The sequence below is a fragment of the Streptomyces sp. NPDC001406 genome, assembly GCF_042895285.1.
In the GTDB taxonomy this organism is placed as follows: Bacteria; Actinomycetota; Actinomycetes; order Streptomycetales; family Streptomycetaceae; genus Streptomyces.
Map to the genome: position 1 here is coordinate 865,159 of NZ_JBIAWG010000001.1, position 57,671 is coordinate 922,829.

At 70.4% G+C, this 57,671-nt stretch carries 40 protein-coding genes, 1 other RNA gene and 1 pseudogene (2 of these 42 only partly in view); 18 read left to right on the forward strand and 24 right to left on the reverse strand.

Annotated features, from left to right (window positions below):
- Together ACFY1J_RS03795 and ACFY1J_RS03800 are read left to right on the forward strand one after the other, a co-directional pair.
- A protein-coding gene (locus ACFY1J_RS03795) for a Zn-dependent alcohol dehydrogenase (protein WP_390730516.1) crosses the window boundary here: on the forward strand, nucleotides 1-820 show its 3' portion. The gene continues 257 nt to the left of window position 1, outside the view; 820 of the gene's 1,077 nt are visible here — the last part of the coding sequence; its start codon lies beyond the left edge, outside the window; it ends in the stop codon at nucleotides 818-820.
- A gap of 11 nt (nucleotides 821-831) precedes the next feature.
- Nucleotides 832-1,770 carry a 3-oxoacyl-ACP reductase gene (locus ACFY1J_RS03800; RefSeq protein ID WP_390730517.1) on the forward strand — a complete coding sequence of 313 codons (939 nt, stop codon included), beginning with the start codon at nucleotides 832-834 and terminating at the stop codon, nucleotides 1,768-1,770.
- A 51-nt stretch (nucleotides 1,771-1,821) separates the two neighbouring features.
- Here ACFY1J_RS03800 and ACFY1J_RS03805 read toward each other — a convergent pair whose 3' ends face one another.
- Entirely contained in the window at nucleotides 1,822-1,974 is a 153-nt protein-coding gene (locus tag ACFY1J_RS03805) for a hypothetical protein (RefSeq protein ID WP_390706295.1), read from the reverse strand.
- Nucleotides 1,975-2,070: 96 nt separating this feature from the next.
- The gene (locus ACFY1J_RS03810) at nucleotides 2,071-3,327 is read right to left on the reverse strand and encodes a hypothetical protein (RefSeq protein ID WP_390730518.1); all 1,257 of its coding nucleotides are present in this window, start codon (nucleotides 3,325-3,327) and stop codon (nucleotides 2,071-2,073) included.
- Between the two features lie 187 nt (nucleotides 3,328-3,514).
- Here ACFY1J_RS03810 and ACFY1J_RS03815 point away from each other — a divergent pair, with 187 nt between their 5' ends.
- The 3 genes from ACFY1J_RS03815 to ACFY1J_RS03825 are packed head-to-tail and all read left to right on the forward strand — an operon-like array spanning nucleotide 3,515 to nucleotide 6,402.
- Nucleotides 3,515-4,381, forward strand: coding sequence for a Nif3-like dinuclear metal center hexameric protein (locus ACFY1J_RS03815; protein ID WP_390730519.1), 867 nt, complete (start codon nucleotides 3,515-3,517; stop codon nucleotides 4,379-4,381).
- On the forward strand, nucleotides 4,378-5,121 hold the full coding sequence (locus ACFY1J_RS03820; protein WP_390730564.1) for a zinc ribbon domain-containing protein: 744 nt from the start codon (nucleotides 4,378-4,380) through the stop codon (nucleotides 5,119-5,121). Before ACFY1J_RS03815 ends, ACFY1J_RS03820 begins: the two co-directional genes overlap by 4 nt.
- Nucleotides 5,122-5,133: 12 nt before the next feature.
- The gene (locus ACFY1J_RS03825) at nucleotides 5,134-6,402 is read left to right on the forward strand and encodes a bifunctional RNase H/acid phosphatase (RefSeq protein WP_390706292.1); all 1,269 of its coding nucleotides are present in this window, start codon (nucleotides 5,134-5,136) and stop codon (nucleotides 6,400-6,402) included.
- Here ACFY1J_RS03825 and ACFY1J_RS03830 read toward each other — a convergent pair.
- The 3 genes from ACFY1J_RS03830 to yaaA all read right to left on the reverse strand — a co-directional run bounded on the left by ACFY1J_RS03830 (nucleotide 6,390) and on the right by yaaA (nucleotide 8,751).
- Nucleotides 6,390-7,208 carry a helix-turn-helix domain-containing protein gene (locus ACFY1J_RS03830; RefSeq protein WP_390706291.1) on the reverse strand — a complete coding sequence of 273 codons (819 nt, stop codon included), beginning with the start codon at nucleotides 7,206-7,208 and terminating at the stop codon, nucleotides 6,390-6,392. The genes ACFY1J_RS03825 and ACFY1J_RS03830 overlap by 13 nt on opposite strands.
- Nucleotides 7,209-7,251: 43 nt before the next feature.
- Nucleotides 7,252-7,902, reverse strand: a complete 651-nt coding sequence (gene eda, locus ACFY1J_RS03835; RefSeq protein WP_390706290.1) for a bifunctional 4-hydroxy-2-oxoglutarate aldolase/2-dehydro-3-deoxy-phosphogluconate aldolase — start codon at nucleotides 7,900-7,902, stop codon at nucleotides 7,252-7,254.
- Between the two features lie 66 nt (nucleotides 7,903-7,968).
- Nucleotides 7,969-8,751: a peroxide stress protein YaaA gene (gene yaaA, locus ACFY1J_RS03840; RefSeq protein ID WP_363298896.1), complete on the reverse strand. Its 783-nt coding sequence runs from the start codon at nucleotides 8,749-8,751 to the stop codon at nucleotides 7,969-7,971.
- Nucleotides 8,752-8,827: 76 nt separating this feature from the next.
- On the opposite strand from yaaA, the gene ACFY1J_RS03845 reads away from it, so the two are divergent.
- From ACFY1J_RS03845 to ACFY1J_RS03875, 7 genes and pseudogenes are all read left to right on the forward strand, one after another.
- On the forward strand, nucleotides 8,828-10,261 hold the full coding sequence (locus ACFY1J_RS03845) for an RNB domain-containing ribonuclease (protein ID WP_390706288.1): 1,434 nt from the start codon (nucleotides 8,828-8,830) through the stop codon (nucleotides 10,259-10,261).
- Between the two features lie 293 nt (nucleotides 10,262-10,554).
- A complete protein-coding gene (locus ACFY1J_RS03850; RefSeq protein ID WP_390706287.1) occupies nucleotides 10,555-11,379 on the forward strand; it encodes an AraC family transcriptional regulator in 825 nt (274 codons plus the stop codon).
- An 82-nt stretch (nucleotides 11,380-11,461) separates the two neighbouring features.
- Nucleotides 11,462-12,178: pseudogene (locus ACFY1J_RS03855) on the forward strand (DMT family transporter); the annotation flags it as partial.
- Nucleotides 12,179-12,293: 115 nt separating this feature from the next.
- Nucleotides 12,294-12,701: RNase P RNA component class A (gene rnpB / locus ACFY1J_RS03860), an RNA gene on the forward strand.
- A gap of 249 nt (nucleotides 12,702-12,950) precedes the next feature.
- On the forward strand, nucleotides 12,951-13,214 hold the full coding sequence (locus ACFY1J_RS03865) for a transposase (RefSeq protein ID WP_390730520.1): 264 nt from the start codon (nucleotides 12,951-12,953) through the stop codon (nucleotides 13,212-13,214).
- Nucleotides 13,215-13,380: 166 nt separating this feature from the next.
- Nucleotides 13,381-13,668, forward strand: a complete 288-nt coding sequence (locus ACFY1J_RS03870; RefSeq protein WP_390730521.1) for a hypothetical protein — start codon at nucleotides 13,381-13,383, stop codon at nucleotides 13,666-13,668.
- Between the two features lie 338 nt (nucleotides 13,669-14,006).
- A complete protein-coding gene (locus ACFY1J_RS03875; protein WP_390730522.1) occupies nucleotides 14,007-16,283 on the forward strand; it encodes a DUF262 domain-containing protein in 2,277 nt (758 codons plus the stop codon).
- A gap of 843 nt (nucleotides 16,284-17,126) precedes the next feature.
- Here the strand turns inward: ACFY1J_RS03875 and ACFY1J_RS03880 are convergent.
- The 5 genes from ACFY1J_RS03880 to ACFY1J_RS03900 all read right to left on the reverse strand — a co-directional run bounded on the left by ACFY1J_RS03880 (nucleotide 17,127) and on the right by ACFY1J_RS03900 (nucleotide 29,125).
- On the reverse strand, nucleotides 17,127-17,300 hold the full coding sequence (locus tag ACFY1J_RS03880; protein ID WP_390730523.1) for a hypothetical protein: 174 nt from the start codon (nucleotides 17,298-17,300) through the stop codon (nucleotides 17,127-17,129).
- 631 nt (nucleotides 17,301-17,931) lie between these two features.
- On the reverse strand, nucleotides 17,932-20,199 hold the full coding sequence (locus ACFY1J_RS03885) for a UvrD-helicase domain-containing protein (RefSeq protein WP_390730524.1): 2,268 nt from the start codon (nucleotides 20,197-20,199) through the stop codon (nucleotides 17,932-17,934).
- Nucleotides 20,196-27,155 carry a DEAD/DEAH box helicase gene (locus ACFY1J_RS03890; RefSeq protein WP_390730525.1) on the reverse strand — a complete coding sequence of 2,320 codons (6,960 nt, stop codon included), beginning with the start codon at nucleotides 27,153-27,155 and terminating at the stop codon, nucleotides 20,196-20,198. Before ACFY1J_RS03890 ends, ACFY1J_RS03885 begins: the two co-directional genes overlap by 4 nt.
- A gap of 105 nt (nucleotides 27,156-27,260) precedes the next feature.
- A complete protein-coding gene (locus ACFY1J_RS03895; RefSeq protein ID WP_390730526.1) occupies nucleotides 27,261-27,866 on the reverse strand; it encodes a hypothetical protein in 606 nt (201 codons plus the stop codon).
- 29 nt (nucleotides 27,867-27,895) lie between these two features.
- Entirely contained in the window at nucleotides 27,896-29,125 is a 1,230-nt protein-coding gene (locus ACFY1J_RS03900) for an AAA family ATPase (protein WP_390730527.1), read from the reverse strand.
- A 293-nt stretch (nucleotides 29,126-29,418) separates the two neighbouring features.
- Between ACFY1J_RS03900 and ACFY1J_RS03905 the strand changes: the two genes are divergently transcribed.
- The gene (locus ACFY1J_RS03905) at nucleotides 29,419-30,474 is read left to right on the forward strand and encodes a beta family protein (RefSeq protein ID WP_390730528.1); all 1,056 of its coding nucleotides are present in this window, start codon (nucleotides 29,419-29,421) and stop codon (nucleotides 30,472-30,474) included.
- Between the two features lie 48 nt (nucleotides 30,475-30,522).
- Here the strand turns inward: ACFY1J_RS03905 and ACFY1J_RS03910 are convergent, their stop codons facing one another.
- The 3 genes from ACFY1J_RS03910 to ACFY1J_RS03920 are packed head-to-tail and all read right to left on the reverse strand — an operon-like array spanning nucleotide 30,523 to nucleotide 35,362.
- Nucleotides 30,523-34,428, reverse strand: a complete 3,906-nt coding sequence (locus tag ACFY1J_RS03910; protein ID WP_390730529.1) for an AAA domain-containing protein — start codon at nucleotides 34,426-34,428, stop codon at nucleotides 30,523-30,525.
- 6 nt (nucleotides 34,429-34,434) lie between these two features.
- Nucleotides 34,435-34,827: a hypothetical protein gene (locus ACFY1J_RS03915; RefSeq protein ID WP_390730530.1), complete on the reverse strand. Its 393-nt coding sequence runs from the start codon at nucleotides 34,825-34,827 to the stop codon at nucleotides 34,435-34,437.
- A 52-nt stretch (nucleotides 34,828-34,879) separates the two neighbouring features.
- Complete coding sequence (locus tag ACFY1J_RS03920) at nucleotides 34,880-35,362, reverse strand: ATP-binding protein (protein WP_390730565.1); 483 nt, start codon at nucleotides 35,360-35,362, stop codon at nucleotides 34,880-34,882.
- Nucleotides 35,363-35,649: 287 nt separating this feature from the next.
- On the opposite strand from ACFY1J_RS03920, the gene ACFY1J_RS03925 reads away from it, so the two are divergent.
- Nucleotides 35,650-36,528, forward strand: a complete 879-nt coding sequence (locus tag ACFY1J_RS03925) for a helix-turn-helix domain-containing protein (RefSeq protein WP_390730531.1) — start codon at nucleotides 35,650-35,652, stop codon at nucleotides 36,526-36,528.
- A 23-nt stretch (nucleotides 36,529-36,551) separates the two neighbouring features.
- Nucleotides 36,552-36,728: a DUF397 domain-containing protein gene (locus tag ACFY1J_RS03930; protein ID WP_390730566.1), complete on the forward strand. Its 177-nt coding sequence runs from the start codon at nucleotides 36,552-36,554 to the stop codon at nucleotides 36,726-36,728.
- 60 nt (nucleotides 36,729-36,788) lie between these two features.
- Here the strand turns inward: ACFY1J_RS03930 and ACFY1J_RS03935 are convergent, their stop codons facing one another.
- The 4 genes from ACFY1J_RS03935 to ACFY1J_RS03950 form a co-directional block, all read right to left on the reverse strand.
- On the reverse strand, nucleotides 36,789-41,951 hold the full coding sequence (locus ACFY1J_RS03935; RefSeq protein WP_390730532.1) for a class I SAM-dependent DNA methyltransferase: 5,163 nt from the start codon (nucleotides 41,949-41,951) through the stop codon (nucleotides 36,789-36,791).
- Nucleotides 41,952-41,985: 34 nt separating this feature from the next.
- Nucleotides 41,986-45,030, reverse strand: a complete 3,045-nt coding sequence (locus ACFY1J_RS03940; protein ID WP_390730533.1) for an SNF2-related protein — start codon at nucleotides 45,028-45,030, stop codon at nucleotides 41,986-41,988.
- A gap of 96 nt (nucleotides 45,031-45,126) precedes the next feature.
- Nucleotides 45,127-46,605 (reverse strand): protein kinase, encoded by a 1,479-nt coding sequence (locus ACFY1J_RS03945; protein ID WP_390730534.1) that lies wholly within the window; start codon nucleotides 46,603-46,605, stop codon nucleotides 45,127-45,129.
- A gap of 199 nt (nucleotides 46,606-46,804) precedes the next feature.
- Nucleotides 46,805-47,566, reverse strand: coding sequence for a DUF6338 family protein (locus ACFY1J_RS03950; RefSeq protein WP_390730535.1), 762 nt, complete (start codon nucleotides 47,564-47,566; stop codon nucleotides 46,805-46,807).
- A gap of 161 nt (nucleotides 47,567-47,727) precedes the next feature.
- Between ACFY1J_RS03950 and ACFY1J_RS03955 the strand changes: the two genes are divergently transcribed.
- Complete coding sequence (locus tag ACFY1J_RS03955) at nucleotides 47,728-50,568, forward strand: CHAT domain-containing protein (RefSeq protein ID WP_390730536.1); 2,841 nt, start codon at nucleotides 47,728-47,730, stop codon at nucleotides 50,566-50,568.
- On the opposite strand, the gene ACFY1J_RS03960 is transcribed toward ACFY1J_RS03955, so the two are convergent.
- Nucleotides 50,552-51,205, reverse strand: coding sequence for a tyrosine-type recombinase/integrase (locus tag ACFY1J_RS03960; protein ID WP_390730537.1), 654 nt, complete (start codon nucleotides 51,203-51,205; stop codon nucleotides 50,552-50,554). The genes ACFY1J_RS03955 and ACFY1J_RS03960 overlap by 17 nt on opposite strands.
- A 202-nt stretch (nucleotides 51,206-51,407) precedes the next feature.
- Between ACFY1J_RS03960 and ACFY1J_RS03965 the strand changes: the two genes are divergently transcribed.
- Entirely contained in the window at nucleotides 51,408-51,830 is a 423-nt protein-coding gene (locus ACFY1J_RS03965; RefSeq protein WP_390730567.1) for a transposase, read from the forward strand.
- Nucleotides 51,831-52,042: 212 nt separating this feature from the next.
- Here the strand turns inward: ACFY1J_RS03965 and ACFY1J_RS03970 are convergent, their stop codons facing one another.
- Nucleotides 52,043-52,606, reverse strand: a complete 564-nt coding sequence (locus tag ACFY1J_RS03970) for a dihydrofolate reductase family protein (RefSeq protein WP_390712905.1) — start codon at nucleotides 52,604-52,606, stop codon at nucleotides 52,043-52,045.
- A gap of 317 nt (nucleotides 52,607-52,923) precedes the next feature.
- Between ACFY1J_RS03970 and ACFY1J_RS03975 the strand changes: the two genes are divergently transcribed.
- The gene (locus tag ACFY1J_RS03975) at nucleotides 52,924-53,454 is read left to right on the forward strand and encodes a hypothetical protein (protein WP_390712904.1); all 531 of its coding nucleotides are present in this window, start codon (nucleotides 52,924-52,926) and stop codon (nucleotides 53,452-53,454) included.
- Here ACFY1J_RS03975 and ACFY1J_RS03980 read toward each other — a convergent pair.
- The 5 genes in view from ACFY1J_RS03980 to ACFY1J_RS04000 are tightly spaced (at most 32 nt apart) and all read right to left on the reverse strand, a layout consistent with a single transcriptional unit that may run on beyond the window.
- Nucleotides 53,442-54,371, reverse strand: coding sequence for an oxidoreductase (locus ACFY1J_RS03980; protein WP_390712903.1), 930 nt, complete (start codon nucleotides 54,369-54,371; stop codon nucleotides 53,442-53,444). The genes ACFY1J_RS03975 and ACFY1J_RS03980 overlap by 13 nt on opposite strands.
- Nucleotides 54,368-55,048: a 2-hydroxychromene-2-carboxylate isomerase gene (locus ACFY1J_RS03985; protein WP_390712902.1), complete on the reverse strand. Its 681-nt coding sequence runs from the start codon at nucleotides 55,046-55,048 to the stop codon at nucleotides 54,368-54,370. The genes ACFY1J_RS03980 and ACFY1J_RS03985 overlap by 4 nt, the downstream gene beginning before the upstream one ends.
- Before the next feature lie 32 nt (nucleotides 55,049-55,080).
- Nucleotides 55,081-56,178 carry a beta-ketoacyl synthase N-terminal-like domain-containing protein gene (locus ACFY1J_RS03990; protein ID WP_390712901.1) on the reverse strand — a complete coding sequence of 366 codons (1,098 nt, stop codon included), beginning with the start codon at nucleotides 56,176-56,178 and terminating at the stop codon, nucleotides 55,081-55,083.
- A 5-nt stretch (nucleotides 56,179-56,183) separates the two neighbouring features.
- A complete protein-coding gene (locus ACFY1J_RS03995; protein WP_390712900.1) occupies nucleotides 56,184-57,053 on the reverse strand; it encodes an alpha/beta fold hydrolase in 870 nt (289 codons plus the stop codon).
- On the reverse strand, nucleotides 57,050-57,671 hold the 3' portion of the coding sequence (locus tag ACFY1J_RS04000) for a beta-ketoacyl synthase N-terminal-like domain-containing protein (protein WP_390712899.1). Its footprint extends 413 nt past the window's final position; the window shows 622 of its 1,035 coding nt (coding positions 414-1,035); its start codon lies beyond the right edge, outside the window — the gene reads right to left on this strand; its stop codon occupies nucleotides 57,050-57,052. Before ACFY1J_RS04000 ends, ACFY1J_RS03995 begins: the two co-directional genes overlap by 4 nt.

The following is a 57,671-nucleotide window of genomic DNA, read 5'->3' on the forward strand; positions in this document are numbered from 1 at the left end:
CTGGCTGCCCGCCTGCGGCGCCTGTCCCGCCTGCAAGCGCGGCCAGAGCGAGCTGTGCCTGGCCGGGTTCATGAACGCGGGCACCCCCAACTTCAAGCGCCCCGGCGGGGACGTCTTCGGCTTCGCGGGCACCGGCACCTTCGCCGAGGAGGTCGTCGTCGACGCCGGCTGCGCCGTGCCGATCCCGGACGACGTGCCCTTCGACATCGCCGCCCTCATCGGCTGTGGGGTGACGACGGGACTCGGCGCGGCCCTCAACACCGCCGACGTGGAGGCCGGTTCGTCGGTCGCCGTCATCGGCTGCGGGGGTGTGGGCATCTCGGCGATCCAGGGCGCCCGGCTCAAGGGCGCCGCCGAGATCGTCGCCGTCGACCCGGTCGCCTCCCGCCGCGAGTCAGCGCTCAGGTTCGGCGCCACGAAGGCCGTGTCACCGGACGAGTTGGCCGACGCCAAGCAGCAGGTCACCGGCGGCGAGGGCTTCGACTACGTCTTCGAGGTCGTCGGCAGGTCCGCCACCGCGCGCACGGCGTACGAGAACACCCGGCGCGGCGGCACCCTGGTCGTCGTCGGCGCGGGCGCCATGGACGACTTCCTCCGGCTCAACATGTTCGAGCTGTTCTTCGACGAGAAGCGGATCCTGCCCTCGATGTACGGCGGCGGCGACGTCCTGCGCTCCTACGAGCGCACCATCGCCCTGTGGCGGGCCGGCCGCGTCGACCTGGAGGGACTGATCACCCACCGGGTGCCGCTGGCCGAGATCAACGAGGCGCTGGACCAGATGCGTACCGGGACGGCCCTGCGTACGTGCATAGAGATCTGAGGACGCCACAGATGTCACTGCCACTTGAGGGGCTGTCCGCCGTCGTCACGGGCGCCGGGCGCGGCCTCGGCCGGGCCGAGGCCCTCGAACTCGCCCGGCTCGGCGCGGCCGTCGTCGTCAACGACTACGGGCAGCCCGGCCGGGACGGCTCCGGCGAGGCATCGGCCGCACCCGCCGAGGAGGTCGCCGCCGAGATCCGCGCCGCCGGCGGGCGGGCCCTTCCGCACACCGGGGACGTCGCCGACTTCGGCCAGGCCCGGGAACTGGTCCGGCTGGCGATCGGCGAGTTCGGGAGACTGGACATCCTGGTCAACAATGCCGGCATCCTGCGCGACCGGATGGTCTTCTCCATGTCCGAGGACGAGTGGGACTCGGTGATCCGGGTCCACCTCAAGGGACACTTCAACACGACGCACTTCGCGGCCGCGCACTGGCGTGAGCGGTCCAAGGCGGCCGGGGGACCGGTCTACGGGCGGATCGTGAACACCTCGTCGGAGGCGTTCCTCGCGGGTTCGGCGGGTCAGCCCAACTACGCGGCCGCGAAGGGCGGGATCGTCGGGCTGACCACGTCCACCGCGCTCGCCCTCGCCAAGTACGGCGTGACGGCCAACGCGATCTGCCCGCGGGCCCGGACCCGGATGACCGAGGACGTCTTCGCCGGGTTCAGGGCGCCCGGCGAGGGCCTCGACCCGCTCGCCCCCGAGCATGTCGCACCGCTCGTCGGCTACTTGGCCTCCCCCGCCGCCGAACGGCTCAACGGACAGCTGCTCGTCGTGCACGGCGGCATGGTCGCCGTCGTCGAACGACCACGCGTCCAGGCGCAGTTCGACAGCAAGCAGGACACCTTCACCTACGACGAACTCGACGCGCTGCTCACCCCGCACTACGCGGACCGGCCGGCGGGGGAGACGTTCGCGGCGGCGGAGGTGCTGGGGCTCAAACGCCGGTGACACACGAAAGGGGGCCCATCAGCCAGGCTGATGAGCCCCCGGTGCGAACCGTCAGGCCGCCCTGTCGGCCGGCTCCGGCTTGCGGTGCCGGCCGTGCGGTGCCGTTTCACCGTCCTGTGCCGAGACCTGGCCGCGGTGCTTACCGTGACCGGTGGTCTCCTGGAAGTCGGCGGACAGCTGGTCGGTCGTACTCGCTTCACTCATCGGAAGAATTCACCCCGTCAACATCATCTTTCGTACAGCCGGGCGAGTGTAACCGGCACACCACGGGGCGAATCCAGGCGGCCACGCCGACTGCCACTACTTCGTTACAAGACGTCCCAGCGGCGCCTGTTGGAGCGGCACCGGGCGGGGCACGACAGGTTCCGGAGGATCCGGTTCCGGCGACTGCCGGGGTGCGTCCAGCCCCATGACAGCCGCGCCGTTCCGCACCGGACCCTCCGGACCCGCGTCCCCCGGTGCCCCCGCGTCCCCCGGTCCCCCGGTGTTTCCCGGTCCCCCCGTGTTGCCCCTGTCCTCCGTACCCCCGGTTCTCGCGGGCGCCGCCGACTCCGCCACGCCGCACGGGGTCTCCTGCGTGGCGTACGGCAGTCGCAGCTTCCCGCCCTCGGTCCACAGTCCGGCCCCGGGCAGCCATCCCGCGGGCGCCGGGAGGTGGTGCACCCGCCGCTCCGCGGGCCGCCACACCCCGACCCAGCCGCCGAGCGGCCCCTCGATGTGCAGCGCCACCGCGCACTGCTCCGGCGTCAGCGCCTGCCCCGGCTGGATCGCGAACGGTGTGACCACGCACTCGGCCATCCGCAGGCACTCCGGGAAGCGCACCGGCAGCGTGCTGCCCAGGACGCCCCAGCCCAACCGTTCCTGCCCGGGGGAGGGCGCGTCCGAGCCCACCAGGATCAGCCCGCTGTCCGGATCGGCGAGCAGCAGCCGGTCGTCGCTGCCCGCCGCGATCTGCAGCAGCGGTGACACCTCGCCGCCCCGCTCCAGATCCACCACGACCGCCTTGGTGATCCCGCCCAGCTCCCGGTCCAGTGCGAGTATCCGCCCCGTGCGGTCCAGCCAGATTCCGCCCGAGCAGCGCCCCGGGACCTCGGCGACGTGCTCGGGCCCGAAGGCGCCGCCCGCCACCAGCCACACGGCCGAGGAGCGGGGGCCGACCTCCAGGGCGTACGCCCGCATGCCGTCCGGCGCCGGCGGCAGCAGCCGCAGTCCCGTGCCGGGGTCCGGGCACTCCACCGCGCCCAGCGGCAGCTCACCGGTGTCGGGGCCGGTCGGGTACAGCAGTGAGAAGGCGTGCCGCCGCTCCACCAGCCGGTGGATGAGGACCCGTCCGTCGCCCATCGGCTGCACCTCGGTGCCGGGCTCCTCGGGCTGGTTGCCGGGCAGCGGCACGGCGTACGGCTCGGGGCCGTCCAGCGTCCAGCGCTCCGGGAACCAGGAGTCGCCGTCCAGCGCGAGGCGGGCGGCGTAGGCACCGTCCGCCGTGATGCTGCAGCCCGCCGCCGGCACGTCGTCGCCCTCGCCGGCGGCCGTGGTTTCGATCGCACAGGCCGTCATCGTTCGGTCACCTCCGGCGACGAAGCTAGTTTTCGTACGCACAGGCGTGGAACCGGCAGGCAAGCGCTTCACACATACGGGTGGCCGGGCCGCGGTTCGCCTGAGGAAACGGGGGCGGATGTGCTGCCGGGCCCCTTCGGACACCGACCGGTACATCCCCGCAGAACAGGCAGGTAGCCTTTTCCCCGTGCCCCGTCTGTCTGAAGTCATCGCCGCGCTGGAGAACCTGTGGCCCACCGAGCGGGCCGAGTCCTGGGACGCGGTCGGCACCGTCGTGGGCGACCCCGACCAGGAGGTCTCCCGGGTCCTGTTCGCCGTGGACCCCGTGCAGGACATCGTCGACGAAGCGGTGAAGCTGGGTGCCGACCTGCTGGTCACCCACCACCCGCTCTTTCTGCGCGGTACGACGACGGTCGCGGCCTCCACCTTCAAGGGCCGGGTCGTGCACACGCTGATCAAGAACGACATCGCGCTGCACGTCGCCCACACCAACGCCGACACCGCCGACCCCGGCGTCAGCGACGCGCTGGCCGGCGCCCTGGACCTCAGGGTCGTACGGCCGCTCGTGCCGGACCCCACCGACCCGGAGGGCCGCCGCGGCCTCGGCCGGGTCTGCGAACTGGACCACCCCCTCACGGTCCGCGAGTTCGCCGCCCGCGCCGCCGAGCGGCTGCCCGCCACCGCGCAGGGCATCCGGGTGGCCGGCGACCCCGAGACGGTTCTCCGCACGATCGCGGTGAGCGGCGGCTCCGGCGACAGCCTCTTCGACCCTGTCCGGGCGGCCGGCGTCGACGCCTTCCTCACCGCCGACCTGCGCCACCACCCCGCCTCCGAGTTCACGGCAGCCGTCTCCCACAGTCCGCTCGCGCTGCTCGACGCGGCGCACTGGGCCACCGAATGGCCCTGGTGCGAGCTGGCCGCAGCCCAGCTCGACGAGATTTCCGACCGCCACGGCTGGGACCTGCGGGTCCACGTCTCCAAAACGGTCACCGACCCCTGGACCGCCCACGCGGCGTCCAACGCCACCACTAGCTCAACGGGAGCCCCCAACTGAACGCCGCGCCCGCCGACCAGATCCGACTCCTCGACGTCCAGGCCCTCGACGTCCGCCTGCAGCAGCTGGCGCACAAGCGGAAGTCGCTGCCCGAGCACGCCGAGATCGAGTCGCTGACCAAGGACCTCACCCAGCTGCGCGACCTGCTCGTCGCCGCGCAGACCGAGGAGAGCGACACCGCCCGCGAACAGACCAAGGCCGAGCAGGACGTGGACCAGGTGCGCCAGCGCGCCGCCCGCGACCAGCAGCGCCTCGACTCCGGCGCGATCACCTCCCCCAAGGACCTGGAGAACCTCCAGCGGGAGATCGTCTCCCTCGCCAAGCGGCAGGGCGACCTGGAGGACGTCGTCCTGGAGGTCATGGAGCGCCGCGAGGCCGCGCAGGAGCGCGTCGGTGAACTGACCGAGCGGGTGGCCTCCGTCCAGGCGAAGATCGACGACGCGACCGGCCGCCGTAACGCCGCCTTCGAGGAGATCGACGGCGAGGCCGCCTCGGTGACCAAGGAGCGCGAGGTCGTCGCCGGCGCCGTCCCCGCGGACCTGCTCAAGCTCTACGACAAGCTGCGCGAGCAGCAGGGCGGCATCGGCGCGGCCAAGTTGTACCAGCGCACCTGCCAGGGCTGCCGCCAGGAGCTCGCGATCACCGAGCTCGCCGAGGTCCGCAAGGCCGCGCCCGACACGGTCGTCCGCTGCGAGAACTGCCGCCGCATCCTGGTGCGCACGGCCGAGTCGGGACTGTAAGGGGCGGACGGCGTGCGGGAGTTCATCGTCGAGGCCGACGGCGGTTCGCGGGGCAACCCGGGGCCGGCCGGGTACGGGGCCGTGGTGATCGACGCGGCCACGGGCGAGCCTCTCGCCGAGGCGGCCGAGCACATCGGGGTCGCCACCAACAACGTCGCCGAGTACCGGGGGCTGTTGGCCGGTCTGCGCGCGGCGCGGGAACTGGACCCGTCGGCCCGGGTCCACGTCCGTATGGACTCCAAGCTCGTCGTCGAGCAGATGTCGGGGCGCTGGAAGATCAAGCACCCGGATCTGAAGCCCCTCGCGATGGAGGCGAGCCGTGTGCTTCCGCCGGACCGGGTGACGTACGAGTGGATCCCGCGCGAGCGGAACAAGCACGCGGACCGACTGGCCAACGAGGCGATGGACGCCGGGAGCCGGGGCGGGCGGTGGGACGCGTCGGCCTCGACGGCAGCCCTGAAGAGGCCGGCCACCATCCCGGAGCCGCCGCAGGAGGGCGCGAAGGCCGACGCCGACATGCGCGCCGCCCACGCGGTGGCCTCCGGCACGGCCACGCCGTCCGGCTCCCCGGCCGCGACCACTGCCACTTCCACCCCCGCCACCTCCACCTCCACCCCCGCCACCTCCACCCCCGGCTGGAGCTCCGCCCCCGATCTCGGCGCGCCCGCCACCTTCGTGCTGCTGCGGCACGGTGAGACCCCGCTGACTCCGCAGAAGCGGTTCTCGGGCAGTGGCGGTACCGATCCGTCCCTCTCCGACGTCGGCCGGGAGCAGGCGGAGCGGGCCGGGGCGGCGCTGGCGAGGCGGGGCACGATCCAGGCGATCGTCGCGTCTCCGCTGGCCCGGACCCGTGAGACCGCCGGCATCGTCGCCGCCCACCTCGGGCTCGACGTCGTGGTCGACGACGGGCTGCGGGAGACGGACTTCGGCGCCTGGGAGGGACTCACCTTCGGCGAGGTGCGCGAGCGCCACCCCGACGACCTCAATGCCTGGCTGGCCGATCCGGAGGCCCGGCCCACCGGCGGCGGCGAGAGCTTCGCGGCGACCGCCACCCGGATCGCCGCCACCCGCGACAAGCTGGTCGCGGCGTACGCGGGCCGCACGGTCCTGCTCGTCACGCACGTCACCCCGATCAAGACCTTCGTCCGCCTCGCCCTGGGCGCCCCGCCCGAGTCCCTGTTCCGCATGGAACTCTCGGCGGCCTCGCTGTCGGCGGTGGCGTACTACGCGGACGGCAACGCGAGCGTACGGCTGTTCAACGACACCTCTCACCTCCGCTGAGCCACGCGGGCGGTACGGGCGGCACGGGCGGCGCGCTCGCGCAGGATCTCCGCCGTCCGCGCGTCCGCCGGCAGGAACGCCTCCAGATGCAGCTCGGCCAGGGTGACATCGACGGCCGTGGCAAATGAGGTCAGCGTGGTGAGCAGCCGCAACTCGCCCTCCGCGCAGCGCAGTCGGAGCGGGACGGCGAAGCCGAGGTAGTCGTCGTCGGGGGTGTACGGCGGTACGTACCCCTCAAGCTCCGCAGTCAGCTCGTCGAGCCGTGGATCGGGGCTGCGCAGCGCCCGCGCCCGCAGGTTCTCCAGGATGTGCCGCCCCCACGCCCCGAGGTTCACCACCCGTGCGGCCGTCCCGCGCGGATGCAGCGCCAGCCGCAGCAGATTGACGGGCGGCTTCAGCAGCGCGGGCTCGGCGCCCTGAGTCAGCACCTCGAACGCCGCGTTCGCCGCGACGAGTTCACCCCGGGGCCCCGCGACCACCGCCGGATACGGCAGATGCCCGTCCAGGATTGCGTCCAAGGCCTCCCGAACGGGCCCCAGTCCGGCCGCGTCCAGCGCCGACTCGGCGTACGCGGGCGCGTAACCCGCCGACAGCAGCAGCGCGTTGCGCTCCCGCAGCGTCAGCTCCAGCGACTCGGCCAGCCGCAGCACGACAGCACGCCCCGGCACCGAACGCCCCCGCTCGATGAAGCTGACGTATCTCTGTGTCGTCCCGGCCCGCGAGGCGAGTTCGAGCTGACTGACCCGGCGCACGGTGCGCCAGCGCAGCAGTTCCCGGGCGAAGGGCGGTGGCTCGACGGAGGTCATACGGCCAGTTGTACGACACGGGTACGACAACCGCCCGAGGCCGTCATCCGGATCGCCCGAGCCCCGCCGCCTGCCGTGCCAGCGCCTCGACGCGCCCCCAGTCCCCGGCGCCGACGGCGTCCGCCGGGATCATCCAGGTCCCGCCCACACAGCCGACGTTGGGCAGGGACAGATACTCCGGGGCGTTGAGCGGGCCGATGCCCCCGGTGGGGCAGAAGCGGGCCTGGGGCAGCGGGCCGGCCAGCGACTTCAGGTAGGCCGTGCCGCCGGCCGCCTGTGCCGGGAAGAACTTCATCTCCCGCACCCCGCGCTCCAGCAGCGCCACCACCTCCGTCGTGGTCGACACCCCCGGCAGGAACGGCACCCCGGAGGCCCGCATGGCGTCCAGCAGTACGTCCGTCCAGCCCGGGCTCACCAGGAACCGCGCCCCCGCCGCCCTGCACTCGGTCACCTGGGCCGGTGCGATGACCGTGCCCGCGCCCACCACCGCGTCCGGCACCTCGGCGGCGATCGCCCTGATGGCGTCGAGCGCGGCCGGGGTCCGCAGCGTCACCTCGATCGCGGGCAGCCCGCCCGAGACCAGCGCCCGCGCGAGCGGCACGGCGTCGGCGGCGTCCTCGACGACCACGACCGGGACGACGGGCGCGAGGTCCAGCAGAGACGGTGGCGGCGGCATGACGCTCATCCTGCCCATGGCATGCAGCATGCGCAAAAGTCGTTGCACATGCCGCAATGCCTCGCCGGGGAGGACGGCTCGGGGTCAGTGAATCTCCGTCACCAGCACGTCCAGCGACCAGGCCTGCCCGGCCTTCGCGGGTGCCTCCGCCTCCACCACGTACCCGAGATCGCGCAACGCCTCGACCAGCCGGGCCGGGTTCTCGGGCGCGGACCCCGACGACAGCAGGCTCCGCACGATCCGCCCCTTCGTCGCCTTGTTGAAGTGGCTGACGACCTTCCGGGTCGGGGCGTGCAGCACCCGCACCGTCGCGGTCCGGCCCGCGACCTCGCCCTGCGGCTTCCAGGCGGCCGCGTACGCGGAGGAGCGCAGGTCGAGGACGAGGCCCTTGCCCGCCACCTCGGGGAGCACCGGTGCCATGGCCGTGCGCCAGTGCGTGCCCAGGGCCCCGAGTCCCGGCAGCTTCACGCCCATCGAGCAGCGGTAGGAGGGGATCCGGTCGGTCACCCGTACGGCGCCCCACAGCCCGGAGAAGACCAGCAGCGAGCGCGCGGCGCGCCGCTTGGCCGCCGTGTCGAGGGAGGCCAGGCCGAGGGAGTCGTACAGGACACCCGTGTAGATCTCCCCGGCCGGGCGGGTCCCGGCCGTCCGCAACTCCGTGTTCTTCGCGACCTCGCCCCGCAGCCCCTCGCTCAGCCCGAGCACCTCGCGCGCCTTCTCCTCGTCACCGGCGCACAGCTCGACGAGCTCGCCCAGCACGGCCTCACGGGCGGCGCCGAGCCCCGGCAGGGACAGCGACTCCGGCTTCAGGGGGGCGCCACGGCCCGAGGACGCCTTGCCTTCGGAGGGAGGCAGCAGGACGAGCACACGTACTCCTTCGATAGAGCTGTTCCGCGCCAGCGTACGGTGTGCCACCCGCCCGCCCCCGCCCTACGCTCGACTCATGCCCCGCCGCCACATCAGCGTGACCGGCGCCCCCGAAGCCCCCCTTTGGGCCGCCTTCACCGCGCTCCGTGCCGCACTGGGAGTCCCCCACGACTTCCCGGCCGAGGTGCTCGCCGAGGCCGAGCAGGCCGCGAAGGCCCCCGCCCTGCCGTCGTACGACGCCACCGACATCCCCTTCTTCACCATCGACCCGCCCGGCTCCACCGACCTCGACCAGGCGATCCATCTGTCACCGCGGGACGGCGGCCACCGCGTCCGGTACGCCATCGCCGACGTCGCCGCCTTCGTCGTACCGGGCAAAGAGCTCGACGCGGAGACCCACCGGCGGGCGACCACGCTGTACTTCCCGGACGGCAAGGTCCCGCTGCACCCCGGCGTCCTCGGCGACGGTGCCGCGAGCCTGCTCCCGGACCAGGACCGCCCGGCCGTCCTGTGGACCGTCGACCTCGACGCGGACGGCCGTCAGCGTGCCCTCGACGTCCGCCGTGCCCTGGTCCGCAGCCGCGCCCGGTTCGACTACGAGGACGTGCAGAAGCAGATCGACACCGGCACCGCCGAGGTGCCGGTCGCGCTGCTCAAGGAGATCGGCGAGGCCCGCGAGCGGCTGGAGGCCGAGCGCGGCGGCATCTCGCTCCAGGTGCCCGAGCAGCAGATCATCCAAAGCGACCACCGCTACGCCCCGGCCTACCGCGCCCCCCTCCCCGTCGAGGCCTGGAACGCCCAGCTCTCCCTGCTCACCGGCATGGCGGCGGCCCAAGTGATGCTGGCCCACGGGACCGGCGTACTGCGCACCCTCCCGGCCGCCCCGGGCGGCGCCGTGGCCCGGCTGCGCCGTACCGCGCACGCCCTGCGCATCGACTGGCCGCACCACGTCTCCTACGCGGCGCTGATCCGCTCCCTGGACCCGCACCGCCCCCAGCACGCGGCCTTCCTCCAGGAGTGCACCACCCTGCTGCGCGGCGCGGGCTACACCGTCTTCCGGAACGGCGCCCTGCCCGCGCTCACCACGCACGCCGCCGTGGCCGCCCCCTACGCCCACTGCACGGCCCCGCTGCGCCGCCTCGCCGACCGCTACACCGCCGAGATCTGCCTCGCGGCCGCCGCCGGACATGCCGCGCCGCACTGGGTGCTCGCCGCGCTCGACGAGCTGCCCCGGTGGATGGCCGGGGGCTCCCGGCGCGCGGCCGCCGTCGAGCGGGAGTGCGTCGACATCGTCGAGGCCGCGCTGCTGACGGACCGGGTCGGGGACGTCTTCGACGGGTGCGTGGTCGACGTGGACGAGGACCGGCCCACCGTGGGGACCGTCCAGTTGGAGTCGCCCGCTGTCATCGGCCGGATCGAGGGCGACCGCCTCCCGCTCGGGGAGCGGCTGCGGGTCAGGCTCGTGCAGGCGGATCCGGGAGCGGCGAAGGTGCTGTTCGCGCCTGTCTGAGGGCCCGTACGAGATGGTCGGCCTCGTCGGCGTGCAGCCGGACCACGCTCACCTCGCGGCGACGGCCGAGGACGGTGACATGGGGGAGGGGCCCCGCCAGCTCGACGGTGAAGTTCTCCGATCCGCAGGGGATCAGTACAGACGTTGACGTCGCGGCAGGGTCAAGCGCGCACCCACGGACCGCCCGCTGCCCGGCATGGAAACGGACCCGGATGTGTTGCACCGTAGAAGCGCGCAGGGCGCAGGGAGTACGAGGCAGGGCGCAGGGCGCAAGGCGCACAAGGGGGTGTCACATGCCGGAGCAGGCGCGATGGACGCGAGCCAGGCTGGGCCGCTGCGGACCCCCGCTCGACCTCCTCACGGCCCGCTTCGACAAACACGTCTACGCCCCGCACGCCCACGACGAATTCACCATCGGCGTGTGCGTCGGCGGCTCCGAGGTGATCGACTACCGCGGCGGCCACATCCGCACCGGCCCGGGCTCCATCGTCGTACTGGCACCCGGCGAGGTGCACACGGGCGGCCCCGCCACACCCACGGACGGCTACGCCTACCGCGCCCTGTACGCCGACCCCGCCCTGCTGGCCGACGGCACCCTCGGGGGCCTCCCGCACTTTCGTGAACCGCTCGTCGACGATCCCGAACTGGCCGCCGCGTTCCGGCTCGCCCACACCGAACTCGCCCGCTGCCCCGACCCCCTGGAGGCCGAGGCGCGCCTCCCGTGGCTGCTCACGGCCCTATCCCGGCGCCACTCCACGGCGAGACCGGCCTCGGACCGTATCCCGGGCGCGCACGGCATAGCGCTGACGGTCCGCGACCGACTGGCCGACGAACTGCTGGAGCCGCCCTCGCTGGCCGCCCTCGCCACCGACCTGGGCCTGTCCCGCTACCAGCTCCTGCGCGCGTTCCGCACGACGATGGGCATGCCGCCCTACGCCTGGCTCGCCCAGTACCGGGTGACCCGGGCCCGCACCCTGCTGGAGTCGGGCCTGCGCCCGGCCGAGGTGGCGCCCCTGGTGGGCTTCGCGGACCAGGCGCACCTCACCCGCTGGTTCCGCCGGGTGCTGGGGGTGACGCCGGCGGCGTACCGCAACAGCGTTCAAGACACCTGGTGGTGAGGCGGCGGAAACTCGCCGTATGACTGCACGCGGCTGGTTCCTGTTCTCCCTGATGGGAGTGGTCTGGGGCATCCCCTATCTGATGATCAAGGTGGCGGTGGACGCGGTGTCCCCGTCGATGGTGGTCTTCACGCGCTGTGCGCTGGGCGCACTGCTCCTGCTCCCCTTCGCGCTGCGCCAGGGCGGCCTGACCAGGACCGTCCGCGCCCACTGGCGTCCCATGCTGGCCTTCGCGTGCATCGAGATCATGGGCCCCTGGTTCACCCTCACCGACGCCGAACGTCATCTGTCGAGCTCCACGGCGGGCCTGCTGATCGCGGGCGTACCGATCGTCGGTGTGGTCCTGGCCCGCTTCTTCGGCGAGACGGAACGGCTCGGTATCCGCCGGATGACCGGCCTGGGCCTCGGCCTCGGCGGCGTGGCGGTGCTCACGATCCCCCACCTCACCGGCGGCGACGCGCGCTCACTCGGAGAGGTGTTCCTGACGGTGCTGGGCTACGCGACGGCACCGCTGATAGCCGCACGCCGCCTCAAGGACGTCCCGACCCTCCAGCTCACGGCCCCCTGCCTGGCCCTGGCCGCGCTGGTCTACGCCCCCGCCGCCGCGGCCACCTGGCCCTCCGAGGTCCCCTCCGCGCAGGTCCTGGCCGCCCTCGCGGGCCTTGGCGTCATCTGCACGGCGGTCGCCTTCGTGGGCTTCCTCGAACTGATCAAGGAGGCGGGCCCGACCCGGGCCACCGTGATCACGTACGTCAACCCGGCGGTCGCGGTGGCGGCGGGTGCCCTGTTCCTGGACGAGCCACTGACGGCCGGCATCATCGTGGCCTTCACCCTGATCCTGGCGGGATCGGTGCTGGCCACGGCCGCGGCGCCGAAGAGGCCGGCGCGCCCGCTAACATGGTCGACACGGCAGACGAGCCGGGCGGACGGCCGCGTGGAGTCCCCCTAGGGGGGCTTCCCGAGGAACGTCCGGGCTCCACAGGGCAGGGTGGTGGCTAACGGCCACCTGGGGCGACCCACGGGACAGTGCCACAGAAAACAAACCGCCGGGGACCTCGGTCCCCGGTAAGGGTGAAACGGCGGTGTAAGAGACCACCAGTGCCCAGGGTGACCTGGGCAGCTAGGTAAACCCCACCCGGAGCAAGGTCAAAAGGAGCCGCTGTAAAAGGCGGCTCTGCGCGGACGTTCGAGGGCTGCCCGCCCGAGTCCGCGGGTAGACCGCACGAGGCCGACGGCAACGCCGGCCCTAGATGGATGGCCGTCGCCCCGGGCTCCGCGAGGAACCCGGGGAACAGAACCCGGCGTATAGCCCGACTCGTCTGCCGCTTCGCGTTTCTGCAGGTCAGACACCCCATGCCGCTTGACCTCAAACGCCATGGGGTGTCTGACCTGCGCTTTTATAGTTTCCAATGAACCCGCCCGACGTGCTTTCGAGGCCGGGACGGGTACACCGTGCGGAGTGCGTTGCGCTCCTTCATCTGTTCAGCGCAGCGGCGTCCGTGGGGTCCGCCACACCAATGGGTGACATGTGAACTGGTCTGCCCTGTGGGGCGAGTGGGAAGAATGTCGCTGTGCCCGATCCTTATCCAGCAGAGTTCCGCGAGGATGTCGTGCGGGTCGCGAGGAATTGCGGCCCGGATGTGACGATCGAGCAGGTGACCGCCGGCTTCGGGGTGCACGCGATGACGCTGTGGAAGTGGATGCGCCGGGCGGACATCGACGACGGTACCAAGACTGGAACGAACAACCAGGAGAGTGCGGAACTGCGGGAAGCACGTCGGCGCATCAAGCTGCTGAAGCAGGAGAACGAGGTCCTGCGCCGGGCCGCTGCCTAACTGTCGCAGGCACACCTTCCGGGAAAAGGATCTACCCGGTCGTGAAAGAGCTGGCCGCTGGCGGGGTGCCCGTGTCTCGTGCCGGGCCCTCAAGCACGCCCGCCAGCACTACTATCGCTGGCTCGATCAGCCGGTGTCCCCTGCCGCATTCGAAGAGGCGTGCCGCGTGAACGTCCTGTTCGATGCCCACCGTGACGACCCGGAGTGCGGCTACCGGTTCCTGGCCGACGAAGTCCGCGCCGCAGGGGTCGGCATGGCGGACCGGACCGTGTGGCGGATCTGCCGGGACAACCGCTGGTGGAGCGTGTTCGGCAACAGACGAGGCCGGATCAAGAAGGCCGACCCGCCGGTGCATGATGACCTCGTCCAGCGTGACTCCACTGCGGCCGGACTGAACCGTCTGTGGCTCGCGGAGGTTACCGACATCTCGCAGCAGAAGGGAAGTTGTATCTAGGTGCGCACCAGTCCTCATCGCGCATGATCGTTAACCGATGTCGGCATGAGGCGCTCGTTGCTGAGTTCGTCGTTTCGGTACCGCGGTCCGCGCGAAACGTGCCGTGCGAGGGTCTCTCGGCGAAACCACGTTACGCACGACGATGCCCTCCGGCGAGGCTCATCCCCATGGCACCCGAAGATCGACCTAGTTGGGTCCCGCCGCCGTGCATTCCTCCTTGTGGCGAGCGCCATTGGCCCTGCGTTGCAGTGTGTCCGCGTGGTAGAAACCTGATGCTGTTCCCACGCTCTGACCGCTTCCGCCGACCAGTTGCCCTCGAACGTTAGGAGCCCTCGGCAGTGCCACCTACTTTGTATCGAGACACTGGTTACACGCTCCGGCACCTGATCGAGAACATCGAAGGCGGCCGTATCGGACTCCCCGACATCCAACGCCCGTTCGTCTGGTCCGCGGCGAAGACCCGCGATCTCTTCGACTCGATGTATCGGGGTTACCCAATCGGCACCCTGATGTTCTGGGAGACCGGTGCTGAGGTGGGGACGCGGCAGATCGGAACGGAAGCCGGCGATCGAACACCCCAGCTGTTGGTCGTTGACGGGCAGCAGCGGCTCACCGCCCTGTTCGCTGTCCTCACCGGGCGCAAGATCGTCACTAAGTCTTTCGACGAGATTAACGTTCGCATCGCGTTCCACCCGGAGGACCAGACGTTCGAGGTCACGGACGCGGCGATCGAGCGTGACGCTCACTTCATTCCGGACATCACCGCGCTCTGGGCCCGAGGTGGTTACAAGCCCACCGTCCGGCAGTTCTTCCAACGGCTCGAACAGGCCAGCGGACAGCCTTTGTCGGACGCTGCCAAGGATGAGCTCGAAGAACGCATAGACAGGGTCCGGGATCTGCACGAGTTTCGCTTCCAGGTTGTGGAGCTGGGCGCTTCGGCCAACGAGGAGCAGGTCGCCGACATCTTCGTGCGCATCAACTCCGAAGGCGTGAAGCTCAACCAGTCCGACTTCATCCTCACCCTGATGTCAGTGCATTGGGAGAAGGGGCGCCGCCAGCTCGAAGACTTCAGCCGCAGCGCGGTGATCGCAGGACTTCCCGGTCCGAGCCCTCGGAACGCCTTTCTGGATCCCAGCCCGGACCAACTGCTGCGCGTAGCCGTCGCTGTCGCTTTCCGGCGCGCCCGGCTGCAGCACGTCTATAGCGTCCTACGAGGAAAGGACCTCGAAACCGGCAAGGTCACCGCCGCTCGACGGCAGGAGCAGTTCGACCGGCTCGCCCAAGCACACACGAAGGTCCTGGACCTGACCAGCTGGCACGAGTTCTTCCAGTGCGTCACGGCGGCTGGTTTCCGCAGCCGCAAGATGATCACCTCCGACAACGCCCTGCTGTACAGCTACACGATCTGGCTGATCGGACGCCACGATTTCGGGCTGACGGCCGATGAACTCCGTCCCGTGATCGGCCGGTGGTTCTTCATGGCGCACACCACCGGCCGGTACTCCAACTCACCGGAGTCACAGATGGAGTTCGACCTGGGACGCATTGGCAGTCTGCCGCCAGGTGACGGCCGAGCCTTCACCGCAGAACTCGACCGGATCATCGCAGCGAACTTCACCGGCGACTATTGGGACATCTCCCTGCCGAACCGGTTGGACACATCCTCGTCGCGTTCACCGGTGCTGTTCGCCTACCAGGCGGCGCTCAACATCCTCGACGCCGAAATGCTCCTCGGCGACCAACGAATCCGTGATCTGCTGGACCCCTCAGTCAAACCCGCCAAGGCTGTCGACAGGGACAACCTGTTCCACCGCAAGACACTCGCCAGACTGGGTATCACCGACCGGCGCCAAGTCAATGCCATCGCCAACATGGCCTACGTGACGTGGCCAGCAGACGAGCAGTCCAACACCGACGCACCACATGACTACTGGCCGAGAATCACGGACGCGATGGACCCGGAGGCGCTCAAGCGGCAGGTACGGTGGCACGCGCTCCCGGTCGGCTGGGAGCAGCTCGACTATTTCACCTTCCTGGAACGGCGGCGCCAGCTAATCGCCAAGGTCGTGCGGGAAGCGTTCGAAACCCTCACGGGAGAACGCCCTACGTACGTCCCAACCACCCCGGCCGACATGATCGCCGCCGGCGAGTCCCAGGGCACCGAGTTCAAGGCAAGCGCCCGATGGAACGTGCACACCCGGCAGGCCGACAAGTCCCTCCGGCACAACATCGTCAAGGCCGTCTGCGGCTTCTTGAACGGCGAGGGCGGAAACCTGTATATCGGCGTCGCCGACGACGGGACTGTCCTCGGCATCGAGAACGACCTCGCCACTCTGGAGTCGCAGGCCAGCGTCGACGGGTACGAGCTCTTCGTACGCCAACTCCTCGACAGCAGCCTGTCGACCCCGACAGCGACCACCGTCCGCGTACGCTTCCCCGAAATTTCTGGCAACGTCGTCTGTCAGATCAGCGTTGCCGCGGCAGGTAGGCCGGTGTTCGCCAAGCCCGCCAAGGGTGGCAACGGCGCCACCGACTTCTGGGTCCGGGTCGGCAACGCCACCAAGCAACTCCACGGCGATGATCTCCTGCGCTACCAGGAGGAACACTGGGGATGAGCGTCCTTATGGCCAGTCCGGTCCGCCTTCCCGGCCTCCTCGTCGACCAGCTTGAACACACAATGGCCCGCGCGCTGCGGGAGCGGACCCCACGCAGCAGCCGCAGGCTGTCGGCCGTGACGCTCGTTTGACGCTCTGGACGCCAGCAAGCCGGGGCGAGAACCGATGAGGTTGCCGTGACCTGCGCTTTTCCGTAGCCGGCTCGGACCGATGCCATACCGATGACGCATCATGTGGAGTGCGTGGCGATTTATGACCAGCGCAAGGAGCTCTGACCTGCGGGTTTTCCCGGGTGTCCAGGTGCGGCACTGTGTGCTCGACTGTTTCCCGAAGCCCATCGTGTGGGGCCTGTCGCGGGCTCGCGCCACGGATCTCACCTGCGGCTTCGTGTAGCCGGTGTGGGCTGGGAGCGCTCTGCCTCGCATTCGTGAGGGCGGTTGGGGACAGTCTTGACGCTCGTTCGACACTGCTCCCGGCGGAGCGTCATGGCGCTCGCTGGCCGGCTACCGACCCAAGTCGAACACCGTGCTGATGCCGAGGCCGAGCGACGTTTCGAGGGAGCGAGCCGGTCTCCCTCGGACGCACCTGCGGTGTTCGAGCATCGTCACCCCCGTACTCGGTATGTTCGTGTTGCGTCCTTGGCCGGCGGATCTTCTGATCCGCCGGCCCGGGGGGACACCGCCGGTGTCGGTGTATCTGCACGCCCGTTCGACCGCCGAGTTCGTTCAGGCTGACCAGTTAGTTGGTGGATAGCGGCAGTTGGGTGGAGCCGGTGTTCTCCCCGACACGGGACAGGCGCCGTGTTCTGGGAACCGGCACGATCGGCGGGTGTTAGGTGAGGAGTTAGGCGAGGGCGACCTGCCCGGGCGTGGCGCCCGTGCTCTGGGCGAATGCGGCGACGTGTTCCACGAGAACCTGGTTCGCCGTGTGGTACTCCGCAGTGAACTGAGGGATGGTCGTGTAGGTGCCGCCGTCCCTGAACGGCACGTCGACGGTGCTGCGAAGTACGCCGATCATGTCCTTCAGGCATTGGGGGCATGAGCAGGATCGGTGCCCGGGGCGCGGTCGACTGACCATCGCCGTGTGCCCCGCGACGCCAATCATTTGATCGGCCTCGTCACCCAGCGAGCGAGCCTGACTGCATGAAGTTCGGGGAACTGGCCACCGAGGTGGATAGCCGGGAGTCGGACGGTGTTTGCGCCCATGCGGTGGCGTTTCGCGTGGTAGACGAAGGTGTATGCATGCGCCCGCAAGTGTTGTTCGTGCGCATGGTTGGAAGTCGGTTTCAGAGGACCTGGCGAAACTCTCGACCGAAATCAGCTCGGCCCGTTCGGGCTTGATCGCATAGCGCGTAGGGTCATCCCGCCTGGAACGAGGCGAAAGGGGCTGCTGGTGGCGACGATGTGCAGCAGTGGTTGGAAGAGGACGCCTTACCGCTGAGAGGCATGGACGCGAGAGCCTCGGAACCAGGCCATGGTGGCTTGGAGCCACTGCGCGAGGTTCTACATGACGTACAGGTGTTGGGGATGAGGGAAGCGACGCACGGGACGGCCGAGTTCTCCCGGTCCCAACAGCGACGCAACGGCGCCAGCGTCTCGGTAGCCGGAGCGCAGGTGGCCCAAGGCGGGAACTCGCCCCGAGCCGGGTGTCACCTGCCCCCGTGCTCCGTCTCCACCCACGAGCTGTCCAGGAACGGGCTGGGCCTGCCGTGCCAGAAGACGTCCACGCTGTCGCGGGCCCGGGTAGCGGCCACGAAGAGCAGGGATCTGGCCCGCTGGATCTCGTGTCGGTAGCGCGTGGGTTCGACGTCACGCAGTCGGCTCACGTCCGCACGCGGGACGAGCCCGTCGGTCACGCCCGCGATGATCATCCGCTGGTACTCCAGCCCCTTGAACCGGAACATCGTGCCGATGTGCACGCCGGCGGAGCCGTTCGGTCCGTCGGAACGGATCTCCAGCGCGTCGATGCCGTGCAGCTTCAGCGTGTACCCCATCTCGGTCGCCATCTGGTTGGTCGGGACGCACACCGCGATCTGCTCGTGCGGGACAGCCGTGTCCGTGTCCGCGTCCCACCCTGAGATCAGAGCGGCCACGCCTTCCCGCTCGGCGTCCCAGTCCGGGAAGGCATGCCCGGCGGGGAGCCCGCCGTTGAGCACGGACCGGTAACCGGCGAGGGTTTCCGCGCCGCCGTCGAGATCGTCGTACGTCGTCTCGCCCAGGACTCCGAGGGCCGAGCGCAGGATCTGCCGCGTGGTCCGGTAGCTAAGGGTCAGCTTCGCGGACCGGCCGCGGATGTTGACGCCCAGACTGCCGAGCGTCACCTGGTTCTTGTAGATGCGCTGGTGGGTGTCGCCCACCAGGAACAGGTCGTCCGACGTACGGGGGGCCATGGCGCGCAGCATCTTCCAGTGGGCGGGGCGCAGGTCCTGGGCCTCGTCCACCACAATGTGGCGGTAGCGGTGGCGCAGCCAGCCACCGGAGCCGTCCTGGAGGTGGATGTTGTCGAGGCCACCCGCTTCATCCCGCTGCCGTGCGATGTTCTGGATGCGTTGTTCGCGGCCCATCTCCAGGCGTGCCGCGCGCTCCGCGATCTGGTCCCAGGTCTGCCGTCCGAGCCGGTCGAGCCGCTGGGTGAAGCGTTCGGCGAGTTGCCAGATCTCGGCCCGCTCGGCGCGGCCGATGCTCTTGCCACGCCCGGCCCGCCGGGCCCGGAAGTAGTCGGTGCGGCTGCCGACGGCCTGACCGAGGATGACCTGGGTCCACTCCTCGTGCAGGAACTCCGGGTCCCAGGTGTCCTCGCCCAGTTCGTCGAGCAGCGCGCGCCACTCGCGTACGGCCTGTCCGTCGTCGATGGCTTGCTTGCCGTTGCCGGGTTCGGCCTCGCGGACGACACGCAGCGCCAGCTGGTCGACGTGGCTCACCTCGACCCGGCTGAGCAGTTCGTCGCCGCCCAGCTCCAGCAGTCGGGAGCGCAGGTCCGCGGCGAGGTTCTTGTTGAAGGTGGTGAGGAGGACGGGCTTGTCGTGCCCGGGGGAGAGCTGCCGGACGAGGTGGCGTACCCGGTGCAGCGCGACGACGGTCTTGCCCGTGCCGGGCCCGCCTCCGACCCGGGCCGGACCGCTGTAGCGGCGCTCGACGAGCTTGGCCTGTGTGGGGTGCAGGAAGCTCTTCCACCGGCCGAAGTCACCGCTCTCCAGCGCTCCGCGGAGGTCTTCGTCCGTGGTGGTGACGACCGTCGCCGGCCGCTCGGCGGCGGCCGCGAGGTCGTCCGGGTCGACCGGCTCGGTGGCGGCAACCGGCCTGGTCACCTGGTCGAGTACGTCCTCGTACGACGCGCCGTCGAACAGCGCGATCAGCACCTCGCCGGTCAGCTGCGGCGCGTACTCGGCGAGGCCGAGCAGCTGGTCCTCCGTGGTGAGCGTACGGATGACGGGCAACAGGGGTTCCGCGACACCGAGTTCGGTCAGCTGACGGTCGGACCAGGCGGTGAACAGCGGTTCCGGGAGAGGCGCCGACGGCCGTGGTTCGGGAGTGGGCCGCGTCTGAGCGGTCGCGCCGGGCAGCCTGCCCAGGACGCTGTCCTCCACGACCTCCAGATCGACGTACTCGATGCCGCCGGTGACCTGGTTGACGCCGTACGAGAGCCGGTTGTAGACGTCCCTGCGGTGCTTGACGGAGACGATCAGCCAGTCGTCGTCGGCGAGCCGCAGCAGCAGGGCACGGTACTCGTCGTTGACGCGTGCCGACCAGAGCCGGTGGTCGCCCTTGAGCTGCTGGAGCTTGAGACCGGTGGTGTGCGGGTTGGTCCTGAACTTGTGCTGGAAGTCGAAGAAGGCGCCCTTGACCGTGCGGGGCAGCTTCAGGATCTCCTTGTCGGCCCTGTCGAGCAGGCGCAGTGTGACGCCGGAGGTGGTCATCGCTTCGGCTCCCCGTCGTTGGTGCTGTTCTCGTTCCGGTCCCGGCCGCCGAGCCGGGCGATCAGTTCCGTGCCGTCCCACTCGTCCGCCGTATGGACCGTCCAGCCGGCCGCCGCGAAGGCGTGCTTCTGGTCCTCGGCCTCGTAGTCCGGCTCGTCGCCGGTCGGGCGGGGGGCCCTGACCACGCCGATCCGGACGTCCGGCCAGGCGAGTTCGGCCTGCCAGCCCTGACCGTCCAGTTCGTAGCCGTCCCAGGGGACCGGCACCGCCGCCGACGCCAGCGTGTGCGCGAGGGCGGTGAGTTCCGGCTCCTCCGGGTCCAGCAACTCGATGACCCGGTCCCAGCGGGGATCCCGTCCGGGCCCGGTGCCGCCGGGCTGCTCGGCCACCTCCGGCTCCCGTGCGGTCGTCTCGTCCCCGATGACGGCGGGGACGGCCGGTACGGCGGGGACGGCCGACACGGCGGCCACTTCCACGGCGGAGGGCTCCTTCTCGGCCCGGTCGACCGGGACACGCATGGACGTCAGCCAGCCCTCTCCACCGGTCACGGTGAGGACCTCGGGACGGAAGCCGTCGATCATGCTCGACGTCAGCTGCGCGCTGTCACCGCCGCCGTGTTCCAGGAACTGCAGCACATTGCCCCACCAGAGCCAGGCGCGCCAGCGCCGCTTGTGCGCCGGCCCCTCCTCCAGGGCCGTGACGCCGTCATCGAGGACGACCAGGCCCGTCCACACGGGCGGGGTCCGCCTGCCGTCGGCGGCCAGCACCAGACGGCAGCCCGACGTGTCAGAGCCGTACAGCATCCGCACCGGTCCCGTGGTCTCGGCGGGTGCGCCCGCGCGCAGCGCCTCCCTGATGCCGGTCGCGGCCTCGGCGCCGCTGAGGGCGGCACCGCGGGTCCCGTCCGCCCCGCTCATGCCCGCGGCCACCGCCTCAGCCCGCCGCCGCCAGCGTTCGGGATCGGGCGAGCGCAGGTAGGCCAGGAGCGTCCGCGCCGGGTTGACCCACATCGTCTCGGCCAGTTCGCCGGGCAGCCCGCGGCCCACCCGGTCGTAGTAGTCGCGGGCGCGTTGCTGTCCAGCGGTGCCGTAGGGCGTCCAGACGGAGGTGTCCGTGTCGGTCCCGGTGTATCCGGGGTCGTTGATCCGGCGGCGCCATGCGGTCACGTCGTGGTAGGTCAGTTGGAACACCCGCAGTCCCTCGGCGCGGAGCCTGGTGCGCTTCTTGGCGTCGTCGGCGAGCCGGTCGTGTTCGCGGGTGGCGTGGTACGCGTAGCCGTCGAGGTACAGGGCGACGCGGGGGCCGGGAGAGTCCAGCCGTTCCAGGAGTATGTCGGGCCGGGTGTCCTCCAGCGCGCGTTGCTGGGAGACACGCCAGCTCACGGTGGACCCGTCGGGTGCTGTGAGCCTGAGGTCCAGGGCATAGGTGCCGGCCGAGGTGGTGTAGGCGTCCGCCGTGGCCTTCGATTCCGGCAGCTTTGCCCAGTCCCGCAACGTCTCGACGAACAGGACCTCAAGGTCGCTCTCGGCCTGCCTCTGGAGCGGGATGTCCTGGGTGGTTGTCACCCGTGAGGTGCGCCAGCGTTCTCCGTCGGCGCCGAGCAGCTCGTCCAGCATCTGCCGGACCTCGTTGCGGCTGACCTTGTCGTAGTCGGAGGCCGGCACCCGGCGCAGCAGGCACTGGTGGCAGCCGTCCAGGCCCTTCTCCCGGCACGCGCAGTGCTCGATGACGTCGCGAGCCCTGAGCAGGACTTCCCGGAAGCCGTCCGAGGAGGCCAGCCGGTGCAGGTATCCGGTGCCGCCGGGCAGCCGGTCGTACACGACCAGGAAGCGCCGGGGCCAGTCGGCATCCGGGTCGCCTGCGTCGTCCGGCATGGTGGCCTCGGCGATGTCGATGTGGTCGGGATCGCCGCCGTAGCGGGCGGCGATCCCCGCGAACAAGGCGGCGGTGAACGACGCGAGGCGCTCCTTGACGCGGGCCACCGAGGCGGGCAGCAGGATGCGGACGGCCTCTGTGGTCAGTTCGTGGGCCAGCAGCAGGGGCACGTCCTGGCCCGCGCCCTGCGCTCCGGCCGTGCCCGCCGCGGCGCCGCGGACCCGGCGGCGCGGGCACCACAGCAGATGGTGCGCGGAAGCCGGGACACTCGTCGCCCCCGACTCGGTTAGCGCGTGCTGGGGCACGTCCACCACCGGTCTGCCGTCGGCGGTCGCACCGCCGCACGAGGTGCAGACGTAGAACGGGTTGAGGCGGACGTCCTCCCCGGCGAGCGGCACCGTGCTGCTGCCGTCCTCGCGGTCGAGACCGAGGTTCAGGGTCCGGATCACGGCGTGGCGGGTGAAGTCCACGCCGAACACGGCCTCGTCGTGCCGCCAGGATCCTGGAACGAGGCGGCCGGGGTCGATGTCGACGGTGGTGAGGGTCGCGTAGCGCCTGCGGTCGCGTTCGTCCCGGTCGTCGCGCACCCTGGCGTCCTCGCGCTTGTCGCGGGACAGCACTCGCCGGGGGCGCAGGACGTACTGGACGCAGCCCGCGTCGGCGATCTCCCGGCCACGGCAGCGTGGGCACGGCGTCGTGTCACGCTCGGCGTTCTCGGTCCGCACGTAACCGCAGGCGGGACAGAGCCGCCACACCGACCAGGCGCGCCGGTCGGGACCGCCGATGTCGAGGGCGCGCACCACGTGCCGGTAGCCGTTGACGTAGAAGCTGTTGCCGGGGGCGAGTTCGGTCAGGGCGAGCGCGCTGGACCGTTCGTAGTCCCGGGTCTCGCTGCGGTACACCTTGGCACCGGGCGGCCGGGCTCCCTCCTCCTGCGGCGCGTCCTCCTCGTCGGGGGTCTCCGACCAGTACAGCGTTGCTTCCAGCATGGTGGTGGTGTCCGTCAGGCTGTAGTTCGGCAGCAGCCCGAGGTCCACCAGCGTGGCGTGTGCGGCGGACTGGCTCAGTTCCCGCAGCAGGTCCCCGGCGGCACGGCGCTCGGCCAGCAGCTCGCGCCGCTCCCGGTCCTGTGAGTCGTCGGAGCGGGCCAGTTGCCCGGCCGCCTCGTCGATCGCCGCGATTCTGCGGCGCACCTCCTCGCGTCGGCCGGTCCAGTCCTCCTCGGCCTCCTGGAGCACCCGGACGATTCCCCCGGTCGCGTAGGCGCGCAGTTCGTCCGCCGCGTGCTCGGAGACGCCTTCCGTGTCGTTGTCCTGGCCGCCGTCGGCGGGGAACAACGCGAGGAACTCCTCCACAAGGCGCGCTCCGTGGGTCTGCGCGGCGTCCGCGAGATCCTGGCACCATCCGCTGGTGCCGAACAGGGCGGACGACAGCCGGGGCACGGGCGCGAGAGTCTCGCCGTCCGAGGTCCGCAGTTCCCCGCGGGCCGCCAGGTCCAGCAGCCGGGCGGTGTACTGGCGGCGCAGGATCTCCACGGCCGACAGATAGCAGCCCGGCGGCAGGATGGTCCCGGCGATCATCTCCCGCGGCTCGTCCAGGTAGTACAGGTCGCGCGCCCTGCGTCCGCCGAACGCGACCACCAGCGCGTTGCCCGTCCGTCGTCCGGCCCGCCCGGCCCGCTGCACGTAGTTGGCCGGTCCGGCGGGCAGCGAGCCGAGCAGGACGGCCGACAGGTCGCCGATGTCGATGCCGAGTTCCAGGGTCGGGGTGCACGACAGGACGTTGGGGTCGGTGTAGTGCGTGCCCGCCTTGAAGGCGCGCTCCACGCGCTCACGTTCGGGGCGGGTGAGCATGCCGGTGTGCTCGGCCGTCACCACGCGGAACGTGCCGCCCGTCAGGTAGAGGCGACGGTAGTAGTCCCGCCGGTAGTCCCGCTCCCGCACGGGCCTGTCGGGGCGGATGCCTTCGGCCCCGGCGTAGGACATGTCACGCTGGGGCGCGGTGAGCCGTCCCCTGCATCGGTAGCGGGGGCAGGGATGGCCGTACCAGCGGGTGCGCCGCTCGGGGACGACGACCTGCTGCCAGCCGCAGTCCTCGCAGGCGACGAAGGCCTTGTTGACGACGGCGTCGTCGAGCAGGCGGACCTGGATGTGACCCGGCTGGATCCCGTACACCCGGGTCTGCCGGTCGCGGGTGGTCCGCGTCGACAGGACGCCCGCGTCGGCGAGGTGGGGCAGCAGTCTGCGCAGGTACTCGGTCGCCCCGGCGGCGTCCAGGTCCAGACATCTGCGGGTCCAGTCCTGGTACCAGCCCAGCCTTCCGGTGACCGCGTCGAACTCGGATCCGTCCTTCTGCCCGTCGAGCAGGAATCGCGGCGGAGCGACGCCCTCGGGGAAGGCGGGCATGCCGTCGGGCCTGCGACCGGAGATGAGATAGCGGTTGGTGCCGGCTTCCCTGATCCAGGTGTCGAGCCAGCGATGCCGCACCGCGCCGCGCAGCCGCAGCCGTTCCAGCAGGCCCCGGACATAGGCGAGGTAGCGTTCGGGGGTGGGCAGTCCGCCCACGGCCAGCAGCTGGCCGGGCAGCGCCAGGTGCACGTCCCGTGCCAGGTCGGTGACGCCGTCGGGGTCGGACAGCATCACCTCGGCCGCCGCGGTCCGGGTCAGTTCCAGGGTGCGGCCCATGCGGCTGCGCAGCCCGAACTCCATGACCGTCGCGAAGGCCAGACGCTCGCCGATCAGCCGCCAGGTCCGCGCGTCGCCCGTGCCCCGGCCGGACAGCAGCCGGTCGACCCCCGGCTCGTCGTGGAGGTCGGGAGGCACCACGGCGGCCAGCGCCTCGGGGTCGTCCACCGACTCCAGCACGAAGCCGATCAGGTCGTTGAGCGCGGTCGGCGCCCCTGATTCGTCCAGGTTGTGCGCGAGCAGCGAGCGCAGTGAGAACTTGTACGAGGCGTTCGCGACGTATCCCGCCCGGTGCGCGGCGTCCTGGGTGGAGTCGTTGAACAGCAGCGTCTTGCGTTCCTCGGGGACGAGCGCGATGTCGCCGCCGGTGAACAGCTGGGTGACCGCCGCCGAGGCGAGGGCCGCCTGGGCGGTACCGAGGAAGCGGATGCTGTTGTCGGTCTGGCAGGCGGGACACCGGTCGTCCTTCGCGGCCTTGTCGGCGCTCTTGCGGTCGAGCAGGGCCAGCGCGAACCATGCGTCGACCAGCTCCCCGTCGTCCGCGGTGGTGGGCAGCCGGTAGGTGCCCCGCCCGCCGTCCAGGACGACGACGGACAGCGGGTCCACGCCGCCGTCCGAGGGCCGGGCGCCGGTCAGCGCGTCGAGTGTCCGCCGTCGCTCGCCGGGGGTGGCGGCGATGAAGTAGCGCAGCCGCCGCTTGTCCCGGCCGACGCCGGCCCGCCAGATGCGGTCCTGCGCGGTCACGAGCTGCTGCGGGTCGGCCTCCGGGGACAGGGCCGCCCATCCGGAGCGCCCGCAGTTGCGGCAGTACACGGCCGGAAGGTGCACCTGGGCGGGGCGCGGCGCCGTGTCGGAGCCCGGCAGGGGCTCCGGGCGGCGGCTGGACGAACGGGACGAATACGACGGCATGCTCCCGGAGGAGGCGTCGGAGTCCTCCTCGCCGGGCGGCGCGGCGTTGAGCGCGGCCCGGCGCGCGGCGGTCCGGTCGTCCTCGTACCAGCGGAACTCGGGGGTCGGTCCCACTCCGCGCAGCACGCGTGTCACGGGCCGCACCCACAGGTGCGCCTCGATGTGCAGCAGCGGCCGGGGCCTGCGCTCGTCGGAGTCCGGGTCGCGGGCGGCGGACAGCAGCGCCACGAACCGGGACAGCGCCTGGAGCGCCAGCCGGGGGTTCTCGCGGGCGGTGCGGCCCCAGGAGTAGCCGAACCGGCTCAGCCGGTCCCGCAGCGTCCACTCGTCCAGCGGTTCGCCGTCGAGCAGCGACAGGACGCCGAGGGTGAAGTCGTGCCGCTTCAGCAGCCGTCCGACGCGGAAGGCGTCGAGGCCGGACCGGCCCAGCAGCAGGGTGGCGAGCGCGTTCAGGTCCAGCAGGTCGGGCCGGGCCTCGACGTCCGGTCCGCCGGACACCGCGACGACCTCCTGCGGGGTCGGCGGCTCGGGCAACTCGTAGTCGACGGTGCCGGTGAACTCCTCGGCGGTCATCCGCTCCTCGCCGATGACCGCGTCCGCCGCGAACGGCATCCCGAACACCCTGGCCGCCACGTCGAGGATGCCCCCGGCCTCCTTCCCGGGCGCTCCCTCGCCGAGGGTCGCCGAGGTCGCCACCGGGCAGATCGACCCCAGGGGCCGGCCCGGCCGGGCCGCGCCGGTGGCGGCGGCGAGCCTGCGCAGCAGCATCGCCACGTCGGTGCCCTGCGCGCCGTCGTACGTGTGGAACTCGTCCAGTACGACGTACGCGGGCTCGGCGCCCTCCCACAGGGCCCGGTCCTCGCCGCGCTGGAGCAGCAGGTCGAGCATCTTGTAGTTGGTGATCAGCACATCGGGCGGTGAGAGGCGCATCTCCTCGCGCCGTGTCATCACCCGCCGGAAGTCGGTGTCGGGCCGGTCGCCGATGTACAGACCCGCTGTGACCTGGGCCAGCTCCGGACGCGCCAGGTATTCGGCGATGCGCCCCGCCTGGTCGGTGGCGAGCGCGTTCATGGGGTAGAGCAGCACCGCCTTGATCCCGCGCACGCCCTCGGCCTTCTGGCGCCGGCAGTGGTCCAGCACGGGAACCAGGAAGGACTCGGTCTTGCCGGAGCCGGTGCCGGTGGTCACCAGGGTCGGCCGGCCGGGCCCGTGCAGCGTGGACAGCCGGGCCCACGCCTTCGCCTGGTGCCGCCACGGAGCGAACCCGGGGAATCCCGCCGACCATTCCAGGTCGCGCCGCCAGCCGTCGTCGGCGACGTGGAACGGTGTCCGGATCCGCAGGTAGGGACCGCGGAAGATGCCGGTCTCGGGGTGCCCGAGGAAGCGTTCGAGGGCGCCGCGGGTGGTTTCGTCGGCGAGGGCGTACGTCGTCGTGAGGTACTGCGTCAGACTGCCGCGGAGCTGCGCGGCGGCCATGGTGGGCTTCACGACGGTCCCCCTTGCGATGCCGGTGCCCTGGTGATCGGTACCACCGTATAGCGGGTGACCGACAGGGCGGCCGGTCGGTGTCCGGGCCTGGTCACAGCGCCCGAGCTACTTCCAGCCCGCCAGTTCGTCGGCGAAGTCGCGGAACGAGCGGTTGTTGCCGCTGGGGCGCGCGCTGACGTGGCCGTGCCGGACCGCCTCGTCCATGATCTTCGGAGAGTGGGACTCCCGGTAGATCGGCTTTCCGAGGTACTTCATCAGGTGTTCTTTCGGGTTGAGCAGCAGCCCCAGATCACGGCGGCAGTCCTGGGGACGCATCTCCCATCCCGGGTTCACCTTCGGGAAGGCGTCCGGGAACTGCATCAGCCAGCCCTCCATTTCGACCGCGGCCAGGGCGAGGGCGGTGTCGCAGGGCAGCCCGGCGCGAAGCTGGGCGGTGACCCGGTCGCGGACTCTGTCGTAGCCTTGATCGGCCACGGCGTCCATGTCGGCGTGCACCACGATGCCGACCAGCTCGGCATCGCAGTCCTTGGCCTTGGCCAGCGCCCGCTTGCGAATCACCTCGACCCGGGGACTGAGCTGGTTGATGGCCGTCGCCAGCTTGATCTCGTCCCGGATCTCTTCGATCCGGGGGCAGGTTCCTCGGTATAGGGCCGGTATCAGCTTCTTGAGGACGCCGCGATCGTTGGCGCTCTCACCTGCAACAACAATCACCGGCTGTCTCTTGTTCGGACGACGCGGGCTCACAGTGAACCTCCGACCGAACCGGAGTACCAGAGATCACCGAGAGGCTCGTGCTCGGACTCCTCCACGACCTCCCGAATACGGCCCGGCATGCGGTCGGGGATCACAGAAGCGCCGTTGATGCGACGGCCGCAGGGCACCCATTCGTCGGCGTCCAGCTTGTTCACGAAGACTGGGGAGTGGGTGGTCACCAGGTACTGGCTGCGTTCGCTGGCCTCGCGGAGGCGTTCGGCCAGCAGCTCCAGCGCGTGCGGATGGATGCCGTGATCGACTTCCTCGATGCAGGTGAGCAGCGGCGGGTTGGGATCGTGGAAGATCGCGAGCATGCACAGGATGCGGACCGTGCCCCAGGACGCTTCCGTCAGTCGAGTCCGGCCACGCAGCCCTTCTTCCTCCAGTTCCACCGCGGTGCGGTAGGAAGCGAAGTCGGGGGGTGAGACGAGGTGGATGTCCCGGATCTGAGGCACGACGGTTCTGACGTCCTCCAGGAGCATCTCCCAGGCTTCCCCGTCCTCCCGCTCCTTGAGCCCGCGCAGGAAGTCGGCGAGATTCGAGGCATCGCTCTCCAGGTACTGCGACCTCCTCGCTTCGCTGATGCCATGGGGCTTCCGTGCCTCGCGTACGTCCGGGTCGAACACCCGGATCTGCGAGAGGTGCCGCTTCACATCGGCGACGGCGCGAGCCGAAGGCGCGCTGTCCGGCAGTGCGGGCACTGGTCCCTGGTGGAGGGCTGACACCATGCGCCCGACGTCGGCCGTACCGTCGGTGTGGTCCCCCGGCAGGCCACTGTCGACCTTCACGGAGCCGCCCGACAGCTCCACCGAGGTTTCGCTGCCCTCCGCCGGATGCTGCACGAAACGCTCGCGGCGGTACATCGCGTATCGCTCGCGCGAACCCTCGGGCAGGCGGGGCCGGGAGACGCTCAGTTCGTAGCGGTCGGGTGCCTCCTCCGAGGCGAAGTCCGACCAGAGCCCCTTGACGCCCACCGTGATGCGTGACACTGGGCTTCGTCCGCCGCGAAAGGCCAGGACGTCGAATCCGCCGCGCTTCTCCAGCGCCTGCTCGATACCCGCCCCCGCCACATCCCCCAGGAACTCCAGGGACTGCAGCACGTTCGACTTGCCGGCCGCGTTCGGGCCGGACAGGACGGTCAGCGGGCCGAGTGGCAGCTTCACGTCGGTGAGGGTGCGGAAGTTCCGCACGGTCAGACCGAGTATCCGGTGGTTCACGCCTCGCGCCCATCGTGGAACGGCCGGGCCGTGGCGCCCGGTCAGCGAACTGGTCGGCGCACGGCGGACGGTCCCGAGGCATGCCGCTGAGTGCCGCTCAGTTCCCCATGTGCATCGTCCACTTGGTGCGTCCGACCACCGAGCATCACGAAGCGTACAACTTACGTCACACCGTCACCAGGTACTTGAACACATCGGCCATGCGGGCCGAAATCGCTCTCTTTTCAAGTGCTTCGAGGCGAACGGACTCTGGTGGGAAGGGATGCGCACGAACGGTGCCGAGGGGAGCCGCGATGTCCGGACCGCTCTATGTTCCCGTTCTGCCGACGCGGCCGCACGCCGCCGCGGCGTTCCGACTGCTGTGGCCGGACGTCCGGGCAGCGATCAGACCGCTGTGGAACCTGCCGCCGCTACCTGGAGCAACCCCGGAGACACTGGCCACGCTGGTCGGCAAGTACGTCGACCCGGTGAGCGCCGTGAGCCGTCACGGCGGATGGATCGACGCTCCCTTCGGCGAGGACGCGCAGACCGACGCCCTCGCCGAAGCGCTGCCCGTCTACTGCGAGTTGGGACGGCTCCGTCCGGTGACCGGTCCGGAGCGGACCGAGGCGCAGCAGACGGTGGCCGTGGAGACGGCCCGCCACTGCCTGCGCGGACTGGGCGTCCGGGTGAGGGTCCCGGGGGAGTGGGACGACGGCCTCGGGGAGGACGTCCGGGGCCTGCTGGTCCGAACCGGTCCTGAGGTGCCCGTGGATCTGCTGCTCGACATGGGGGCGGTCCTCGACGACCGGCCCGACGCCGGCAAGGAGGCGCTGCGCGCCCTCGACGCGTTGATGCCCTTGGCGGTCTGGCGGAGCGCCGCTCTGCTCGGAGGGGGCTTTCCCCGGGTCACCGCTGACATGCTGGAGGAAGGATGGTGTGAGGGGTCGCGGGCGGAGTGGCGCATGTGGCACGAGGTGCGCGCCACGGGCGGTGCCTATGCTCCGTTGCTCGGTTACGGCGACTACGGGGTCCAGCCTCCGAGTGCCCTCACGCAGGCCCCGGCACCCGGGAGGAAGGGCGGCCCACCCTGGGGCGTGCTCCGCTACACCACCGACAGCTCGTACCTCCTGTACAAGATGCTGACCCGGGGGCCCGACCGGATCGCCGTCAACCGCAGCGCGGCCCGCCGGATCGTCGAACTGCCCAAGTTCCGGGGAGCGGGGGCCGGACAGGGCGAGGAGTGGCTGAGCGACTGCGCGCACGGGCCGCTCTCGACCAGCGAGGGTGTGGGCGGCCCCACGGAGTGGTTGCGGGAGGGCAACGTCCAGCACATGACGCACGTCGTGCGGAGCCTGCCCGGCGGCTGAGCGGACCGCCGGGCCTGGCTGTCCGGACCCGGCCGCCTTGTCCGGCGCTCAGTCGAACAGCGGTGCCAGCGCTGTGGCGCCCGCGATGATCCGCCAGGCGGGCACCCGGACCGTCCGGCTCACGGGGCAGGGCTTGGCCCCGTACCCCCCGGAGGGCAGTCCGGTGAGCAGGTCGCCTCGCGCGTGGGTCAGCCGGAGATGCCGCGCGGGGTCCGCACCGGGCCCCGGACCGGGGTCGATCAGCACCGCCGTGTTCTCGCCAGCGTCGGTGAACAGCAGGTCCACCGGGTGGCCGCCCACCAGAACGGCCCGCTCCAGATCGGTGATGCCCCGTCCGGCCGCCAGATACCGCTGCAGGCGGTCGGCGAGGTCCGCGCGGGCCTCGGCCGCCGGGCCGGGCGCGCCGGCCTCTGCCGTCGTGCCGTCGTCGCCCGCTCCCAGCGGCGCCGAACGCGCGGCGAGGAGGGCCGGCAGGCCGCTCTGGTCCTGCCAGAACGCGCGGCTCCCCACCGTGATGAGCTGCGACTTGGCCCGGGTGACCGCCACGTTCCACAGGTTGACCTGACTCGCGACCCAGTGCGTCGTCCGGGACGGTGTGTTGTGCGCCGCCACCGGGCTGAGCACCATCACGTCCCGCTGTCCGCCCTGGAAGGTGTGGACGGTGCCGACCCGGACGCGGTCGTCGTCCCGCCACATCCGTGCCAATGTCTCCTTCTGCGCCCGGAACGGCGTGACCACTCCCACCGTCGCGTCCGGCGGAAGCCCCGCCAGCAGTCCGTCGACCACGCGCCGGACGGCCTCCGCCTCCTCCACGTTCCGCCAGGACTGCCCGTCACCGCCGCGCGCCGACTCCCCGGACGGTACGTCGACCCAGCCGAGCACCGGCGCCGGGTCGGCCGCTCCCACCGGGTCGTACGCCGGCACCTGCCGCCGCACGTCGGTCAGCACCCGCAACCGGCCGCCGTAGCAGTGGCCGTTGACGACGTCCGCGATCCGCGGGTGGCAACGGTAGTGCTCGTCGAGGAGCAGCGCGCTGTCGCCGTGCTGTTCGGCCGCGTGGTACGAGGAGTACACGTGATATGTGAAGCGATGGTGCTCCAGCTGCGCGGCGCTCAGCCCGGCCCGTACCCGTGCCTGACGCTCCTGCTGCGGGGACACGCCGGGGATGTGCCCGAGCTGCATGGGGTCACCGATGATCAGTGCCCGGCGGGCCCGGAACAGCAGCGGCAGCACCGACGGGATGGAGCACTGGCTGGCCTCGTCGATGACCACCAGGTCGAACAGTTTCGGGGCGAGTTCCAGTTGCCGCACCGAGTGGGTGCTGACGGCCCACCCCTTGATGTGTGTCATCAGGTTCTTCTGGCTGCGCTGGTAGCCGGAGCGGCGGCGGAGCGCCTGGAGCCGCTGGTTCATGAGACCGGTGGCCCGGTCCAGGGCCTCGGCGGACAGCGCGCGGGACAGTTCCGCCGACAGCCCGGACAGCGCCTCCGCCGCCGCGAGCCGGGACTGCTTGAGCCCTTCCTCGTCCCATTCCCCGTGCCGGTGGACGAGTTCCCGCACCTCCCGCTCCACGGACACGATCCCGGCCAGGGACTCCAGCAGTTCGGGCGGCACAGGTCGGCCCGTCGCCCACTTCGGCCATGCTGGTCCAACATCGTCCGGGCGCTCCGCCCTCGCCGCGACCAGCGTGGCGAGCGCCCGCCCGCGCCGCCATGCCCCCAGCTGCCACCAGCGGGCCACGGCCGTCTTCCGCGCCCGCTCCGCCCACCGGCCCAGCGCTGCGACGCCGTCGACGTCCGCCGCCCAGGCCCCTTCCAGCAGGGACAGGGGCAGCTCCAGGTCCGCGGCCCGCTCCTCCCGGTCGCGGAGCAGTTCCAGCAGCTGTCCTTCCTCGCCGACGCGGTGTGCCGCCTGCGCCCGCAGCCGGTCGGCGTCTCCCCGGGTGTTGCGCAGCTCGCCGCCCACGGTGGCCGACCCGCGCCGCGACGCCCCGGCCGGTTCGGCGAGCAGCCGTTCCAGTTTGGCCGCCTCCCGCTCCAGCGCCTCCGCGTTGCCGGTCCGCATCAGCAGGCCGGGCGCGATGTCGTCGCAGCGCTGGGCGACGACGTTCACGGCCTCGTTGTTCGTGGAGGCGACCAGCACCGACTGACCCGCGGCGACGCAGGTGGTGACGATCGCCGTGACGACCTCGCTCTTGCCCGTGCCGGGCGGCCCGGTCGCCACCGTCAGCGGCTGGGTCATCGCCGACGAGATCACCAGCTCCTGGCTCTCGTTGCACGGCCCCGGAGCGACGGGCGTCACCGGGTTCGCCGCGACGGCGGTCGGCGCAGGCACCTGCCGGGCCCCGCCGTTCAGCAGCGCGTCCAGGGCGGTGCCCGCGATCTGCGTGGTCCGCGTGGAGATCTGGAGCAGGTTCTCCACCAGTGCCTGGGTGGCCATGGCCTCCGCGCCCGAAGGCACCAGCAGCACGGCCGCGTTGTGCGCGCCGGGCCGCAGCGCCTGCATCACCGTGCGGTCGCTCAGCGCGGACGGGGCCAGCGGTTCGAGTTCCGGCAGCCCCAGCTCGTCCAGCAACTCCCTTATGGCGCGCAGCATCTGGGCGTCGTTGCCCTCCTGCCAGGCCGGCTGCCAGCGGGCGACCAGGTCGGCCGCGTCACCCGCGTCCAGGAGTTCCGAGACGACGCCGCTGTGCAGGGACGGCACCCCGCTGGGCCGGAGCATGTCCCGGCCCTCCTCGTCCGGCGCCAGCTCCATCTGCTGGATGAGCAACGGCGCCAGCTCCACCGTCGCACGCCGCCCCCGGCCGCCGTCCCGCGCGGGCAGCGTGATCGCCGGATAGCCGTACCAGTACTCCTGCCGCTTCCCCGCCTCGGTGTCCGAGCCGCTCCGCCCCTCCTGCGGCCCGAGCAGCGCTCCGGGCGCGACGATGTGCGGTCCACGCCCCGACTGGATGGTCTCCTCGCCCTGGGCCAGCAGGAAGTACTTCTTGTCCCGGCCGCTGTCCCGGTCCGGCCGCATTCCGGCAGCCGCCTGCGCTGTGAGGCAGTCAGCGTAGTACCGCAGCAGTCCCTGCCGGTCGACACCGTCCCGCTCGTCCGCCTCGGCCAGCTCCCGGGCCTTCAGCAGCGCGGGGGAGCGCCGGGCGGTTCCGGCGGCGTCGTGGGGGAGCGCGGGGAGCCGCACCGGCCGTGCCACCGACCGGGCGAAGGGAAGGCTCCGGGTGGCCCTGATCGTGGACTTGGTGGGCCGCTGCTCCTCCGGTACGCCGTCGCGGGTCATCTGGGCGGTCAGGTAGTCGAAGAGGTCGTCCGGGGTGATCCAGCCGCCCTCCTTGATCCGGCCGTTGCGCAGCCCCTCGACGATCTCTCCGGTGAACCGGGAGGTGCCGAGGCCCGACCCGGGCGGCGCCATCGCGGAGGCCGCCTGGAGGGCGTCGGACGCGGTGATGAAGTACACGCCGGTCGGCCGCAGCAAGGTGCTCGGCGCGGACCGGTCCGGTTCCCCCGACGGGCCCTTGGCGGTCCAGCCCTGGACGACGGACCCGCTGGAGCAGCAGTCCAGCAGGACCAGCTTGGAGGCGGCCCGGCAGGACTGGAGCATCCGCTCCAGGAACTCCGCCGGTACGGCCGTGCCCGGCAGGTCGGCCGGGTCGGTGTCCCGCGTCAGGAAGTACAACTGGCCGTCCTGCTCGCAGTACTCGCCGTGCCCGCTGAAGTAGAGCAGCGCGGTCTCACTCGGCTGCCGGGCCTCCAGGAACGTCTCGACCGCGTGCAGCATCTCCGCCCGCGTCGGCTCGGCGGCCACCGCGCACTCGTTGTACATGCCGATCTCGGTGTTCTCCAGCACCGCCCGCATGTAGTGCAGATCGGCGCGTACGGCCGGGAGGTCGGCGTACGTCTCGCTGTCGTACGTGGAGACGCCGACGAGTAACGCGTGCCGGTCGTTGTCGGTCATCGCCGCTCAGCCCGCCGTCGTCGCCGTCGTACCGTCGTCGCCGTCGTCCGCGAGGAACCGCTCGATGAGCGTGTCGTCCTCGCGGGCCTCCTTGCCGGTGATGTGCAGGGTCGCCCCGTCGGGCCGCTTGACCACGATGGTGCGCTGCGGGACCCGCGCCAGCCACGTCTGCACCAGCGAGACCACGAACGAACCGGCGCTCAGCAGCAGCCCGACGGTCTCGGCGGACGGCCCGCCCTTGTCGCCGACGCCCGCCGGACTGCCGGGCTCGGGAAGGTCCAGCCTGGCCGTGGGGTCCACCTCGCCGAGCGCGGTGAGCAGTTCCCGCGCGTCCTTACGGGCGCGCAGCGGATCCTCGTCGACGACGGAGATCAGGTATCTGGTGTGGTTGTCGGGCATGACGGTCTCGTACTCCCCCTGGATTCACCGGCTCCTTGCCGGGCGAACGAGACTAGTGGCCGCCACTGACACCGGACGGCCAAGTGGGCTCGGCGTCCCGACCGTTGGCGTGAAACCGGTCGACGATGGCCGGGTCGTACGTGTCTCGCGTCAGGCGCAGTTCCGCCCAGACGGTCTTCCCCGGCGCGCCCACGCGCGGGGCGACCTCCCAGCGGGTCGCCAGCCCCGCCACGATCAGCAGGCCCCGGCCGGACTCCGCGTCGCCGGGCGGCTCCTGGCCGGAGAGCAGGGGGACGCGTTCGGTCCGTGTGTCGGTGACCTCGACGCGCAGGGAGTCGGTGCTCTCGGTGAGCCGGACATGGAAGTCCCGTCCGTTGACATGCCCGTGCCGTACGGCGTTGGCGGTCAGCTCGGCGGTGATCAGGGTGAGCGTGTCGTTGGCCCGGCCGTCGTAGGGATGCCCCCACGTGTCGAGCCGGTGGGAGACCAGCCTGCGGGCGAGGCGTGCGCCGCGCGGGGAGGAGGTGAAGGCCATCGCGAACTCGTGGAGGGGGTGGGAGCAGGTCTCCTCGGTCTGGGGCGCGGATTCGCCTGCGGCTTCGGCGTCGACTTCGGCTTCGGTCTCGGCTTCGGGAGTTCGCCGTGTGGGGGAAGTTCGGCTGTTCATGTGGCCCACGCTGCCGGTGCGGTCCTAGCGTGACCAGATACGGCGCGCACACGGAGAGTCGCTGTAGGCGTGCGGTACGCGCGTGTAGGCGGGACGGAGCGTGATGGCGGGCGCGGGGGCGCGGGGGCGCGTTGGCCGGGGGAGGTGGTACGGGGATGAGTGAACCGACGGGGCTTGTGGACGAGGCGTTCGGAAGCGGCGACGGCGACGGAGAGGGACGGCAGCCGGAATCCGACGCCGGCTCAGGTGTTCTGCGGGTCTTCGGGCGCCAGTTGAAGAGGTTCCGGGTGCGGGCGGGCCTGGAGCGGCCGGAGTTCGGCTCGCTGACGGGGTATTCGGTGTCCACCATCGCCGCGTACGAGCAGGGACGCCGGGTAGCTCCGCCGCGGTTCATCGACCGGGCGGATGAGGTGCTGGACGCGGGCGGGGTCCTCCAGGAGATGAAGGAGGAGGTGGCTCGGGCGCAGTACCCGGCGTTCTTTCGGGATGCGGCGCGGTTGGAGGGGGAGGCGGTTGAGCTGTGGGTGTACGCGACTCAGGCGGTGCCCGGACTGCTACAGACCGAGGAGTACATGCGGGCGGTGTTCGGCATGTGGCGTCCGTTGCTGGACGAGGAAACCGTGGAACAGCGGGTCGCGGCCCGTCTCGCACGCCAGCATGTCTTCGAGCGCAGGCCTGCGCCCCTGCTGAGCTTTGTCATCGACGAGGCGGTTGTACGTCGGCCGTTGGGCGGCTGGCCGGTCATGCGCGGTCAACTGGAGCAGTTGATGTTGGTCGGCGCGTTCCGGAACGTCGAGATCCAGATCATGCCGCTCGACAGGGAAGACAACGCCGGAGTGGACGGTCCGTTCACCTTGTTGTACCGCGCTGGAGGCGATCAAGTGGCTTACCTGGAAGCTCAGGGACGCAGCACAATAATCAGTGACCGGCAGGAGGTTCAGGGAATCGCGTCGCGGTACGGCATCATCCGTGCGCAGGCTCTCACTCCGCGTGAGTCGCTGGACTTCGTTGAGAAGCTGCTTGGAGAGGTGTGAAGGTGAACCAGACCCCCGGTGCGGTGGGTGAACTGTCCTGGCGTAAGAGCAGTTACAGCGGTGGGGCCGGAGGAGAGTGCGTTGAGGTCGCCGACTGCGCGCACGTCGTCCGTGTTCGTGACTCCAAGGACACGAGCCGACCTGCCCTCTCGGTCGCTGCTGCTGCCTGGGTAGCGTTCGTCGGCTTCGCTGCTCAGTAGGCGACACGTTTGCCCCCGGTCCTGCACCGGGGGCAAACCTGTGTCAGGCCGTTTGGTCGACTACGCCTTGGCCTTCTCGCGAATGGGCGGGGTCCAGCGCCCAGTGGCGATCTCGGCATCCAGCCGGGCCTGGAAGTGTGCGTGCGCCGCCCGCATCTCGGCCTCGCGGTCGGCCTTGTAGAAGGGAGCCTGGTAACCCTCGGGGGGTGGGGTGTGCTCCGGGTTTTCCAGGTGGGCCATGAGGTAGAGGTAGTCCTGCTTGGTCTGGCCGTGGCCGAAGGTGTTGAAGTCGGCCGCGATCTTACGACCGTTCGCGTCGAACCAGGTCGCGGACTCGTAGTCGTAGAGCTGGGGGTAGCGCGACTTGAAGATGGCGGCGAGCTGGTCGGCGGTGATGCCGAGCCAGACGGAGACGAGGGCATCGAGTTCTACGAGGGCGGCACGGCGTTCGTGTTCGGTGCGGAGAGGGGTGTTGTACTTCCAGGTCGGCTTGAGGTCGGCGGCGAGGGGCTTCAGATGGGGCCAGTTCGGGTTGGCCCAGTCCTCGTAGCCTGCCCAACGGGGGTCGAACAGCTCAGCCCAGAGGGGGGCGTAGTGCGCTGTTAGGGCGTTCAGGCGGATTGCGCGGAGGAGCAGTGCGGGGGCGAGTGGGTGCTTGGGATCGGGAGCAGGCATGGTGAGGGCTTCGCTGGTCTGGAGATGAGGGCGTCCCGTGATCCGCAACAGATAGTCAAGGGGAAGCGACGCCCAGAAGCCCGCGTTGAGAACAGTTAGGCGATTTTTTGCGAAGGCCATGGACTGCACGAGGTGCACGTGGGCCGGTCCCGGCGGGATCAGCGCGGCGTACAGACTGCGACTGTTGGCGAATGGGATCATGGCGCGCCAGGCCAGGCGGAAAAATGACGTGAATGGTCTTCCGAGCCACTGGTTCTGGGCTGCTAGATACGTCGCCTCATCGGAGGCGCGCACATAATTGGTGGCCGGCACGCGATCCTCGGGAAGTTCTGTCGGTGAGAGCGAATCCCAGTCTCTGTTATTCCTGCATGGAATCCTCGGCTCCTTCGAAAAGGGGAGTGCCAGCGCGAAATGTGGTCCTTGGAGGATCACGTCATTTAGTTCGAATGCTGCCTTTGTGTCCCATCGGATCAGTCCATCCTTCTTTGCGGCGCCCTCGTCAAACCCCTTCGTGATCATCGGGTCGAATGAATTCAGGCTGGCGGGATGGGCGGCCAAGGCCTCAACGGCACCTTGTTCGCTCGCTAGGACGGGATAGAGCAGAGGGGTCTCTGATACATCACCAGTTGATCCCCTCAGCGCCTGCCAGTTGGCCAGCAAGTCCGTGTTCACGTGCACCACACGCTCTCGATGCGGTCGGACATCCCACGAGCCATTGTGCTTGATGGCGGGTACAGGCCCCCCTCCATCGTGTGCGAGTGACTCGGCTAGGACTTCGGCGCCACGCAATTCGCTGAGATGCAGAAAATCAGGCTGTCGTGGGGATGCGTAGATGTGCATGCCGAATTCCCATGAACGATGAAGGTCTTCGAAAGCCCAGTTTGCTGAATTCACAAAGTGTGCATGAATTCGAAGATGCCTGTATGCGGCCGCCCGGATAGTACCCTCCCGTACGCCGCCAAAGTGGGTGTCTGGGTGAATCAATCCCGCACTGCCGGAGGGAGTGATGTGCTGCCACACTTGGGTCATGAATGCGCGATAAAGGTCACTTTTTGTGCCAGCGAGTAGCGGGTAAGCTGCCGGACTGCTTAGCGTGGCTGCGACGCCAGCCGTCGAGGCCAGCTCGCTTAGGAAATAGTCTCTATTTTCATTGACGGCATCCAATACCTCTACTCTGCGGAGGCGCCATTCCTCCGCAGACGGCTTTTCCGCCAGAACGAACCATGGCTCGCGCTCGGCCAGAACCTGGTCCTCGTACCACTGCGGCCGAACCCAAGGCGGATTCCCCACCTGCAACTCAAACCCACCCCGCGCAAACACCTGCGCGAACTCCAGCTCCCAATGGAAGAACCCCTGCGCCCTCGCCACATCCCTCGCCGCGCCCGCCCACAAGAACCGCTCCTCCAGCGACTGGAACCGGTCCATGCCCATCCACTCGGGCAGCTCGTCCTCGTACACGGACAGGTCGGCCAGCGTCTCGAACGTCGACACCAGCGACTCCTCCGGCACATCCTGCGTGCCCAGCAGTGCCTCGGCGAAGTCGATCCAGTCGTCCAGGTCGGCGAGTGGGATGACGTCTCGACGCTCACCCCTGATCTGCTCAGCGCGGCGGCCGGTGCGGCGGCGGGACACCGAGTCCCGCGTCAGCGTCATCTGCTGGGGCTCGGCGGTGAAACCGGGCAGCGCCTCCGCCTCCCAGGCCAGCAGAACATCGTCGGCGCCGCTCTCCTCACCACTCTCGGCGCTCACCACCTCGAACTCCGCCGCCCGCGCGGCCAGCGCCTTCGCCCGCGCGTAGCGCTCGTCCGTCCCGTCCAGCAGCGCGGCGCTCTGCACCGGCCAGAACCACAGCGCGCACCACGCGTCCATGAGCGTCTTGAGGCGCCAGTAGGGGGTGTCCTCCGCCTGGAGTTCGGCCAGCACCGCGTCTCGCTGCACGGCGACCTCCAGCCGGCGCAGCCAGTCGTCCTCCGCTCCCCACACCCGGATGCGACGGGAGATGTCACGCTCCGACAGCTCCAGCCGTCGTACGACCAGCCCCCACAGGTACTCGGCACGGCGGGCCAGCCCCTGGAGCCGGGCCGTCTGTTTCGCCGTCGGGGACTTCGTGACCGCCTTCCGCCACGCGGCCAGCGCCTTCGCCTCCGCCGGGGCTAGTGCCTTCGCCTCCTTCTCGGCGGCGACGGCGCCCCACTCCTTCGCCGGAAGGAGGAAGTGGTGCACCGAGCCTTCCGGAAGCGGCGCACCCTCCACTGCCTCCGCCAACGGGAAGCGCTCCGGAGTGGTCCCCAGCCAGCCGCCCTTCTTCAGCCGGTCGGGGGAGTACACCTCGCGCCGGCCGCCGATCAACGAGTTGCCGCGCCGCAGGTGCAGGCCGAACCAGGGGGCCTCCATGCCGGGGTGCATGGTGTTGAGCCACAACGACACCTCGGCCAGCTCGACGGCCGTCTCGTTGAGGTCGACGCCGTAGGAGTTGTGCAGGGCGATGTACGCCTTCGCCTTCTGGAGTTCGACGGCGTACTGGTCGGTGTCGATGGAACGGCCCAACTCGGTCTGCCTGCGCCGCAGATACTCCGCCGCGACCTGGTTGATGGCCTCGTTGAGGAACGCGCCCGAGCCGAGGGCGGGTTCGCAGATCCGCCAGTCCAGGAGGTCCTTCGCCTCAGTGGTCTCGGTGAGGAGCTGCTGGAGGGCCAGCTGCACGGTAACCCGCGTCAGCGACTCCGGTGTGTAGTACGACGCGGAGGTCTGCCGGTCGCGGCCGGAGAGGCGGTACACGAACGAGCCCGGCGCGTACCGCACGCGGAGTTCCTCACCGGTGACCCGGTCCCGGCGTCGTACGAACACGGAGTCGTCGTAGTCGGCGATCTTCGACTTGGGAACCAGCCAGGAACCGTCCTTCGGGTCACCGTGCTTGGCGACCTCGTACAGCTCCTCGCCCGCGATGAAGCCGCTGTACGACATCAGGCCCTCGTAGACCGCGCCGAGCTGGTTGATGCCGAGCTGCGCGTACGAGATGAAGCCGCCGCGTTCCCCCCGCTTCCCCTGGGTGATCATCAGGCTGTGCAGCACCTGGTGGAGGGTGGCGTTGCGCAGCCGGGTGTCCAGGTAGCGGACGGACTCGCCGCGTGCCAGGGCCTCGTCCGAGTCGTGGCGCGGGTCGGGGAGGCTGTCCGCCCCGATCAGGCGGATCGCGTCGCGTTCGAACAGCTTGCTGTGCAGCGGCTCGAAGCGCAGGCCGACATCCTCGCTGGTCTTCGCGTCCGCCGTGTCGTCGCCGGCCGCTTCCACGCCGTGCGTGCGGCGCGGGCGGTAGCCGTCCTGCACCTTGCGGAACAGCAGATCCAGGGACTCGTAGAGGTAGAAGCCATTGCGCGCGGTGTCACCCACCGGCTCCCGCTCGGCGACGAGTTCACCGAGCCGGCCGAGCCCGTAACCCTGCTGGTACTCGGGATAGTCGGCGGGCAGGATGCCCAGTTCGGGGCGGGCCTCCGCGTACAGCAGGAACAGGATCCGGTAGAGGTAGCGCAGCGACTCTCGGGTCAACCGGCGCCCGAGGTCGGGGAGTTCGCCGATGTCCTCGGGGCGCACGCCCTGCCCGTGCAGCCGCTGGAGCACCTCGTTCGCGATGAGTTCGACGCTCTTGCGCAGGCCGTCGCGGAGTTCGCTGGAGACGCCGACCGCGTGCTTGGCCGACTTGCCGACCAGTTCGGCCAGCGGGTTCTCGCCGCCCTCCTCCGGCGTGCGCAGCGAGTCCGCGCCGAACAGCGCGGCCACGGTGTCGAGTTCGCCGCCCGCCCGGGTGTCGTTGCGCTGGAGCGCGGTGTCCAGGGAGACGCCGAGATAGCGTCCCTCGCCCCACACCGCGCGGTCGGCGAGGACGATCACCCCGCCGCCGAGGAGCAGCACGTACCGGGGCGGTTCCTCGCAGGCGAACAGGAAGGAGGCCAGTTTGGAGCCGGTCTCCACCGGGTGCGGGCCGTCCAGCGGCACCGGTTCCAGGAGGCGTCCACGGCCCTTCGGGTCGAGCGCCGCGTCGGGTTCGGCGGCCCAGCCGCAGTCCAGCGCGACCAGGCCCTTCTCGGCGTGGGCGACCGGGACCTCGTACCGCTGGCCCGCGCGCTCGACGGACAGGACGCGCGGCTTCGCGTCGTAGCCGAGCGCGCGCAGCACCTCGGCGTTGAGGGCCCGTACCCGCTCCCGCCACTCCGGCTCCCGGTAGGTCAGGCGGTCGTCGTCGGTGTCGCGGACGCTGATGATGCCGTCCTCGTCCTCGGGCAGGGCGAAGGAGGACCGCGCGCGGAAGTAGCCCCGGCGCAGCGCCCGCAGTCCGGCTCGCGGGGTCACCGGGAGTTCGGTACGGCCAGGCGTCGGCGCGGCGGACGTCTCCTCCTCGGTTCCGCCGTCGTCACCGACGGGGGGCTTCGCCGCCTCCTCGCGCTCCTTCCACCTCTGGAGCAGGCCCGACCTGAGATCCTTCGGCAGCACCTCGGCCAGGTAGTGAGCCGAGAAGTAGTCGCCACGGTTGACCAGGGAGTCGTACGTCATGACAGGGCTTCTCTCAGGGGGTCACAGACCGGGGTCACAGGGCGGCGTCGGGCGCGTAGCGGAAGGGGGAGGCCGACGCCGTGAGGGAGACGGGCGGGGCTTCGTCGCCTTTCCCGCGGTCGCCGGCGGGTTCGGTGTCGGGCACCAGCACAGCGAGGACCCGCAGCAGGGGCCTGCCCGTCGTCAGCAGGGAGTCGGCGAGATCGGCGAGGCGTTCCCGGGTGCGTTCCCCGTCCAGCGTGGGCTGCTCCCAGGCGCCGAGCCGCAGCTTGTACTCCTCGACGGGGCGGCGCAGCGGTTCGTCCCAGGCGTCGCGGTGGGCGTTGAGGAACGCCTCGGCCGTCTCCAGCACCCGGGGGAGGGCGGCGCGCAGCGGCTCGGGATCGCGGTAGCCCCGCTTGTTCGCCATGGCCGGGCCGACGCCGGCGCGCCGCAGCAGGGAGACCATGTCGTCGACGGCCAAGCCCTCCCAGATGTACTTCTTCTTCCCCTCCTCCGTCGAAACGACGGTCTGCCGCCAGGTCACGCCCATCCACTTGACGACGGTCGGTCGGCCCAGCTTGTTGGAGTACACGCCCTGGACCAGGTAGACCGGCTCCGCCACGTTCGACGTGATCATCGGCGCCTCCTGGCGGCCGAGTCCGACGAGGACCTTGTCGGTGAGCCAGTCGACGACCGGGTGCAGGTCCGTGAGCAGGGAGATCTCGGGCCAGCTCGATGTGGACGACTGGCGGGCGCGTTGCAGGGAGTGCTCGGCGAGACGGCGGTTGAAGGTCACCAGCAGCCGCTCCCGCAGGCGCTGCTCGCGCAGGTAGTCCGAGGGGAGCGCCTTGAGGCGGTGGACGAGTTCCGCAGGCGGCCGGAAGGAGAGCAGCCCGGACTGCTGGTCGCGGTCCAGGTCCAGCCGGTCGCGGGCGTCCGGGTACACCTCACGCAGCGCCTCGTCCACGAAGTGCGCGGTGGAGTCGAAGAGCCGGGGGAGCACCGGGCTCGCGTCGTCGGCGCCGGCCGACGACGGCGCTCCGGCCGGAGCCGGCGCGGTGTGCTCGTCGGCGCCCGGGACCCCGGCCGTCTCGGCGGTCGCGTCCACCGAGCCGAAGAAATCCGCGAGGAAGTCCTCAAGACCGGCGTCCTGGCCGTCGGCGGCGGAGCGACGCGTGTCCAGGGACTCGTCGACGGTCCTGCCGCTCAGCAGATCCTGGATGAGGGAACGCTCCTCCGCCTCCGCCCGGTACAGGCCGGTCACCGCCTCCGCCGTGCCCAGCGAGCGGTGCGCCTGGTCCTCGCGTTCCAGCAGCCGCTCTGCGACGACCGTGTCGTCCTTGGCGCCCGCCACCTCGCTGGTCAGGATCAGCGCCCGGAACTCGGGCGGGTGGGCCTGCCCGTATCGGTCGATACGGCCGTTGCGCTGCTCGATCCGGATCAGCGACCACGGCACGTCGTAGTGCACGAGCTGGTGGCACTGCCGGTGCAGGTTGACGCCCTCGGAGGCCACGTCACCGGTGAGCAGGACCCGGACGGGCGTGTCGGCCAGGCCGAACTCCTCGACGCGGGCCATCTGCTGCTCGTCCGAGAGTCCGCCGTGCATGACGCGGACGCAGTCGAGGGCCGCGCGGCCCCGGAACCCGAGGGCGGCGGGCAGGACCCCGGCCAGCCACTCCAAGGTCTGGACCCGCTCCGAGAACACCACGACCCGCGCCTCGGAACCGGGTCCCACCCCGATCTCCTCGCGCAACTGCCGCACCAGGGCGGCGAACTTCGCGGAGTCCGTCTCACCGAGACCGGCGGCCAGCTCCGACAGCCGGTACAGCGCGGCGAGTTCGGCCTCAGTACCGCGCCGGTCCTCCTTCTTCTCCAGCGTCCTGATCCGCGCGGAGACCGTGGCCCGCAGCGCGGCGTGGGACGACAGGAACGACTTCAGCAGCGTGTAGGGGAAGAGGGGGACGGCGCTGACTGACGTGCCGCCGTCACCGGGCAGCCAGACCGCGGCCAGCTCCTCGAAGATCTTCTCCTCGGCGGGGGTGGCCGGACAGTGCACCGAGCGGGAGGGACCCCGGTCCGCCCACTGGCCCTTCATCTGCTCGCGGACCTCGGGGCTGATCTTGGTCCGCCGGATAAACAGGTGCTCGATGTCGGCCGCGCGGTAGTTCTCCGGGTCGCGGATCGCCACCGGGTCCAGCAGCCGGATCAGTTCCGCGAAGGACTTCGCGTCGCCGTTGTGCGGGGTCGCGGAGGCGAGGATCAGGGCGTCCGTGCGGGGGGCGAGCGTGCGCGCGAGCTGGTTGCGCAGCGAACCGCGGTTGATCAGGTTGTGCGACTCGTCGATGACGACCGCGTCCCAGCGGATCTGCTCCAGATGGTGCTGGTACTGGTCGGTGTTCTTGAGCGTGTCGATGGAGACGATGACCCGCTTGAACGAGGTGAACGGGTTACGGCCGGCCGGGATCTCCCGCTGGATGCGCTCGATGCCCACCGAGTCCAGCCGCACCAGCGGGATCGCGAACCGCGTCCACAGCTCGTGCTGGAACTGCTCCAGCACATGCTGCGGGGTGACCACCAGGATCCGCTCACCCCGGCCGCGGCGAATCAGCTCGGCCAGGGTCAGGCCGATCTCCAAGGTCTTGCCGAGGCCCACCACGTCCGCGATCAGCAGCCGCGGGCGCAGATTGGCACCGGACAGGGCCAGCTGGGCAGGGCGCCGCTGGTAGGGCAGCGGGTCCATCAGGAACGAGTCGGCGAGCGCCAGGCGCTGTTCCGACTGGGGCAGCGCGGTGCGGCGCAGCACCGCCTCCAGGAACAGCCGGGAGCGACGGTAGTTCGGGGAGTCGTCCCTGACGAGCGTGGTCGCGCCCGGGTCGAGCAGTTCGATCCGGTCCAGGCCGGAGAAGAACACGGCCTCCTGGTCTCGGACGAACTCCGAGACCCCGACGACCTCGATGCGCGTACCGTCGTCCGACGTCGGCATCGAGCTTTTGACCAGCCACTCCTCGTCCCGCACGACCACCAGGGCACCCGCCGGGTACTGGTCCCGGCCGCTCGTGGCGCCGGTCTGGTGCGCGCTGGTCTGGACGGCGGTCACCCGTGGCCTCCTGAGGCGATTCGGTCTTGCGTGGCGTGCGTGGGCGGGGCCCTCGTGAGGGCCCGCTCATTATCGCGGGTATGCGGGGCGTACGGGTCAGAAGGGTGTACTGGCCGCATACGCCTCGCGCAGCCGCCGTGCGGTGATCCGGGCCTGCGCCGAACTCCGCAGGGAAGGCCGGTCCGCGCCGCCGCGCCCGGACGCGCGTCGCGGGGACAACGGAGCGGCGGATTTCCCGGCGGCTGAGTCCGGGCCTGGCCCGGCGGCGGCCCCGGCCCGGGACGGCTCCCGGGTGGCTGACGCGGATACGGCCCGGGCGTCGGTGGACGGCTCCGGAGGCGCGTCGACACGGCGGAACAGAAGACGGGGGTCGGTGGGCGGCTCCGCCGGAGCCGGCAGCGGTGGTGCGTCGGGGTCGGCACGGGCAGGGGCGGGGGCAGGTGGCATTTCGGTGCCTGCCTGGACGGGGTCCGGCGGCAACTTCGGGCCTGCCTGGACGGGGTCCGATGGCACCTCGGGGCCGGCCGGGACGCCGTCCTCCCGTTGCCGGGCCGACCTGGGGCCCGCCACCTCCCGTTCCCGCTCGTCAGGCTCGGCCGGCTCGGCCGTGAGGAGAGTTCCGGCCGTCCCGGGCGCCGTGCGCCCCCCCAGCCCGGACGCACGGCCGACGGCGAGGAGGTCGTCCAGGACGTGGGTCGGAGCTGCCGTGTACGTCGTGAGCCTGCGGCGTGCCTGGGCGACCTTCAGCCCCTGTGCCTCGATCAGCGCGCGGCAGCGCCGTACGACCTCGGCGAGATCCGGCCGGTCCTGCGGGCGGTGGGCCAGCATGGCGGTGAGCAGCGGCACGAGTTCGTCCGGGGCTCCGGACAGATCCGGTGCGAACGCGGGGTCGACGACGTGATGGAACAGGAGGTTGATGTTGTCGGCCCGGTAGGGCGGATGGCCCGAGGCGGCGAACAGCAGTACGGCGCCCAGCGCGTACACGTCGACCGCGGGCGTCAGGGGCCTCTCACCGTTCGCCTGCTCGGGCGGCATGCAGGAGGGGGTGCCGACGACCGTGTGCGGCGCGGTCAGCGACACGCTGGACTCCGCAAACACCGCGAGCCCGAAGTCGATCACCTTCGGCCCGTTCGGCCCGAGGAGCACGTTGGCCGGCTTCAGATCACGATGCAGCAGACCCTGCCGGTGCACCGTGGCCAGGGCCTCGGCCAGCGTCGCACCCAGCGCCGCCGCCAGCAGCGCGGGCAGCGGACCGTGCGCGGCCACGTGGCGGCTCAGATCGAGACCCTCGACGTACTCGGTCGCCAGCCACGGCCGCTCCGCCTCCGGGTCGGCGTCCAGGAGGGCGGCGATCCGGGCACCCCAGATCGTCTTGAGGATCTCCACTTCCTGCGCGAACCTGGTCCGCGTCTCGGAGTCGACCACGGACGGCTTGATCACTTTCACGGCGGCCGGTTCCCCGCCGGGCGACTCGCCCAGGTACACCTGGCCCATCCCGCCCTGCCCGATCCGGCCGAGCAGCTCGTATCCGCCCAGCTCGGCGGGATCGTCGGGACCGAGGGGGGCGATGTGCACCTGAGGCCTCACTTTCAGCACGGTCGAACCGGGGCAGGCAGCCCCTGCCAAGCTAGCCCACGCCCTGAGGGAAGGGCATGTCACTCAGCTCGGGTGACGCGGGCGAACCCTGATCCGGGCCGGGGTGAAGGTGCGACGGTTCCTCAGGGTGGACGCCTCGCGTCACTCCTCGTCGGCCGTGCCGGTGCCGGTGTCCGGCTCAGCGACCGGGGGCGGCGTCGGCGGAGCCTGCGTCGGCTCGGGCCGGCTGCCGACGGGCCGGTACCCCCTCTTCCCGTTGGGGTCCAACTGCGGTCGTGTCTCGGTCACCTGCCGTGTCTCCCTCTTCGGCCCCGGGATGTACCTCGACGAAGTCGAGGAACTCCACATCACCCATCCGAATATAGATCCCGCCGGAACGCGGCAGTGGACGTTCGAACGATCCCGCGCCGGACATGGCCCATGTGGTCTGCAGGTACAGGTCTGCGGCTTCCGGGTAGCCGGAAGTGTAGGACCTCTCCCCGTAATACCCGCCCACCCAGAGGCCGCTCTTCAGACGGGCGCGTACCAGACAGTGGCTCCGACGCTGGAAGACCTTGTCCCATGCAGTGGGGATCGGGTCGTAGGTGGACCGATTTCCTCGCGAGCCCAGCCATGAGGTGAGCCCGGCGGCAGCGGCCGGCACCACGATCAACAGGGTTGTCGCCGTCAGCGCGGTGATGCGAGGGTTGTCGGCCGCGCCGGTCAGCCAGCCCCGGCGACGGTCGTAGACGAGGTGCACCAACCACGGGCCGGCGAGCAGGACGTAAAGGGTGTCGAGAGTGATACCCGCGGTCACGGCTCGGAGTATGCGCTCTCCGAGGTCTCTGTGGCCCGGGACCGGACCACGGGCGCGTTCGCGGACGAACTGGTAGGTCACGCCGGGGAGTACCAGAAGAAGAACGATCACGACCTGGGTAACCGTGGTGGGCGCGTGCGGCATCGTCGTATGCCCTTCCGAACAGCGGGTGCAGAATCCTCGCGACCTGATGGCCTGATGTCCCCTGATTCCGCGATGACTTGCGGGTACTCCAGACATACTGGCGTGGCGATTGCTCACTTTGGGGGAGGCCGGGACGACTGATGCGGGACCATCTGCTTCGCATGCGCACCACATGGGCCGACGGCCTCGCAGCGCGGGTCTGCCACAAACTCAGACCCGAGACATGCCGTTCCGACATGTTCCCCTCGTGGGTCGCGGATGACCAACTGGCGCTTGCCACCGTGCTGACCCGCATCGCCGCGGACGACATCGGATGCAGCTCTCCGCAGACCATCGGCGATCGGCTCCGATCGACCGGCCTCGTCCTCCCAGAGGTACCCGGATCGGTGGTGGCCTGCGACCTCGTCATGCCTGTCCTGCGCACGGTCCGCAGGAATGGGGTGCCGTGGGAACGGTGGTGGGACGTGGGCGGACTCCATGCCCTGCTGATCGAGTTATGGGCGGGACGCCGACTGTCGACACACTCACCGGAGAAGGTCCGCGACGAGGTCACGGCGGTCTGGTGCCTTGAGGACGACCGGCTTGTCGACACCGTCCTGGACAACGCGGAGGATCCCTTCGTCTTCCTGCCCCCGGATCTCCTGCACGAGTCCGCCTCCGGAACGGCGACGGCGTGCGCGCAGTTCCTCGTCACCAGAGGCTTGATGAAGATCACCCTCCCTGATGCTTTTCTGAGCACCAGGCCGGGGCTGGCCGACAGACCGGACCTCACGGAGGTCGCGAAGCGCTGGCACCACCGCATCGACCTGGAAGAGACCGTGCATCGCGTCAGGGACCTCTCACCAGAGCTCTTGACGGGTTTACACAGGGACCTCGACGCGTGGGATATCCAGATGGATCAGCTGACATCTCACCTGACGGCACATGAGATCAAACTGATCCTGCCCATGGCGGAGGATGAACGGTACGGCGAGGAGTGCCTTCGGGCGGGCTGGGGCCTGCATCGAGCCGAACTGGAATCAGATGACGCTTTGTTGTGGCAACCGGATTCCGTCGCCCGGAACTCCTCGGTGCCCGACTGGATGGCCGAGGAAATCATCACGTGCGGAACCCGCTTCTTCCACAGACAGGCAGGTCCTCACCCCGTCTGGCTGGCCACAGTGGAGACGGACACGCATATGGCGGCCGTGCGGACGTTCATCGAGCCGCCGACACGGTATGGCATCGGAGTCGAGGACTACGGTGACGGCCTGAGGCTGTGGTTCGAGTTTCCCACGCTTCGGGCCGACCCCGACCCTCCGTTCCGGGCTCCGTACACCTACTCCCTCTCCTGGGTGGAGCACGCTTGGGAGCTGCTGCATCTTGCGACCGTTGGTTACGCCCGCCTCAGCATCGTCCGGCTTGTCGGCGACGGTGAGCTCCGGGCCGTGGGCAGCATCCGGCTCGATCTGCCGGAAGAGGTGTGCGCCCGGGCCGAGGAAGCCGCGATCGCAGCGCTCCGTCGGCTGGTCGGGGACGAGACGCAGACGATGAGGCAGAAGATCGCCCTTGAGGGCCACGAACAGGCCGCAGAGGTTGCCTTCCGAATCTGCGAAATCGCGAAGGGCGAGGACATTTATGACGAACTTGCCCTGGAGTCCGATGTCGCTGAGTACGAATCCTTCATTACAGCCGCACGTCACCTCGCCTGGGTACGCGCTCGGCATGCCGCCGGTCTACTCGACCGGGAAAGCTCTGTGGAGGTGGGCGCTGAGTTGAAGGCCGCTGTCGAGGGCAGGCAGCGCACTCTGGAACTCCTTCGGGCGGCCACGGGGCGGGGGAACGGCACGGCGCGGTCGAGTGGCCGTTCCGGCAAACCGTCGGTCGACGAACAAACGGTGTTCGTCCACCTCATCAACCGGTACGGAATACTTCAGCTCGCGGTGTGCCGGACTCGTGCGGGCCACTCGCACTTCGATCTGGTTTCGTGCGAGGAGTTTCCCCTTGGGCCTCTCGCCGGCGCGGTTGATGAATGGACACGGCAAGCACCGGATCACCCTCGACGTGTGTGGCACGACTACCTGGAGCAGCTGGTCGCCGAGTGCGGTGGACCGGCACAAGCCATCATCGAGACGGCCGCACCCCATGAATTCCGTCGGTTGGTGCTCAGCCCCACGACTCCGCTGGAGTTACTGCCCCTCCACGCAGCTCCGCTCGACAGCGCGCGGACCTCAACCTTGATTGATGCTTTCGAGCAGGTGGTCTACGCCCCTACGGCTCGACTCGTGTCCGCCATCGAGAGTTCCCAGCGGCATGCGGCCGTGATCGAGGTGTTGGTGGTGGCACACGGCGGTGGACACCTCCCCGGCCTCGAACTGATTGACGGGCCACTGTGCGAAGCCGACGTGATCGCCGGTCTCCACGACAGCGTGGAAGTTCTCACGCAGGAGGAGGCGACCCCGGACCGCGCTCTGCACATGATGCCCATGGCCCGGATCGTCCACGTCGCGGCACACGGCCTCACACATCCGAATCGCTGGGCTGCCGGACTCGCTCTGCACGGCGGTTCACTGGGGACGGCCATGCTCACTTCCAGTGGGGTCCTCGCAGACGGGGCCTTCTCCAGTGTCGACCTGGTCATCCTGAACGCTTGCAGGACGGGCACGCACGAAGGCACCGGTCGTACTGTGCAGACCTTGCGCAGCATCGAGTCCGCGTTTCTTGCCCGCGGCGCAAGAGCGGTGATCTCCACTCTGTGGGACATCACTGACCTGCAAGGTGTTGTGTTCTCCGCTGTGCTTCACGCACACCTCGGCGTCGGCGCGGACTCCCACACTGCTTACGGCGACACCATCCGCTACCTACGTCAACACCGGTGGCGAGTGTCCTCGGAGGCAGGTCCAGTGTGCGCCGCCGAATCAGCAATCGACGCGATGCTTCCGGACTGGCGAAGCCACCTTGACCAACAGGTCGCCGACAACCCGCTGTTCTGGGCTGCATTCAAGATCACCGGAGTTGTCTGAGCCACATCCCCATACCGCTCCCTTTCGGCATGTTGTCAAGCTCGGAGCTGCCCACGCCGAAAAGGTATCGGGAAAGACGTGTCCGATGCCCGAGTTGCAAAGGTTGCCCCATTCCGTAGTGCGCCTGCCGGTGCGTTGATGTGTGAGAACGCGTACCGAACACGGTGACCGTGACTTCCTCTACAGCGAGGGGTGGGTGGGCGTAGGTGTCCCAGGTCTCGGAGAACTTGGCGTGCCGGGAGAGTGCCTGCACGGTCTTCGGATCGTGCCTGCCGGAGCCGCCGAGCGTGCTGGTGTAGAAGTGCTTGAGGTCGTGGAAGCGGGTCCTTTCCGGAAGTCCGGCTTGCTTCACGGCCTTTCGCCATTTCTGGTGGAAGTCGCTGATCAGTACGGGCCGGCCGTGACGGTTCGTGACGATCAGGCCCTCGTCCGGCGGCTCGACGTAGCCGCGTGCCTGGCGGCGGCGTTGGGCGGCTGGCGAGACGGGCTCCGGCTCGGAGAAGCGTGACACGTGGTGTGTCAGGCGCTCGATCAGGAAGCGATCCACCGGCAAGGTCGCGTAACTGGCCTTGGTCTTGAGGCGTACGGCCTTAGACGCTATCCGCTTTCCGATCAGCGGGTTTGTCGGGTCGAACAAGGGTCTTGATCGGGTGATCGCGGTGCGGTCGGTGCATGAAGGCAGGGCCTCGCGGTAGCTCGGGGTTGTCGAAGCCAACGAGCACCGGGAGGCCCTGTTGCTGCAGTCTGTCGCGCTCGCGCCCGGAGAGTCCAACTCGCCGTCTCCGTCGTGTGACTGTCTCGCGCACAGGTTCGGCAACGCGGCTGACGGACCGGACCGCGTGCGGTGTTACGGCTCGGATCTGACAGAAGCCGAGTGGCAGGTCGTCCGGCCGTTGCTGCCGGTCCCGGCATGGTTTCAGGGACGGGGCGGCCGACCGGAGAGTTATTGCCACCACGTCATGCTGGACGCGGTGCGCTACGTGGTCGACAACGGCGTCAAGTGGGCCAGTCTGCCTGCGGATTTCCCGCCGTACCGGCGCGTGCACGCTTTCGCCCGCCGCTGGCCTCCAATCGGTGCCAGGCGAAGCCTCCAGGATGGCCGTCCTGGAGGCATTCGTATGCCTGGCTCCTCAGCGGAGGCAGGCGTCCCCATCGCGGCTCGACCGAGATCGACTCGGAGTGCCGCCAGAGGAGTCCTGGCCCGTTCGGCACCGTCCCGACCTCGGCCGATTCGGGGCCGAGCAGAGGGCGATTGCCTCTGACTGGCTCCGAGCAGCTCGGGTCGAACCCGGGTCGAATCAGAGCGGTTTCCTCTGACTGCCTCCGATCGCCTCTGCAACCCGTCCTAGCAGGTCACAACCGATACGGCCCGCAAAAGCGCAGGTCACAAGGGTGCTCAGGAATACCCGGCGTACAGCCCGACTCGTCTGCCTGTACGGCTGCCCGGCAAGACCACGGTGACGGACGGCGGGTGTCAGTCCGACTCTTCGCCGGCGCGCCGGTAGCGCTCGTAGATCACGCGTGAGCCGAACGTCCTGGTCTCGACCAGGTCCAGCCGAATGTCTTCGGTGACCGGCGGCAGGAAGGGCGTGCCGCCGCCGACGACGACCGGATAGCGGAACATGCGCAGCTCGTCGACGAGGCCGAGCCCGATCGCTGTCGCGGCCAGGCCGGCGCCGCCGATCGAGACGTACTTGTCGGTCGCGGCGAGCGCCGCGGCGGCCTCCTCGGCCACCGACGCCGTGGCGAGCCGGGCGTTGCCCTGAACGCTGTCGAGCGTGCGGCTGAAGACGACCTTCGGGAGAGCGCACCAGAGGTCGGCGAACGCGGCTCCGGGCTCGTTGTCGCGCAGGGACGCATCCGTCTCCCACACCAGCATGGTCTCGTAAAGCCTGCGGCCGCACAGATAGGCGCCGAGCTCGCGCGTCTGCGCGACGTGGAAACGAAACAGCTCCTCGCTGGGGCCCGTCCAGTCGAACCCACCCTCGCGGTCGGTGATGAAGCCGTCCACCGAGACACTCATCGAGTAGATCAGCATGGCTTCGAGCTCTCCTTCCTTCCGCGGGCCGCTCTGCCACAGCCAGCGACCGATCGCGAGACGAAAACGCGTCGTCGTGGGCGGTCCAAGCGATCGTACGGTACGGGATGCGCAGCGAGCCTGACTGTCCGTGGGTCCAAGATCTCTCTACGGTTGGTGTCCGAATGGCCTGTGGGCCGCGTCGTCGAACTCACTGTTCGCGTCGACAGCGGCGACAGAGCGGCGGCCGACCGGCTCCTCGACCTGCTCCAGCGCCGGGGCGACCTGGACGCGCTGCGGCGTCGCGCGGACGCCGGTGACCACGACGCGGCCCGGCGGTGGAGCCGGATGGTCGCGGACCGGGGGACATCGACCGGCTGCGCCTGCTGGCCGGCCATGACTTCGTGGCTGCCGGGCAACTGGCGGATCTTCTTGCCGACCGGGGCCGACTGGACGAGCTACGGGCTCGCGCCGACCACCACGATCACCATGCGGCCACTCGGCCGGCCGCCTTGCTGGCCGACCGTGGCGAGCTCGACGAGCTGCGCGCCCGCGCCGACAAGGACGACTGGGCCGCGCGGTCGGCGCTTGCCGAGATCCTTGCCGACCGGGGCGAGATCGAGGAGCTGCGCGCCCGGATCAGCGAGCATCCGGACGACCATCAGTCCGCCCGATGCCTGGTGGAGCTGCTGATCGAGCGGGGAGAACTCGCCGAGGCACGGCGGATTCTCCTCGCCGGAGTCCTGATCGGCGACCACCGCGCGGCGCAGCAACTGCCCGAGCTGCTGATACGGCGCGGCCGCCACGACGAGGCACGACGGCCGGCCCGCTACGGCCTTGACTCCGACCTGGGGGTTCACCCTGGATAAGTGACCCCGGTCAGCCGTTCCGATTCCTCCCACAGGCGTTGCTGCGCCTGTGCGTCGTGGGAGCGGGCGTTGGACTCGACGCGCGTCGGACGGCCGGTGAACTGGGCCAGACCCGGCGGGCCGTAGTAGGAGCCGCCCGCCGCGTTCGGGTCGGTGGCGGCGCGCAGGATCGACAGGGCGCCCATCTCGGGGGACTGCAGGGCCCAGGCGGTGAGCGGCCTCAGCCGCGGGCTCATCAGGGCCCTGACCGGTGCCGGCAGGTCGCGGACGAGTTCCGTGCGGGCGTTGCCCGGATGGGCCGCGAGCGCGATCGTCTCGGCCCCGGACGCTGCCAGCCGTCGTTGCAGCGCGTACGTGAACAACAGGTTGGCCAGCTTCGCCTGGAAGTAGGCCGCCGGGGCGCTGTACCCGCGCTCGGCGTTGAGGTCCGCGAAGTTCATCCTGCCGTGGCGGTGGCCGATGCTGCTGACCGTCACGACGCGCGAGCCGGGTGTCTCCAGCAGGCGGTCCAGGAGCAGGCCCGTGAAGGCGAACGGGCCCAAGTGGTTGGTGGCCAGGGTCAGTTCGAAGCCGTCCTCCGTGAGGGCGTGGTGCAGGCGTATGCCGCCCGCGTTGTTGATCAGCAGGTCGATCCGGGGGTGGTTCGCGCGCAGGGCCTTTGCCGCCCGGTGGACCGAGGCGAGGGACGCGAGGTCCAGTTGCTGGACCACGACCCTCGCCTTCGGTGCGGTCGCCGTGATGCGCGCCTCGGCCGCCGCCGCCCGGTCCGGGTTCCGGCAGGCCAGTACGACCGTGGCGCCGCGCTCCGCCAGCACCCGGGCCGTCTCGAAGCCGAGGCCGCTGTTGGCGCCGGTGACGACGACCGTGCGGCCCCGCTGGTCGGGTACGTCGGCCTCGGTCCAGCGCGCGCCGGTCAACCGCAGCCCCCCGCGTGCCCCTGGTCCGCGGCGGCACTCAGGACCAGTTCTTGCGGCAGGTGCTGTGCGCGGATGCGGGAGACGAAGGCCGGGAGGCGGTCCACGCCCCAGTACTTGTCGAAACCGTCGATGAAGTACGGCACGCCGAACACGCCGTCGCGGTGGAGGAGTTCGATGGAGGCCAGGCCCTCGGCGCGGACGGCCGGGTCGGTGGCCGCACCCGCGAAGGGCTCGGGGTCGAGGCCGAGGCCCTTGGCGATCGCGGCCATGACCGCGGGGTCGGAGATGTCCTGGCCCTCCTCCCAGCGGGCCCGGTACACCGCGTCGATGAACGGGCGGCCGCGGCCCAGGCGGTCCGCGACCAGGTAGGCCAGATGGGAGACCTCCCAGCGGGGCGCCGGGTCCTGCGGCCAGACCATGGCGAGGTCCCGTTCTCCGGCCAGCCTGCGTACGTCCTGGAGGATGTACAGGTGCTTCTCACGGGACATGGGCACGTACGGCAGGCGGATGCCGCGTTCGGTCAGGTCCTGGGAGGTGGGCTCGTCCGGTTCCCAGAAGGGGAGCCAGTCGATGGCGTCGGCGACATCGGGGTAGCGGTCCGTCAGATCGCGGTAGGCCATCCAGGAGTACGGGCTGCGGAAGGAGAAGTACCAGCGGGGTGCTCGGCGTCGGGACATGGGGAATGAACTCCTTGGAGAATCGGGATGGTTCAGTGCAGGCGGAGCAGGGCGCAGCCCACCGAGCCCGTGCGGTCCACCGACGTGATCAGGCCGATCCCGCCGGCGGCCGCGGACGGGTGGGTCTCGGCGTACGCCAGCAGGGACGCCGTCTGGAAGCCGGCCGCGGCCGCTCCCGTGTCGCCGATCAGCTCATGGGGGGCCAGGTCCACGGCCCCGGTCCCGTCGCCGAGCACATCCGCGACGGCCGAGACCTCGTCGGCTCCCGCTCCGCCGGTGCTGCAGGAGCGGGCCACCGCCACGATCCGCGACGGTTCCACCGCTGCCTGGGCCAGCGCGCGGCGCAGGCAGGAGGACAGAGCCGCCCGCACGTCCTCGCCCAGCACCACGCCCAGTTCGACCGCCAGGACCTCGGCCAGCACCGGCTGGTCGCCCGCCCCGGCGGGTTCCACGAGCAGCATGGAGCTGCCCTCGCCCAGCGGCAGCGACTCCGCCGTGGCCGCGTGGTGCTCCAGCCACGCCCGCGCCGGTGAGAACTCCTCCGCCGTACCGCACAGCACGCTCTCCGCATGGCCCGAAGCAAGCAGCCTGCGCGCGTAGTTGAGGGCGTGCAGGCCGGCCGCACGGCCGCCTGCGATCGTGGTGTTGGGGCCCTTGAGCTGGTACCAGATCGCGCTCTGGCCGCTGGCGCAGTTCATCACGGTGTTGGGGAACTGCGCGGGGTCCACGAAGAACGGCTGCTCACCGGTGAGCGAGTCGCGGGTGAAGTCCATCATGCTCTGCGCGCTGCCGGTCGTCGTACCCAGCGCGAACGCCGCTCCCTCTCCCGTGCCCACCCGCTGGTTGCGCTCGCTCTCGCCGAGCAACGCGCCGACCGCGGTGACCGTGAGGCCGGTGACCCGGTCCATGGAACGGGTGCCCTTGCGGCCGAGGGCCGTACGGACGTCGAAGCCCGGTACCAGACAGGCGCTGGGTGACGGGATGCTGTCGTACGACGGCCCGAGCGGTGCCGTGGTCGTACGGCGCTCTTTGATGCCTTCCGTGAAGGCGGCCCGGCCGACGCCGAACGGCGAGACGGCGGACCAGGCGGTGATGACCGGGCGGCGGCCGAGCGTTTCGGTTGCACTCATGATCGTCACGTTTCTGTGGTGAGGGTGGTGAGAGTGGTGAGAGGTGCCTGGTGCACGGGCGGGTTCTGCAGGACGGAATCCAGGAACGTCCTGAGTTCGGCACCGAAAGCGGCCCGCTCGTCCACCATCGGGAAGTGGCCGCTGCCGTCGAGCACACGAAGCCGTGCGTCCGGCAGCGCATCCGCCAGCGCGACCGCGTGCTCCGACGGTGTCGCGATGTCGTGCGTGCCGCCGATGACCAGGCAGGGCACGGTGATCCGCGCCGTCAGCAGTTCGGGCGTGCGCAGGAATAGGTCGAAGAAGCGGATCCAGCCGTACGGGCCGATCCACTCCCGCACCCGTTCCGCCATGGCGGCCTCGGTCTCCGTCGACACCCGGCCGCCGGAGTGGGCCCGGATGCCCTCCTGGAGGATGAGGTGGAAGTTGTTGAGGTAGTGGGTGATCGTCGACCAGTCGAATTCCTCGGCCGAGGCCCGGTAGAAGGGGGAGACGAGGACCAGGGCGCGGATGCCGAAGCGGCGCAGTGCTCCGCCGTCCGACTCGGCGGTCCTGTCCAGCAGTTCGAGCAGCACGTTCGACGACATCGAGTGGGTGACCACGACATCCACCGGGCCCGGTACGGAGACCAGCGCCTCCTCCACCCAGGGCGTGAGGTCCGCGCTGCGGCCCCAGCCCGTCACGCCCTGCCCACGCCAGGGGAGTGCCGCGGACCAGATGTCGTAGTCGTCGGTGCCCAGCTGCCGGGCGGTCTCGTCCCACACCGTGTCCGTGCCCGCGAGGCCGTGCAGGAACAGGATCCTGGGGGCGCCTGCTGCGGCGGCACCGGAGTGCCGCCGCAGCACGACGGGAGCCGACGGTTCGGGGGGACGAATCACCGTGGGCTCCCCGCAGCGGCCCCCACAGGGGTCACCGAAGCGGCCGCCGCACCGGCCGCGGAGGCAACCCCGGCAGGGACCGCGGAAGGATCCAGCAGGCACACCCCGGACGTGGCGCCCCGCAGACCCGCGCCGGCCACCGCGTACACAGGGCCCGTGCCGCCCTCGTCGAACCACCCGGTCGCCGCGGCACACTGCAGCACCCCGAGCGCCCCGGACGCCTCGCCGAGTCCGGCGCCGAAGACGGCCCGCGGCACGCCGGGCAGCAGATCGTCGGGCAGAAAGTCCGCGGTGTCCCGCGAGAGCTGCCAGCGCACCGGGGCCGGGCCGTGTCCGCGGGCCAGGCTCTCGACACAGGAGCGGACCCCGTCCGTCATCACGTAACCGCCGTAGACCGCCCGGATGTCGGCCGACCTGCTGAGCGCGGCCTCGGCGTCCTCGACCACCACGGCCGCGCCGCCGTCCACGCCCGTACGCCCGTCGCCGAGCAGCCGCCGTACCGGCTCGTTGTCCGGCTCCACCCCGATCACCAGTACGCGCCGCACGCGCCCCGAGCGGATCATCGTGGCCGCCCAGTGCAGCGCGTCCAGACCGGACGTGGCGCCGTTGCAGACCATC

Bases quoted from the DNA above. Each gene is read 5' to 3' on its own strand.
- ACFY1J_RS03810 (WP_390730518.1), bottom strand. From the start codon at position 3,327: ATGACGGCCTGTGCGATCGAAACCACGGCCGCCGGCGAGGGCGACGAC.
- ACFY1J_RS03885 (WP_390730524.1), bottom strand. From the start codon at position 20,199: ATGACCACCTCCGGCGTCACACTGCGCCTGCTCGACAGGGCCGACAAG.
- ACFY1J_RS03970 (WP_390712905.1), bottom strand. From the start codon at position 52,606: ATGCTGATCTACTCGATGAGTGTCTCGGTGGACGGCTTCATCACCGAC.
- ACFY1J_RS03920 (WP_390730565.1), bottom strand. From the start codon at position 35,362: ATGGCCTTCACCTCCTCCCCGCGCGGCGCACGCCTCGCCCGCAGGCTG.
- ACFY1J_RS03805 (WP_390706295.1), bottom strand. From the start codon at position 1,974: ATGAGTGAAGCGAGTACGACCGACCAGCTGTCCGCCGACTTCCAGGAG.
- ACFY1J_RS03800 (WP_390730517.1), top strand. From the start codon at position 832: ATGTCACTGCCACTTGAGGGGCTGTCCGCCGTCGTCACGGGCGCCGGG.
- ACFY1J_RS03850 (WP_390706287.1), top strand. From the start codon at position 10,555: ATGCCGGAGCAGGCGCGATGGACGCGAGCCAGGCTGGGCCGCTGCGGA.
- ACFY1J_RS03845 (WP_390706288.1), top strand. From the start codon at position 8,828: ATGCCCCGCCGCCACATCAGCGTGACCGGCGCCCCCGAAGCCCCCCTT.
- ACFY1J_RS03910 (WP_390730529.1), bottom strand. From the start codon at position 34,428: ATGACCGACAACGACCGGCACGCGTTACTCGTCGGCGTCTCCACGTAC.
- ACFY1J_RS03830 (WP_390706291.1), bottom strand. From the start codon at position 7,208: ATGACCTCCGTCGAGCCACCGCCCTTCGCCCGGGAACTGCTGCGCTGG.
- ACFY1J_RS03925 (WP_390730531.1), top strand. From the start codon at position 35,650: ATGAGTGAACCGACGGGGCTTGTGGACGAGGCGTTCGGAAGCGGCGAC.
- ACFY1J_RS03950 (WP_390730535.1), bottom strand. From the start codon at position 47,566: ATGCCGCACGCGCCCACCACGGTTACCCAGGTCGTGATCGTTCTTCTT.
- ACFY1J_RS03880 (WP_390730523.1), bottom strand. From the start codon at position 17,300: ATGATCGGCGTACTTCGCAGCACCGTCGACGTGCCGTTCAGGGACGGC.
- ACFY1J_RS03955 (WP_390730536.1), top strand. From the start codon at position 47,728: ATGCGCACCACATGGGCCGACGGCCTCGCAGCGCGGGTCTGCCACAAA.
- ACFY1J_RS03915 (WP_390730530.1), bottom strand. From the start codon at position 34,827: ATGCCCGACAACCACACCAGATACCTGATCTCCGTCGTCGACGAGGAT.
- ACFY1J_RS03935 (WP_390730532.1), bottom strand. From the start codon at position 41,951: ATGACGTACGACTCCCTGGTCAACCGTGGCGACTACTTCTCGGCTCAC.
- ACFY1J_RS03985 (WP_390712902.1), bottom strand. From the start codon at position 55,048: ATGTCCCGACGCCGAGCACCCCGCTGGTACTTCTCCTTCCGCAGCCCG.
- ACFY1J_RS03905 (WP_390730528.1), top strand. From the start codon at position 29,419: ATGTCCGGACCGCTCTATGTTCCCGTTCTGCCGACGCGGCCGCACGCC.
- ACFY1J_RS03990 (WP_390712901.1), bottom strand. From the start codon at position 56,178: ATGAGTGCAACCGAAACGCTCGGCCGCCGCCCGGTCATCACCGCCTGG.
- eda (WP_390706290.1), bottom strand. From the start codon at position 7,902: ATGGGCAGGATGAGCGTCATGCCGCCGCCACCGTCTCTGCTGGACCTC.